Raw genomic sequence first — 57,671 nt, 5'->3', positions numbered from 1 at the left:
AAAATTATATGTAAGTCTATCTAGCGTTAACTCTTTCCCATTAAATTTATATAAATAATCTTTATTTTCAAAATCATTTTTACCTATAAAATATATATTCTCTGTAGATGTTGTGGATTTATATATTCCACTTATTTCTTCACTTATTTTTTTAAATCCATTTTCTTTTTTAGAGTAATAAGAAAGATTATATTTATCACCCATTCTAGTTAGCAAAAGTACATTATCTCCCTTTGGAATGAAATAAGTGCAAAGACCTGTTATATTATCTACATATACTTCTTCTTTGTTGTCTTTTAAATTATACTTATATATTTTAGCTTTGTCTTTTTTATCAGGATTTATTCCATAATATAATATTTCATCTTTATTTAACCATCTAAAAAGATTCCCCGATACTAAAATATTACTTTTTATTTTCACTTCACTTTTACTATCTAAATTATATATCTTCATACCTTCTGCACTTTGAAGGGAGTCTTTTTTGAAGGATCTATAGGCTATCTTATTACCATCCATTGAAATATCTATATCCGATGCAGAATAGAAATTATCTAATGTTATTTGCTTATCATTCTTTATTATATTTATTTTATTCTTATTAAGCTCATTTCCTTTTTCTATAATATTCGTAAAAACATAAATACTATTTTTATTATTATATTTAATATCACCTATATCTTTAGATTCCATAGTCTTAGTTATATTAGTATTTTCAATATTGTATATGCCTAAAGAATCTTTTCCTCTTTTTAAAGTTATTACTTCTTTGAATTTAGGTATATCTACTTTTACCCCTTTTGATGTATTATTTTTACATCCAACTAACCCAATACTAAAAAAAATTATTATAAGATATCCTATGTTTTTAAAGCCTTTCTTAAACATTTATACATCTATTTCCCCTCTAAAACAAATATCCGCAGGTCCCTTCATAAAAACACCATTCTCTTTGATTTCTATAAAAATCTTACCTCCAGGTACTATTACTTCTGTAGATTTTTCTGTGTGATCTAATAAATTAGAAGCTACAGCTGATGCACAGCATCCAGTACCACAGGCTAAAGTTGGTCCTGCACCCCTTTCCCAGGTCTTAACCTTTATTTTATTTTTATTTACTACCTCACAAAAATTCACATTTGTTCCTTCCTTAAACAAAGGAAGTTTTTCTATATTCTTGCCTTCCTCTATATTATATTCATCTAAACTTCCAAATATTATAGTATGAGGAACTCCCATATGAAAAGATGTAATACGATATTCTTTGTTGTTTTCCCTAATACTTTTATTTATTATTTTTTCCTTCTCATTGGATATTTTTTCACCTTCAAACGCAGGTTTACCCATATTAATAGTAATAAATTTTACTTTACCATCTTCAATATTTAAAAATGCTTCTTTAGGCCCATCTCCTGTTTGTATTATCATAGGATTTTGTTTTACTATGCCATTTTCCCATACATATTTTGCAAAGCATCTTATACCATTTCCACACATGGAAGCATAAGATCCATCTGCATTTATTATTACCATTTGTATATGAGCATGATTATTACTTTCTCTTATAAATAAAATACCATCTGCCCCTATACTAAAATGTCTATTACATAATTTCTGTGTTATTTCTTTTTCTTTTCCTATAAGCTCTCCTTTTCTATCATCTAACACTACAAAATCATTGCCAGTTCCAGTCATTTTAGTGAATTCCATACTTGTCACATCCTTTACATGATTTCTTGTAATTATTTTTTATAAGTAAGTTTTAAAATTGCATAAAACGCAACTATATTCTAATTTAATTTCCTAAAAATAAGTTTACTACGACAATGTTTTAATATCAATATACAAAAGATAAACTTTATTTTAAAAAATTAAAATGGTATACTAGTATCAGTTTAATAATCCTTATTAATATTAGCATATATTGCTATATAGATTATATTATACCATTTTAAGGAGGAAAATTTATGGCTTTAGATGGGATTTTTTTATTTAGTTTAATAAATGAAATGAAAACAAAAATATTATATGGTAGAGTAGATAAAGTAACCCAACCAGAAAAGGATGAAATAGTTTTATCAATAAAAAATAATAGAAAAACTTATAAACTTTTAATTAGTTCTAGCGCTGTATACCCGAAAATACACTTTACAGATATTCCTAAACAAAATCCTATGCAACCTCCTATGTTTTGTATGGTTCTTAGAAAGTATTTAAATTCTTCTAAAATAATAAATATAAGACAGTTAGGTACGGATAGAATAGTATTAATAGATTTTGAGAGTGCTGACGAAATGGGATTTAATAGTGTATACACATTAATTGTAGAGATCATGGGAAGACATAGTAATATAACATTAGTTAGAGAACGTGATAATCTAATAATGGATAGTATAAAGCATGTTACACCTGAAATAAATAGTGTAAGAAACTTATATCCATCTATAGAATTTATCTATCCACCAGCTTCTTTAAAACTAGATCCTTTCAATTTCTTAGTAGATGATTTAATAAATTATATAGAAAACAATAATATAAAACTTATTAATACTATGTTTTCTAATATATTTACAGGAGTTAGCAGGCCCTTTTCCAAGGAAATCTTTTATAGATTAGAGCAAGAAGAAAATATTAAAATTTCTCTAGAAAATATTAATAAAATCTATTCTTCTATAAGTGATATATTTAATTCTATATGCAATAAAAACTTTTCTTTTAACTGCTATATAGATAAAGATACAGTAAAAGACTTTTACTGTATAGATCTTTATAGTTTAAATAATTTTAAAAGTATAAATTACGAAGATCCTTCTATGCTTATAGAATCTTTTTATTTTCAAAAAGATAAATCTGATAGATTAAATTCCAGGAGTTCTGATCTACAAAAACTAATAAATCTAAATATTGAAAGATGTGAAAAAAAGATTAGAATACTAGAAGGAAATTTAAAGGACTGTAGTAAAAAAGAAAAATTTCAAATATGTGGAGAAATTTTAACTGCTAATATATATGCTCTAAAAAAAGGTATGTCCGTAATAAATCTTTTAAACTATTATACCAATAAGTATATGGATATAGAATTAGATCCTAACAAAACTCCTTCTGATAATATACAAAAATATTTTAAAAAATATAATAAATTGAAAAAAACAGAAGTTGCAGCTAAAAAACAAATAGAAATTACTTATGATGAATTAAAATATTTAAATTCTGTTTTAACCAGTATAAAAAATGCAGATAGCTATGATGATATAGAAGAAATTAAGAGAGAACTCATTGAAACAGGATATATAAAATTTAAAAAGAAAAATAATAAAAAAATTAAAAATACAAAACCTCTTCACTTTATTTCTTCTGAGGGTATAGACATTTATGTTGGTAAAAACAATATACAAAATGACTATCTAACATTAAAATTTGCTAATAATCACGACATTTGGATGCATACTAAAAATATACCTGGATCTCATGTAATAGTAAAAAATTTCCAAGGAAATGTTTCTGAAAAGACTTTAGAAGAAGCTGCCTCTCTAGCGGCATTTTATAGTAAGTCTAAGGATTCTACAAAGGTTCCTGTTGACTACACAGAAGTTAAAAATGTTCATAAACCAAATGGAGCAAAACCAGGAATGGTTATATATTACACAAATAAAACCATATTTATAGATCCAAAGGAACCAGATTTGAAGCAAATGTAAAATTACTTTAATATAACTACAATTTAAATTAACTAAATATATTTGTAAAGGAATTGATAATATGACCAATATAAAATTATGCATACAATACGATGGATCAAAATACAATGGGTGGCAAAAACAAAAAGAAAACGACAATACTATTCAAGGTAAAATTGAAAATGTACTTTCTCTTATGACGGGAGAAGAAATAAATTTAGTAGGCTCTGGAAGAACAGATGCTGGAGTACATGCAAATATGCAAATAGCTAATTTTCATACAAAATTCCAAGGTTCCACAGAGGAAATATTAAAGTATTGCTACGAATATTTACCTAAAGATATTGTAGTTTATGACGCTTTTCATGTAGACGAAAGATTTCACTCTAGATTAAATGTTAAAAAGAAAAAATATACCTATAAGATTTGTAATAAAAGGTTCCATGATGTATTCTCTAGGAAATACTCTTACCATATACCAGAAACTTTAGATATAAAATATATGAAAGAAGCTTGTGCTTATTTGGTAGGAAGACATGATTTTTCATCTTTTACCGCAGCAAGATCAAAAAAGAAATCCACTGTAAGAACTATCTATAACATAGATATTATAGAAAAAGATGGATACATAGACATAGTATACTTAGGCAGTGGATTCTTACACAAAATGATAAGAATATTAACAGGAACTCTTATAGAAGTGGGATTACATAATATAAGTCCTATGGATGTAAAAGCTGTATTAGAAGCAGAAGATAGAAAAAAGGCAGGCCCTACAGCTCCTAGTCAAGGATTGTTTATGACTAGTGTAGTCTACGAATAATCATAAACACTTACAATAATTTTACAAAAATGGCGCTGTCGTATTAAAGAATTTAAGTACAATATATTGTTTTACAAGTTTAAAGTTAACACAATATATTATAGGATTTATTCTTAGTGCGACAGCCCAATTTTTGAAGTGACTACATATAACTTTTAATAAAAACATCAATCATGAAACTTATAAGAACTTTTTTAAATTTATTTTTTCTATTTAATGTTATGATAAAATATTTTATACAAATTTTAAGGTATCCTATCTATAAATATAGATTTTTAACCATCATAACCCTGTAAAGGAGTTTTTAGATGTCTTATTCCCCCTCTAGGATTTACAACATCTCCTTTATATCTTGGGATTAAATGAATATGAAGATGCATTATAGTTTGTCCAGCGTCGTACCCTTCGTTTACCCCTATATTATATCCTGTAGGCTCATACTGAATATCCATCATTTCCTTCACTTCATGCATAAGAGAGTACATACCCTTTATTTCATCTTCTGTAGTCTCAAAAAAACTTTTAAAATGTCTTTTAGGAATTATTAATGTATGTCCTTGATTTACCGGAAATTTATCTAATATAGCAAAAGCTACTCTATTTTCTGCTATTATTTCTGTAAAATCATAATTACAAAATATACAATCATTCATTGTTTACATCTCCCATTACTAATACTTTTTATTTCACTTAAAATAACATTTGAACATTAAAATTTTATTTTATAAGTATTGGTCTTAATAAATCATAAATAAACATATTAAATTTAACATTTATATAAATGCTACACATATTTATATATAATTATTTTTTTAAACTTGTATTATTCATTTTAAAATTTATCTATTATAGTTCAAAGATTTAACATACTCTTTTTTATCCTTTATATAAACTAATATAGCTATGCTTATTATTATTAATCCACCTATTATACTTAAATAATCAGGTATTTCTCTCCATATAAAAAATCCGATTATTGCTGAAAATACTATATTAGTATAATTATAGATAGCTACTTCTGAGGCCGGTGCATACTTATAAGAATAAGTTAATGCGAATTGTGCTATTGCAGCAAAAATACCAGTTGATATTAAATATAAACATTGAATTGTAGTAATAGGTTTAAAATTAAATATAACAAAAGGAATCATTCCTAAAACAGACACTAAAGAAAAATAAAAAACTATTGTGGATGGGTTTTCTCTATCCTTTAAAAATCTTACTAAAGTATAAGCCCCACCTGCAAAAGCTGCAGATAAAAAGCCTGCTGTAGCTGGTATTACACTTAAATCCCACTGTGGCTTTATAACTAACATAGCTCCTAAAAATACAATTATAGTAGATATTACTTTCATAGAAGTTAATTTTTCTTTTAAGAATATAATTGCAAAAAGTGTAATAAAAAATGGTGATAACTTATTTAACATTGATGAATCTGCTAAAGATAACTTGCTTATAGAATAAAAATAAAGAACTACGCCTATGGTGCCTAATAAGGATCTTCCTAATAAATATTTTTGATTCTCTCTTTTACCAAATAAAGTTGCTCCATTTTTCTTTAATGCAAAAAAGGCAATAATTAAACTTACAAGATTTCTAAATATAACCTTTTCCATTACAGGAATATCTCCAGCTAATTTAACCATAGCTGCCATAAATGCAAATGCTACAGATGATAATATCATATATAACACCGCCTTAGATTTATTATTCATAAATTTCTTTTAGTGAATAGACTTATACTAGCCCATCACTAAACTTCACCTCCTTTTAATATGTTATGTATGAAAAATTCACTAATTATATATAAATAATTAAATATATTTATTAATAAAATTTCATACTGTTATTGATATTTTTAAATGTTAATCTTATAATTTATATTATTAATCAACTTTATGTTTTGATAATTTACCTTATAAAAAATATTGCATCTCTTTTAGTTATAACATATATTTATTCTTTAATATAAATTGACTGAATTTTAAATCATAATATATAATTAAAACTTTTATGTCTATTAATTTTAATTACATATTATTATTCAACATAACAGATAATAAAACTAATTTATTTAATAAAAATAACAAATTAGTTTTAATATATGAAAGAATTATTTCATATTTATAGTTATTATTAATATCTTTGAATTATTTTTATTCCAACTAAATAAAAATAGCTTATTAGTTTTATAACTTTAATAAATTCTCATTATCTCATACTTATAATTAACATAGTATATTAATTATAGACTTTAATACTTTAGTTTTCCATTTATTATGAATTTGTTTATTTATATCTTAATATTAATTATTAATAAATTTATGTTTTAATCTTAAGGAGGTTTTAATATGCTATATTCTTCGAAAAACAAGCAAAGTGATGATACTTATTCCACCCCTATTTTTGGAATTACTAAAGACAATTACTCAATTCCCAAATATAAGATAAATGAAAATTCCATTGCTCCTAATGTAGCTTATCGCATGATTAAGGATGAACTTATGAATGAAGGCAATGCTCGGTTAAATTTAGCTACTTTTTGTCAGACCTATATGGAAGATGAAGCTACTAAGCTTATGGCTGAAACTCTAGAAAAGAACGCCATTGATAAATCTGAGTATCCTCAGACTACTGAACTAGAAAATAGATGTGTTAATATTATTTCAGATCTATGGAATGTACCTAAAAATATGAACTTCTTAGGCACATCCACTGTAGGTTCTTCAGAAGCTTGCATGCTAGGTGGCATGTCTATGAAATTTCGTTGGAGAGAGCAAGCACAAAAATTAGGCATTGATATTAACAAGAAAAAACCCAATCTTATAATTTCTGATGGTTATCAAGTATGTTGGGAAAAGTTCTGTGTTTATTGGGACATTGAAATGCGTACCATTCCTATGGACAAAGATAATCTAAGCTTAAATATAGACAGAGTTTTTGATTATGTGGATGAATACACCATAGGAATTATAGGTATTTTAGGAATTACTTATACAGGAAAATTTGATGATATAAGAGCTTTAGATGCAGCTCTTGAAAAATATAATAATACTCATGACATAAAAGTATATATTCATGTAGATGCTGCATCTGGCGGATTTTTCACACCATTTATCGATCCTGAACTATTATGGGATTTTCGTTTAAAAAATGTAGTTTCCATAAATGCGTCTGGTCATAAATATGGATTAGTTTATCCTGGTATAGGGTGGATACTGTGGAAAGATCAAGAATATCTTCCTAAAGATTTAATATTTGAAGTAAGCTATTTAGGCGGTAAAATGCCTACCCTAGCTATTAATTTTTCAAGATCTGCAAGTCAAATAATTGGTCAATATTATAATTTTTTAAGATTTGGTTTTGAAGGATATAAAAAAATACATGAACGTACACAGGATGTAGCTATGTATATATCAAAAGAAATTGAAAAAACTGGGCTATTTACTATATATAATAATGGTAACAATCTTCCTATAGTTTGCTACAAATTAAAAGAAAATCTAGGTATTAAATGGAATCTTTATGATTTGTCAGATAGATTATCTATGAAAGGATGGCAAATACCAACTTATCCTCTGCCTAAAAATCTTAGCCATGAAGCAATACAAAGAATAGTTTGTCGCTCAGATTTAGGATACAACTTAGCAGAACTATTAATAAATGATTTTAAAACAGCAATAAATGATTTAGACAATGCTCACATACTATTCCATGAAGAAGAAAACCAAGGTAGTTATGGGTTTACTCATTAATAATAGGACATATAAGTAAAATAGATTTAATTTATTATAACTTAGATAAAAAATATACTTTATTAAAAATACTTTATTTATATTTTATGGAGTATGTTTTTTATCCTTGCTATATTAAAATTAAATCTATTTTAACATAATTCCTAATTCATTAAAACATTCAAATTCTACACTTAAGCTTTATGCATTACTAGTTTTTTAGTTTCAATTCCTAGATCCTTCATATCCTCTTTTAATAGTTTCCAACATTTTTTTGTATTTAATTTCTTTGAAGAATCCTTTTTCACATAAACTCTTACAATTTGCTCAGGATTATTTTGCCATCTATAGCAATAGAGCACCACATCTCCTACCCTTGTTTGTAAATTATTTTTTAATATATTGGGAGAATTTTTAACAGTAAATATAAAAACTTCATAATCCCTATACTTTTCCTTTGATATAGTTGACTTTTCTTCTACTCTTAAGTCTTCTGTATCCTCCATACAAATTTCCTTAAATAAATTTGCATACATAAAAAAGCCCTCCTTATATACACTGATTATTTTTATTAAATTTTAAAATTTACACTAGGTAGGTAAATAATATATTTATTACTTATATTATAATACATATTTTGTGTTTTTACTTCAAAATTTAAGAATTAATTTTAATATTTAAAAAATTTAGAACATTGCTTTGTTATTTAATTGGTAGATTATTTATAATGAAAAGCTCCTGTGAATTTTATTACCTAAAATCTTATTCACAGGAGTTCTTAACTTTAATTGTTTTTCATTAAATTATATTAAACATAAAATTATAGAATTTCTCTATAATTTATTCTACAAGAATAAGGATATTCTAAATAGTAGTCATTAAAATATGTATACACACTAAGATATCTTTAAATTTTAAATTTAGAAATTTCTCTTTTTAATTTATCTGCATTTTCTTCAGATTTTATTGTTTCTTCAAGCATATCATTAGATTTATTGTTTACTTCTAACATCTTACCTGAAATATCAGTAGTACCTGCAGCACCCTCACTGGAAGCTTGAGCCACTCCTTCTATAGTTTTAACTACATCTTGCAGTGAAGCTGCAAGTTCCTGTGATGTTGAACTAAAATTTGTTACAAGAGTATCTACAAAATTGGCATCCTTACTGTACTTATCTGCCATACCTTTCATATTTTCATAATCTTTATGAATATCTGTAGCCACAAAATTTATTAGATTACTTGAACTATCAGAAAGATTTTTTACTGCTTCTGTTACTTTACTTGTTATATTTTGTATTTCTCCTACAGTGTTCTGTGATTGTTCTGCAAGCTTCCTTATTTCATCAGCTACAACTGAGAATCCCTTTCCTGCTTCTCCTGCTCTAGCAGCTTCAATAGCTGCATTTAATGCAAGAAGGTTTGTCTGTGATGTTATTTCCATTATAGCCTCTGAAAGAATATCTATTTGTTCTACAACTTTTGATGATTCTATAGCACTTTCAACTTGTGATTTTGTACTTATAATCATTTCTCTAGCTTTTTTCTGAGAAGCTTGTACGTTTAATTTTGTTTCTTCTGCTCTTTTATTTATCTCTCCTGCTTGAACTGCACCTTCCTGTGATTTTTCTGCAATAGTTTCAATAGCCTTTTCTATGTCTTGAGAAGTTGCAGACATTTCTTCAGCTGAAGCTGCAGTTTCTTCCATATTTGCAGAAAGCTGTTCTGTAGTTGCAGATACTTCTTCTACATTATTATTTAAATCTGTAATATTAATTTTTATACTGTCTACAACAGTTTTTATATCATCAGAACTTTCATTAACAGATTTAATAATATTCTTTAGATTCCATATGAATTTATTTAAAATTAATGCTAAGTCATTAATTTCATCTTTAGAATTAACCTTTATTTCTTTAGTTAAATCTCCACCTCTTTCAGCTAATTCATTTACTTCATGTTTTAATATGTTTAAGGATCTTCTTATTCCATTAATTATAAAAATTCCAACCACTATTCCCAAAACGGATAATGATATCATTAAAATTACATTTACTCTTGTGGTAAGTTTAAATATCTTATCTCCTTCTAAGATAGAATCCTCTGTTTTCTTTTTATTAAATTCTGCTAATTTTATTAAAGATGATGCAACTTGATTAAATGAATCCTTAGATTCTGAACTCATTATTTTCATTGCCTCTATGGTTTTTAATTGATTACTTAGAGCTATTACTTTATTACTTGATTTTAAATATTCTGACCATTCTTTTTCAACAATATTAAATATCTCTTCATCTTCTTTTGAGTTTACGGTTTTCTTATAAAGAGCTAAATATTTTTCTATTTCTTTTTCCTTTTCTTTCATCTTTACTTCTTTTTCTTGTTTTAATTCTTTTGTTGTAGTCACTATATGACTATATTCAATTAATCTAAAATCTGAAGTCATTGTATTAAGTGATTCTGAATATACAATAGATGGCACCCAATATTTAGAAATTTCAGTAGATTTATTATTAACAGTTTTTAAATTTTTTATAGAATATCCTCCCATAAATATAAGTGAACCTACTAATATAGCTACAAGAAAAATTAACTTACTTTTTATAGTTCTTAACAAATTTATTTCCTCCCTACTATCTTATGTAATGCATTTAATGACTATTTTTATGTCTCCCCCTTTTTACTCATAAAACCCATTTGCAATAATATACATTTTTATATAATATCCTTTTATTATCGTTTTTTTTATTATTTTATTAACCTTTACCATTAATGTAATAAAATTATGAAAATTATTATTATTACTTTAGTTATGCAAAATAAAAATCTAAATTGGTAAAACTACCAAAAAATAAATATGGCATACTTTCTCTCACTGTGTTATATAAAAGTTACCATACAAATATAAACACAGGAGGTAAAAAGTATGCCAAGTACTAATATTGTATCCATTAATAATGAACTTTACAATTACTTAAATGATGTAAATTATGGAATGTCTAAGCCTCAATTTAATCATTTAACCAATATTGCCAATGGATTAATTAATTTACCTGGCACTAAAACTTTATCTGAAATTGCTAAAAATGTGTTGCATTCAAAAGACAAAAGTTGTATTTATAGATTTTTAAGCCATTCTAAATGGGACCATAGTCTTCTGAACAACAATAGAATTAGCTATTTAAACTTTTTCCTTGAGCATAATATTAAACCTAAATCCGTAGGGTTTTTGATTATAGATGATACTGTAAATCCCAAGAAATCAGCAAAGAAAATGCAAGGATTATCTTATAATTACTCTCATACAGAAGACAAAAATATTTGGTCACATTGTGTGGTTACTTCAAATTTTGTTGTAAATGATAAATCTATTCCTTTACAATATAAACCTTACTATAAAAAGGAATTTTGCAAAGATTTAAATAAAAATTTTAAATCTAAGATTGATATTGCAAAAAATTTTATAACTTCTTTTAAAACTCCATCTAATTGTGAAAAAATGTATTGTCTTATGGATTCATGGTATACAAATAATAATTTAATAGAAGCATCTTTAGCAAAGGGCTACCACCTAATAGGAGCAATTAAATCTAACAGAAAAATATCTCCATTAGGAATTTCAATGCAGTTATCAAAATTTGAAAAATTCCTTAGTCCTAACACCTTAGACCTTGTTACAGTTGAAGGTAAGGACTATAGAGTATATACCTATGAAGGTAATGTTTCTAAATTCCCTTATGCTAAAATACTTATTTGCTATGAAGTCACCCATGATGGATTCAAGAACCCAGTATATTTGCTGTCTACCGACATCTTATTAAATGCAGAAACTATAATTAAATATTATTCTCACAGATGGACTATAGAAACTTCATATAAATATTTAAAAAGCAATTTAGCTTTTGATAAATATAGAATGCGTAGCATTTTGTCTATAGAACGATATTTTCTTATAGTATTCTTAATCTATAATTTTTTAGAATTATTTAGAGTTAGTTCCAACCACGGAGATTTTAAGACTATAGGTGAAACTCAGAAACATCTAAACAGCCTGACGGCAAAAGCACTTGTGTGCTTTATATATGAAAAATCAAAACAGAATATTGAACTAAAAGATATTTTATGTGAGCTAAAAATCCCTTAGAGTTTTTAAAAATTCATCATATAAAATTGGGCAAGTGTTTTCATATTATATGGATAATATATCATAATAAGTATAATATAGTCTCAATAGGTAATTTAGCTTTTGAAATTGCCTAACTAAAGTTATTAGAAAAGATAACATAAAAAAACTGTGTTGAAACAAAAATTGTAAACTTTGTTTTAACACAGTTTTTTAATTTATGATATATATTTATTTACCATTGATAGTGATTAACTCCACCATTTTCATTGTTAGTTTTATCAAACCATGAGTCTAAAAGCTCAAACCAATTTCCAACTTTATTTATGTTAGGATCTTGATTATCTCTGCACCAACTTAATTTTCCATAAGGATTCAATCCATTAGCTACTGTATCTATTGAATTGTACCAACTTTGAATAGTCCAATGAGGAATTGAGCCATAATAACTTGAATATTTTCTATCTCCATCTGGTAAGAATATGCTCAACCCATTTTTGCCTTCTTTAAAATTATTATTAGGATTTCCAAAAGAGTAAATTACCATATCATCTATCTTATTCATACACTCTAAAGCTAAAGTTTTAGTTTTTTTACTGAAATCTTTACCTTCATTTATATTCTGACATAAATCATATATATCAAAATAAGGACATTCAATCCAATCTCCTTCTGAATACTCATCAAAATAATGAATTAAATTAGGATTGATCTTACTTCCTCTTAAATTTTCAATTTCTGATTTTTTATTTTCTTCACTTAAATTAATAGCTAAATTATCTATTGATCTTTTCGTAGCTTCTACTTTAGTTAAATCGTAAAAACTTAAATGCTGGTCATAAGATTCCTCAGCTCTTGTAGAATCTCTCTGTTCTTCAACCAATATTGCTCCTAATTCTTCATTAGTAATAGTTTCAGGAGCAAATTTTTTCTCTTTTCCACCTACACTTAAGTCATCTTCTGAACTACTTTCTCCTACTTGTATTCTATTAAAAATCTTATCGTATTGGAAACCAGGCCCCCAAACATTTGGACTTGAAGCTACCATACTATTAGCTGAAAATCCTCCATTACCTGGTCTATATTGATATGCTACCTCTGCTGTACCCATTAAGCATGCATCAAAAGCAAGTAAATCAACAGATTCTTTATCTGTTAGATTATCTGATATTTCCCCCATGTAGAGACAATCTGGTTCATTTCCATCATAATTACTGTCATCCCAGCAAATAGCTCTATTTACATTTGTGTCTTTCTTATTCTTATCTTTTGCTCCTCCACCATGATTTGCCATTATAAGCACATATTTATCTGCTTTATAATTAGCTTTACAATAATTTATGAACTTTTTAAGAGTATTAGCATCTCCCATACTTGCTTCGTAATTACTATTTAGAGTTATTTCTGGAAATTCCTTTCCTCCACTTAATCTTTTAGTGCTATTATTGTCTATTTTGTATAAACGAGAATCGTTAAAGTTCTCACCAAAAACTTTCTTATCATTTGTATATCTTGGTGTTCTATCTATAAGTGTTACTAAATTTAAATTAGGATTATTAACATATCCTCTTTTCATTTCCTCTACATCTTCTAATAAAGAAGATTCTAGATTATTATCTGCATCACAATAATACATAATAGTCACTTTTTGATTATTGTCTTTAGCTTTTTGTACTTCTTGCTGAACACTCTCTAAATCATTTTTATTAGAATTATTCACACCGTCAGCATATACGGGTTTAAAATTTAACAAAGAAGCAGTCACTAAAGCAGTCGTAAAAATAATAGCTAGTTTGTTTTTTAACATAATGTATCCCTCCAGAAATTTATATTTTTAAATTAATTACGCAAAGCATAATAATATAAAACAATATGAAATTATTGACTTAATTTATGTTTTATGTATAAAGTGTTTACAATTAGTTAATATTTTATATTTTCTACATTTATTTGTATATTCCTTCTAATTTAATAAACTTTTTCTTAGTTTTTAAAATTTTCACATAATTGTTTACTATTCATCTGTGATCTTTATAAATATTAACATTAAATTAAAATTAATTATTGATTTATATAGCTTCTACTAATATTTATTACTATAAGTTTACTTCCAATATAAAACACAATTTGTTCGAAAATCTTCATTTTCATGATAGTCTTTTCTTAATATATACCCATTAATATGTAAATATAGAGTTTTTTATAATATTAAAGGAGGATTAGAATAATGAGAATATTTAAAAAGGAAAACAAATTAGGTAGTATAGGGATACCTCCTATATTAATACTTGTAATTTTATTATTTATATTGATTATAATTAACTTTGGAAAGAATTTAGCATTTAATAATAAACTCTATGCCTCTAAGTTACAAGAAAATATTTATAATTCAATGAACATAAAAGGAAATAGAGTTCAAGCTCTTTCTAGAGCAATAAAACTTAATAATGGAAGTTCAAGCAATACTTGTGTTTATTTTATATCAGAAGTGTTAAGGATGAATGGTGAAAATATACATGATGGAATTTGCAACACAACTCAGCTTTTAGATGTAATGAAAGATAATGGTTGGAAAATAGAAAGGGATTATAGGAAACTAAGACCAGGGGATATATGTTTTACTACAGATGACAAATTAAATAAGAATGGTACTCCAACTCATACTTACGTATTTATGAAATGGGCAAAAGAGGATAACTATGATTATGCTTATGTTTGCGATAATCAAGCTAAAGATTATGACGGAAAAATATATCACTTGAGAAATATAAAAAAAGTTGATAACATAAAAGGTAATATAAAAGATCCCTTTAGTTTCTTTATGTATAAAAAATGATAAATTATATAATAACAGGAGGTAAATAAAATGAGTACTTATAATGTGCTTGTAGTAGATGATGAAAAGGAAATAGTAGATGCTATTGAAATATATTTAAGAAGTATAGAAAATATGAATATAATAAAGGCATACGATGGATTAGAAGCATTAGATATATTACAGAATAATGAAATTCATGTAATACTATTAGATGTTATGATGCCTAAACTTGATGGTATAAGAACTTGTATGAAAATAAGAGAGAAAAACAATATTCCTATAATAATGTTATCTGCTAAAAATGAAGATACAGATAAAATTTTAGGACTAAATATAGGAGCAGATGATTATTTGGCTAAACCATTTAATCCTCTAGAATTAGTAGCCAGAGTAAACTCTCAACTCAGAAGATATATAAATTTAGGTAACTTTCCCCAAACTAAATCTGAAAATGAGATTATTATAGATCAATTAATTATAAATAAAAATAATCATGTGGTGATACTAGATGGTAATGAAATAAAACTAACACCTATGGAATATGACATATTATTACTTTTGGCAGAAAACCGTGGTAGAGTATTTCCATCTTCTGAAATATATGAACGTGTTTGGAATGAACCATCATTTAAAACTGAAAACACCGTAGCAGTTCATATAAGGCGATTAAGAAAAAAAATAGAGATAAATCCTAAAGAGCCTAAATATATAAAAGTAATTTGGGGAGTGGGTTATAAAATTGAAAAATGATTCAAAAAAATATTATAAATTTAAAAAATTATTGATTAAAAATATAATTATAATATTTTTAATTATATTATTCTTATATTTAATATATTTAAATCTTTAAATAATATACATACATTAAAATCGGAAATCCAAAGACAAAAAAATGAAATTGCAATTATTAATAAAGACCTTAAAGATATAGATCAAAATACTTATAATGTTAAGAATATTAGTTATGATATTTGGTTAAAAGAAATTGCTAGTGTGGCTAACTCATTAATATTTAAGAATACAAATAATTTTAAAATTATATCTCAAAATTCACAAACAATATTAGATAAAAAAAGTAATACATTTAAGATTATAGATGGAAATGTAGATTACTCTAGATTAGTAAAATTTATAATTATAGATAAGTCTCTCAATACATTTTTAACTAATGACGTAAATAGCATGCAAATATTAAACGATAAAATTAATGCATTTTCTATGGAAAATAGTGAACTATTCAATTATATTTCAGACAAGGCAATTTGGTATAATATATCTTATAATCATGAAAGTTCACCTATGTTCAAAACTAATAGAGACAATACTCAAATTGAGAATTCCAATAATTTTGTAGAAGCTTATTGGTTTCCTAAAAATTACTCCTATAAAAGGGAAGATTCTATTCTTATAAAGAATATTTTAAAAAACTATGAAAATAAATATAATACTACTATAAACAATATGCAAAAAAATTTAAATACTAAACAATACTTAATAGGACTGTATTCTTTTTTAATTATTCTTTTACTCGTTGCCCTATATTTTATTGGTAAGGAAAATGTTTTCAATGGACTTAAGAGTAGTTTCACAATTAGATTATTTAATTCTATAAATATATGGTTTGAAACTAGAAATACACTTTTTAAGTTAGTTATTTTTATTATATCTACATTCCCTATGATATTATTTATTAAAAAATTATTGTCTTATGATCCTAGTTATTTACTTTATATATTTAATTTTACTTCTACTTCGATTAAAAAAATATATGTATTTTGTATGGTGATATATATATTATTATATATATCAATTATGGTTCCTAAATTAATTAAATTCTGCAAATATATAGATGAAATAATAAAAGGCACAAATAAAATTACTAGCGGAGATTTAGATTTTACAATAAAAGAAAGAGGAGATAAATCACTATTAATACTTGCACAAAATATAAATAAAATAAATAAAGGCTTTAAAATATCTATAGATGATCAAATTAAAAATGAAAAATTAAAAAGTGAGCTAGTAACTAATATCTCTCATGATTTAAAAACACCGCTTACATCCATAATAAATTATACGGATATACTATTAAAAGAAGATATATCTGAAGATGAAAAAGAAGAATTTTTAAAAATCCTTAATAGAAAGAGTTTGAAACTTAAAACCCTTATAGAAGATCTGTTCAAAATATCTAAAATTAATAGTGGACGAGTTCAACTAAATAAACAAGAAGTTAATATAGTAGAGCTTTTAGACCAATCCATAGCTGAATACTCTGATACAGAAATATATAAAAATAAGAATTTAACTTTTGTAACAAAAACTTTTTCCCCTGAAATAAAGATAAATTTGGATGGAAATGAAATGTCTAGAGTTTTCGAAAATCTAATAAATAATTCTTTAAAATATTCTTTAAGAAACACAAGAATTCATGTGAAAATAGAAAGCATCCCTAAAGGCATCAAAATATTTTTTAAAAATATATCTTGTATTCCACTTGATTTTGATAAAAAAGAAATATTTGAAAGATTTACTAGAGGAGATAAATCAAGAAATTCAGATATTGATGGTAGTGGATTAGGCTTAGCTATAGCAAAAAGCATAATAGAACTTCATGAGGGTATTATGTATATTGATTTTGATGGAGATTTATTTAAAGTTATTATTGAACTTTACTATTAATAATAAAATTAATATAAAACTATGCTTCTTTAAAATAACAATTTTATAAACATAATTTAATAACTAAAGAAAAAATTAAGGAACCACATTTCTGATTATAATATGGTTCCTCTTATTTTTAAATAATTTTAGCCTTTTTAATTAGACATTATAATAAATTATCTATGCTTTTTTATTAGTTTTATTGTACATCTTCATTTCTGAAAAATTTCACAATAAATATAGTTGGTTAGTAGTTTGAGTTTGAATTTAAATTCATATTTAAATCAACTAACTCAATTAGTCTAAATGTATATGACAATATCCTTCTGGATTTTTCTTTAAATATCTTTGATGATACTGTTCAGCTTCATAAAAACACTTTAATGGCTCTATTTCAGTTACTATATCTTTTTTATGATTCTGCTGCTGCTGGTATTTACTTTCCATAACTATATTTAAGTCTTTTTGATCCATGTAAAATATACCTGTTCTGTACTGACTTCCTCTATCATTTCCTTGCCTATTCAATATAGTGGGATCTATTATGCTCCAAAATTTTTCTAATAATTTTTCTAATGATAAAATATTTTCATCATATTTTATGTAACAAGCTTCTGCATGGCCTGTAGTTCCCGTACAAACTTCTTCATAAGTAGGATTTTCTTTTATACCATTAGCATAACCCACCTTTGTTTCTATTACTCCATGAATTCTTGACATATACTCTTCTACTCCCCAAAAACAGCCTCCTGCTAAAACTATTTCTCTCATAATATGCATACCTCCCTAATCATTACTAATTTGTTATATATAATATTTAAAAGTCATATTATAATTCTTTACATATTTTAATTTTTTTATTAATAGTCTTTTTCACCCTCTGTTATCTTATTATATAACAAAAATTTATTATATTAAAATATGAAATAAATTCATAAAAAAGTATAACTTTTTATTTTAAAATTATACTTTTGTCTATGTAAACTTTCATATTTCACTATATTTTGTAAAGTAAAATTATTATTTCAGGTTTTCCTAAAAGAGCTTGGGCAATACCTAATCTCTGCTTCATACCAAGAGAATAAGTAGATACTTTATCATTTTCCTTAAGTTTAAGATCTACTATGTTTAATACTTCTTCTACTCTTTTATCTCTTTCTCCCTTAGGTATATTGGGATGCAATCTTACAAGATTTTTTAATATTTCTCTTCCTGTCATATAGTCGAAAAATATAGGACATTCTACTATAGCTCCTAAATTTAAAAGTGCTCCTGATCTATCTTTATTAACATCTATTCCATTAATTGAAACTTTTCCAAAGCTAGGCTTTATAAGACCTGTAAGTAATCTAATCATAGTTGTTTTACCTGCTCCATTGGGCCCTACGAATCCATATATGTCTCCTTTTTCAATATTAAAACTTATATCGTCTATAATTTCTTTACCCTTAATTTTTTTACTTACATTTTTAACTTCAATTATATTATTCATTTATAATTCCTCCCTAAAAATTTACTGTAATGTAATTTTAAAATATAATTTTAAAGATTTTATAAACATATGTTAAATTCTCCATATTAAAATAGTAAAATAAAACATAGTAAAAAACTCCCTAACCAATTTATTTGGTTAAGGAGTTTTTATTAAATGAAATTTATTTTAATAACTGTTATATAAATCTAGTTCATATTAAGAAACTTCTTCATTTTGGAATTGACTATTATAAAGTGAATAATAGAATCCCTTAGATTGTAATAATTCTTCATGGTTACCTTGTTCTACAATATCTCCATCCTTCATTACAAGAATTAAATCTGCATCTCTAATAGTAGATAATCTATGAGCAATTATAAAACTTGTTCTACCCTTCATTAGATTTTCCATAGCTTTTTGTATAAGTAATTCTGTACGAGTATCTACAGAACTTGTTGCTTCATCTAATATTAATATTTTAGGATCTGATAAAATTGCACGAGCAATAGTCAATAATTGTTTTTGACCTTGAGATATATTACTTGCTTCTTCATTTAGTTCCATGTTATATCCATTTGGCAATGTTTCTACAAAACTATGAACATGAGCTGATTTAGCTGCTTTAATTATATCTTCATCTGTAGCATCAAGCTTTCCATATGCTATATTTTGTTTTATAGTACCTGTAAATAAAAAACTATCTTGAAGTACCATACCAAACATTTTGCGTAAATCTGCTCTTTTAAAATCTTGTATGTTATGATCATCTATAAAGATTCCACCACTATTTATATCATAAAAGCGCATTAACAGCTTAACAATAGTAGTTTTACCTGCACCTGTTGGTCCTACAATAGCTACTTTTTGTCCTGGTTTAATTTTAGCTGAAAAATCATTTATAATAGTTTTGTCTTGATTATATCCAAACTTTACATTTTTAAATTCAACTTTACCAGAAACATGTTGAAGCTTAACAGGATTTTCTGTTTCTTTAACTTCGTCATCTTCTTGTAAAAATTCGAATACTCTTTCTGCTGCTGCTGCTGTAGATTGAAGTACATTTGCTATCTGAGCTACTTGAGCTATAGGTTGAGTAAAAGTTCTAACATATTGAATAAAAGATAATATATCTCCAACTTCAATAGTTTTCTTTATAGTAAGCCATCCACCTAGAATAGATACAAACACATACCCTATATTGCCTATAAAAGACATAATAGGCATCATCATTCCAGATAGAAATTGAGATTTCCAAGCTGAGCTATAAAGCTTATCATTTACTTCTTCAAACTTATCTATAGCTTCTTTTTCTCTATTGAAAGCCTTCATTATACTATGTCCACTATAGATCTCTTCTACATGACCATTAATATTACCTAAATCATTTTGTTGAGCTTTAAAGTATTTTTGTGATTTTTTTACTACTGCCATTATAATTAGCATAGATACTGGCAATATTAGTAGAGATACTATTGTCATCTGCCAACTTATAGATAGCATCATAATTAATACACCTATTATTGTTATAATAGAGGTTATTATCTGAGACATACTTTGATTTAAAGTTTGACTCACTGTATCTACGTCATTAGTAACTCTAGATAATACATCTCCATGAGTTCTACTGTCAAAATATTTAAGTGGCATACGATTTATTTTTTCTGAAATTTCACGTCTAAGCTTATAAGAAATCTTTTGAGCTACTGTTGACATTATATATCCTTGTATAAAAGAAAATAAAGCACTTATTATATATAATCCAAGAAGCAAAATTACAATTTTCCATATATAATCAAAATCAATTGCTGCTCCTTTTACTCCCATAACTTTTTGTACTAAGCCATCAAATAACTTTGTAGTAGCTTTTCCTAAAATTTTAGGTCCTACTATAGAAAAGGCAGCACTACCTATAGCAAGGATAACTACAAATATTATAGCAATTCTATAAGGCATTATATATTTACTTAACTTACCCATTGTACCTTTAAAATCTCTTGCCTTTTCAAAGTTTCCTATAGGGCCACCATGACCAAATCCGCCTCTTCTTCCATTTTCTACTTTTTTATTACTCATGCTAAAAGTTCCTCCTTTGAAAGTTGTGAGAAGGCAATTTCTTTATAAACCTCACAATTTTTCATCAATTCACTATGAGTACCAGTTCCCACTATCTTTCCTTCATCTAATACAATGATTTTATCTGCATCTATTATAGTACTTATTCTTTGAGCTACAATCAAGACTGTACTTTCTTTAGTTTCATCTTTTAAAGCTCTACGTAAAGTTGCATCAGTTTTAAAGTCAAGTGCTGAAAAACTATCATCAAAAATATATATTTCTGGCCTTTTCACAATGGCACGAGCAATAGAAAGTCTTTGTTTTTGTCCTCCAGAAACATTAGTACCACCTTGAGATACTTCTGCATTAAATCTATCTTCTTTAGATTCTATAAATTCCATAGCTTGGGCTATTTTAGCTGCTTTTTCTATATCTTTTTCGTCTGCTGATCTATTACCATATTTAATATTACTTTCTATAGTTCCTGAAAATAATACAGCTTTTTGTGATGCATATCCTATTTTTTCTCTTAATTCTCTTTGAGATACTTCTTTTATATTAATATCATCTATTAATATCTTTCCTTCTGTTGCATCATAAAAACGAGGGATTAAGTTCATTAAAGTTGTTTTACCACTTCCTGTACTTCCTATAAACGCTGTAGTCTCACCTGGTTTTGCATCAAATGTAATATTAGATAGTACATCTTTTTCTGCCCCTGGATATTTAAATGAAACATTTTTAAAATTCACATATCCTTTTTTATTATTATTAAATTCTTTTGGACTTTCCACATCATTAATAGAAAGAGGTATATCTATAACCTCAACTATACGTTGAGCTGATACTGAAGCACGTGGAAGCATAATTGATACGATTGAAATCATTAAAAATGCCATAATTATTTGCATTGCATATTGCATGAACGCCATCATATCTCCTACTTGCATAGCTCCTGCATCCACTCTATGAGATCCTACCCATATAATCAATAAAGTTATAACATTCATAATTAACATCATCATTGGCATCATAAGTGTCATTACACGATTTATAAATAAATTAGTTTTTGTTAAATCTTTATTAGTTTCATCAAATTTTTCTTCTTCATGTTTTTCAGTATTAAAAGCACGTATAACTAGCATTCCTATTAAAGATTCACGAGTTACTAAGTTTATTTTATCTACCAATTTTTGAACCTTTTTAAATTTAGGTATAGCTATACCAAATAAAACAATAACTAAAGTTAAAATAGAAACAACTGCTACAGCTATAATCCATCCCATAGAAGTATCTGTCTTAAGTACTTTAAGTATTCCACCAACCCCTAAAATAGGAGCGTAAAATACTATTCTAAGCAAGAACACCATAAAAGTTTGAACTTGTTGAATATCATTTGTGCTTCTTGTAATTAAAGATGCTGTAGAAAACTCATCAAATTCGCCTTTAGAAAAATTAGTAACTTTTTTAAATACTTTACCTCTAAGATTTCTTCCAAGTCCTGCGGCTACTCTTGATGCTAACATAGCTACCATAACTGTGGCTACCATACTAACCAAAGCTAAAAGAAGCATCTTAATACCTTCTTTAACAATGTAGCTTGATTGAAATTTATCTGTATTTATTCCTATAGCTTTATACTCATCCTTAATAAGAATAACTGCTGATTGTGTAACCATACTTTCAGGCATATCCTTAAATTTCTTATCTAAACTTTCTTTTATTAATTTTATTTGTTCCTTTGGCATTTGAGATGGAGAATTATTTCCTTTTAGCATTTGTGCCTTTGAAGGAATTTTTCCATTCTTAGACATTTCTTTTTGCAGTTTCATCTTATCTGTTTTATTTCCTGAAGCTGCTCCACTTACCATATTGTTTTTGCTACCTACAGTAGATTTTTCCATGCCACCAACTATGAGTATTGGCTTGCCTAATATACTATTTAATTCATCTATTGTATCTTTATCTTCTGTATTTAATTTGTAAATGGGTTCTTTTTTTAGATTGGGATAATCTTTCAAATAATTGTCAAAATCACTTTGAGAAAGATTTTTCTTATCTAAAAGTATATAACTATCTTCTACCTTTTTTAAATCTTTTTCATCTACAAAAGCTTTAATTTTATCAAATTCACTTTTACGAATAACTTTTGGTACCGCTTCCTTTACTCCGCCTTGTTGAATGCCCACATTAACAATATTGGACATATAATCTGGTAGCGATAGGTCACATACTGCTTGAACAAATAAAAGACCTAATACTAGAAGTATTGAAACTACAAAAGGCTTTAAGTGCTTTATTATCTTTAACATTCAATATCATCTCTCCGTTTCATAAATTTTATAAAAACTATTATCATATTGTTTATAAATAAAATAAATAATTTCTATTGCAAAGTATATAATATGGTTAATTGCAAAAATGAAATTATTATAAATGTATAACTATTATATTTTAATATATTTTATATGTCAATAACTTTTTATATTGTATAATTATTATAAATACAATATAATGTAATTAAAATTTAAAAATTTTAACATGCATAAATATATTATTTATAACTTTATAACTATTATATTTATATATTTTTTATATGTCAATAACTTTTCATATTGTATAATTATTATAAATGCAATATAATGTAATTAACATTAACTTTTGACTAAGGAGGATAAAAATGAATACTACTGAGCTTAATGTAATATCTCAGGATATATACGATTTATTATTAGATTTACATAAAAAACTTTTTCGTACAGATGAATTATTGAAAAATTTACGAATACCTCAATCACATGTAAAAGTTATCATTTTTCTTAAACATCATGGAAATTGCTCTATTTCTCAAATTGCTAAGGACTTATTAATATCTAAGCCTAACATGACTCCAATTATTGATAAATTGATCTCTGAAGGTATGGTTACTAGATATACTGACCCAGAAGATAGAAGAGTTATAAGGGTTCAATTAACAGAAAAAGGCTCTACATTTATAAAAGATCAACAAAAGTTATTAAAAAGTTTATTAGCAAAAAAAATAGAGAATCTTTCTGAAGAAGATTTACAATATCTTAGTACTCACTTAACAGGAGTAAAAAACATTATTTTAAAAATAAAGTAACTTATTATCATAATAGTATACAAATTAATTAAACTATAATTTATATAAATAAATTATAGTTTTTAGCATTACTTACTTTTATATTATAGACCACATTAACTTATAAATTAATAGTTTATTAAAAAATAGAACAATTTTCACCTTAATAATATTTAATTTCCAATGTTTAGTGTGTCATAGAATTATATGGATTTGAAGCCTTTATGACTAAGTTCTATATACATCATTTAAAAATCACATTATAACTTAACTTCGGAATCATAATGTAACTTTAAATAATTAACAATCCTTTATAAGATAATACTAATAATATAGTATCACTTAATTTGTTCTCAAACCATTCCAAATTTTTATTGTATATAAAATTAATATAATTACTGATAAACAAAGTATCATAATACTAAATAAGGATTCTTTGTAACTTATACCTATATAACTATAAATAACTGTCATAGGTATGTTAAAAATAATTATTGTTAATATATATTTTATGTAGCTTAATCCTATTGAAGATGATAAAAAACATATTATATCCGTGGGAGCTATAGGACATACTATGCCTAATGCTAAAAATTTATAATTATGCTTTATTATTAATGGTTCCATATACGCATATTTACTTTTGATTAAACTTTTTATGTTTAAATTTGGGAATACTCTAGCTACTATGTATATTAAGGTTTCACTTAAAATCATTCCTGCCATAGATAATAAAAATCCATTAGTAGTTCCAAACAAAGTTCCACCTAATATTATTAATGTAACTCCAGGTAATAATATAGATAATCTTACTATCCATAATATTAGAAAAGCAAGCATTGTTGCTTTTCTATTTGAGATTAAATATTTTTTCATACTTTCTGTAGTAAAAGACATAAAATCATATTTATTAAAAATAAATATTAATGTAATCCACAATATGCATGAAATAAAAAACAACCATTTTTTATTTATTTTCATAGTTAATTCCTCCTACTACTCCTTAAATAGAAGTATAAGATTATGTTTTATTTTTTATATTATTACTAACATCAGTAATTTATATTTCATCCCACAATATTATACTTTATGATGAAATATAATATTGTAAGATGAAAAATTCTACAAGTATGACTATGCTTAAAAAATTATATATTTACCATAATCTTTTTAACACCATATAAGTATTTCTAACTTAAATATAAAGATTATTTCTATAAAAAAATTTTACTTACACCTTAAATAAGTTAAAAATATGAAATTTACTGATTTTTATTTTGCCTTAAATTTTTTATTATCCAAGTTTATGATTACATCAGACATATCAGCCATTTCAAGAGAATGAGTTACCATTATTATACATTTATTATCCTCATGAGCTAATTTTTGAAAAAGTTTTATTATATCCATGGAAGTTTTACTATCCAAATTCCCCGTGGGCTCGTCTGCCAGTATAATCTTGGCATCAGTAGATATTGCTCTTGCTATTGCTACTCTTTGCTGCTGTCCCCCACTAAGATTTAGTACACTTCTATCTCCTTCTTCTCTTGTAAGACCTACTTTTTCTATCAATTCATAAGCCCTTTGCTTTTTATTTGTAATTTCATTTTTAGTAATTTCCATTGCAGTAATTATATTTTGTATACTTGTCATATAATTAATCAAATTGTATGATTGAAATACTATTCCTATATATTTATTTCTATAGTTTGTTAGTCCGATTTTCTTTACATCTCTATCTTCATATAGTATTTCACCACTTTTAGGTATATCTAATGCACTAGCCAAGGATAGGGCAGTGGTTTTCCCTGATCCAGAGGCTCCTAATATAGTGTAAAATTTACCACTTTCAAATTTGAAATCTATATTATCTAGAATTAATAATTCTTTTCCACCATCTTTATAACTATAATTTACATTTTTAAATTCCAATACTGTATTCATATATATCCTCCATCTATTCTCTTTTACTTAATATAGTTTTTGGGCTAAATCTTAGCACAGCTACAGTTGGTATAGATGCAGAAGCTATTACTATAAGTAATCCTATAACAGCTAATTTTTGTAGATCTTTTGAAGTTACTGAGACATCCATATCTTTTACTAGATCTGCATTTTTTAGCTTATTTTTATTCATCCTTTTATGTTCTTTTTCTTCCATGTCACCTTGTCCATTAAAATTATCTCTATATTGCATTGAGGAAGACTGTGTTACCTTAACTTCTTTTGAAAGTAAACTATGTCCTATTTTATTAGCAGCTAAATTTCCTGTAAATATTGAAGTTCCAAAGGCTATAAAAGCTACTAATAGCACTTCAATTACTAATTGAAAAATCACTTTAAACTTACTTTCTCCAAGGGATAGTAATACCCCTATTTCATATTTTCTATCCTTAAGAGATAATGCTATTATAAGTACTAGAATCATTGCACCAGCAATAGACACAGTTGTTACTAAAGTTTTTGAGAAAGATCCTACATTTTCAATAGGTCCTACCATTTGTTTATACAATAAATCGTTAGCATCTAATGTATATTTTTCTAAGTCTATTTTATTATTCTTTGCATATTGTTTAAAACTTTCTATATTGCTAGGATTGTCCATAAAATATACTGCAGAAGTAATATTTTTGATATTACTATCATCACTTTCGGAAAGCTTAGAAGCTATATTATATGGCATGTATATCTTGTTGTATGGATTTAAAAAATCCATATTTTTATTATTAGCATTTACTTTTGCCTCATATATCCCTACAATTTCAAATTCCAATGTAGTATTCTCATCTACAGAAGACACTTGTATTTTACTTCCCACTTTCAAGTTATTTTCTTTAGCTAAATTTGTCTCAACTACAGCTACATTTTTCCCCGTATCATTCTGTGTAATTCCTCTGCCTTCTATAATTTTACTATCCCCATCTTTAAAATCAGATAAAAGATTCGTGGTTATAGTACCTGAAAAAGAAACTTCTGGCATAGTAGAAAACTTGTTTCCCTTCATTTTAAACATACCTTTTGTTTTTTCTAAACCCTCTTCTGAAGTAGTATCCTGATTACTTTCTTCATTTTTTACATTTTCAAAATTCTTAGCGAGTCCAAAACTTGAAGAAATATAATTATACTGAGTTACATGTTCATTATTTTTTAAAGCATCTGCAATATCTGAGGTTAAGACTGGTTTAGCAATTTTCTGTGTATTCTTATTATTTCTTCTTTCCTCCATCAGCTTCTCTTTATTAATTGTAAGTGTTACATCACTGCCTAATTTCTGTCTAGCTAATTCTGTTGATTTTCTTGTAGCAGTTTGTATAGATAATCCTACCAAAACCATATTGGCAATTATTATGAGTACAACAAATAGTATTAATGATTTTATTTTCTTTTTTGCTATACTCAACATAGCTCTTTTGAAAAAATTCATACTGTATAACCTCCTAAGTACTATAAGCTTCTTACAAAGATTATTCTAATAAAAATTTATGTGTTTTCTGTGAAGTTAATTTGTTTTTTATATAAAATAAAAATATGCTAAAATCATTATTGAATCATAGGATACTTTAAAAAATATGCTATAATGGCATTGTATTTGTGTAAAAACAGTTAAATACAGAAAGTAATACTAAGTCATCTAAAAAGGAGAGCTATTTAATGACAAGTCTAAAGAGAGACTGTATAGTTACAGCTATAGTTTGGTTACTAATATTATTAACGCTTCCTTATGAAGCCAAAATTAAATATGTTGGGTATTCTTTAATAGGTATAATTATCATTTTTGTAACCCAGAAACTTAGGGGAAATAATGAATAAAAGAACAAATTTATTTTTTACCAAAATTTGTGATCACCTTAAAATTAAACTATGAATTAATATATAATTTCTAAATTTATAACTTTTTAATAATAAACTAAGTAATTTATATGATATATAGGAAATATGTGCAAATAAAAACTACCTTAAATATTATTAAGGTAGCTTTTGTATATAATTGTTATCCTTTTAAAAATGTACTCCCCATTAAATATTCATCTACAGTCTTAGAAACTTCTCTACCACTTTTAATAGCTTTTACTACTAAAGATTGTCCTGTTGCCATATCTCCAGCACAGAATACTCCTTGAATACTAGTAATTCCATTTTTATCTGTATAAACATTTCCTCTCTCATCTAGCTTTAAACAAAGTTCATTTATAATACCATGAACTTTAGGATGTAAAAATCCCATAGCTATTAAGATCAAATCAACTTTAATTTCAAATTCACTATTTTCTATTTCCTTCATAATAAATTTTCCATTGTCATCTTTATTCCAAGAAACTTTAGAACAAATTAATTTTTCTACTTTCCCATTAGTTCCTTTAATATCTTTAGTAAGGACATTCCATTCTCTTTCTCCGCCTTCTTCGTGAGAAGTTGTAGTTTTTAATATTCTAGGATAAGTAGGCCACGGACTAGATTCATCTCTTTTTTCACTTGGTTTTGGCATTATTTCAATTTGATGAACTTTTTTAGCACCTTGCCTTATAGCAGTACCAATACAATCAGATCCTGTATCTCCACCACCAATAACTACTACATTTTTATCTTTAGCATTTATTTCTTCTTCTTCAAATTTTTCTTTAGAAACTCTCTTATTTTGCTGAGATAAATAATCTACAGCAAAATGTATTCCTTCTAACTCTCTTCCTTCTATTTTTAAATCTCTTGGAACAGCACATCCACCTGTTAAAACAATAGCATGAAACTCTTCAAAAATTTCTTCTAATAATACATCTTTTCCAACTTCTACACTAGTTTTAAATCTAACTCCTTGTTTTTCCATTATGTCTATTCTTCTATCTATTATAGACTTTTCTAATTTAAAATCTGGAATACCGTATCTTAAAAGTCCTCCCGGTTTATTATTCTTTTCAAACACTGTAACTTGATGTCCTACTGAATTAAGCTGTGAGGCTACTGAAAGTCCTGCTGGACCTGATCCCACTATACATATATTCTTCCCTGTTCTAACTTTAGGATGGTCTTTTTTCACAAATTCTTCTTTAAATGCTTTTTCTATTATAGATTGTTCTATTTCCCTTATGCAGACAGCTTGTCTATTGATTCCTAAAGTACATGCAGCCTCACATAATGCAGGGCATATCCTACCTGTGAATTCTGGGAAATCATTTGTTCTTGCTAATCTTTCATAAGCTTTTTTGTATTGACCCCTATAAAATAAATCATTAAAATCTGGTGCTACATTTGAAAGAGGACATCCAAAGTTACAAAATGGGGTTCCACACTCCATGCATCTTGATGCTTGCTCTTTCATATTACTATCATTTAAAGGTACATATACTTTTTTATAATCTTTTACTCTTTCTTCTATAGGACGTTTATTAAAATTTTTTCTATCAAACTCTTTAAATCCTGTTATTTTACCCACTGAATACACCCCCTTATTAAGAAACTTTTCCTTCTAAATCATTTTTTTGTATTATATTCTTATATTCTTTTGGTATAACTCTTTTAAACATACTCTTATATTTTGAAAAATTATCTAATATGTTTTTAGCTTTAAAACTTTCAGTATATTTATAATGTTTTTCTATCAAATCATAAACTTCTTTTTCACTATTTAAATTTAATTCTTCTGTTACAATAGATTTTTCAGTACATTTTTTACTAATACTATTATCTTCATCTAAAACATAAGCAATTCCACCACTCATGCCTGCTCCAAAATTTCTTCCTACTTTTCCTATAACCACTACTATTCCCCCGGTCATATACTCACAACAATGATCTCCTACACCTTCTACAACAGCATTTGCACCACTGTTTCTTACTGCAAAACGTTCTCCAACCATTCCATTTATATAAACTTCACCTGATGTGGCTCCATACAATATAGTATTACCTGCTATGAAGTTTTCTTCAGCAACGCATGGACTTTCTTTTGGATTTTTAATAATTACTTTAGCCCCAGATAACCCTTTAGCTACATAGTCGTTAGCTCCTCCTTCTAAAACTAATGTAAGTCCTTTAACGCAATAAGCCCCAAAACTTTGGCCTGCAAATCCTTTAAAATTGAATATCATTGTATCTTCTTTAAGGCCATGTTGACCAAAAGCTTTAGCTATTTTACCACTTAACATTGTTCCTACGGTTCTATCAGTATTTTTTATTTCAAAGTTTCCTACAACTTTTTTCTTTTCTTCAAATACTTTAGCTGAAGCTTCTAGAAGTATATAATCCATGGATTTATCTATTCCATGATCTTGTGCTAAAACACAGTAAGATTTTATTCTATTTGGCATATCTGGCTTATATAAAATCTTATCTAAATCTAACTTATTTGCTTTTTTATGCTTAATATCTTCACGTTTCTCAAGTATATCTACTCTACCTATCATTTCATTCATAGTTCTAAATCCTAGTAAAGCCATATATTCTCTAACTTCCTTAGCTATAAATGTAAAGAAATTTATAATATGTTCCGGCTTACCTTTAAAACATTTTCTAAGTTCTTTATCTTGAGTTGCAACTCCCATATCACAAGTGTTACAATGACAGTTACGAAGAAGTGTACATCCAAGTACTACTAGTGCTGTAGTTGCAAATCCAAATTCTTCTGCTCCAAGAAGTGCAGCAATAATAACATCTCTTCCTGTCTTCAGTTTTCCATCTGTTTGAAGCCTTACTCTGCTTCTTAAATTGTTCAGCATTAAAACTTGATGTGCTTCTGAGAGTCCTATCTCCCAAGGAATAGCAGCATTTCTCATAGAAGAAAGTGGTGCTGCTCCACTACCTCCGTCATGTCCACTTATAAGTATTACATCTGCATGGGCTTTAGCAACTCCAGCTGCTACAGTTCCAACTCCTGCTTCTGATACAAGTTTTACACTAATTCTACTATCTGTGTTGGCTGACTTTAAATCATATATAAGTTGAGCTAAATCTTCTATTGAATATATATCGTGATGAGGCGGTGGAGATATCAAATCTATTCCTGCAGTAGAATTTCTTATTTTGGCTATATAATTGTCAACTTTATTTCCTGGAAGATGTCCCCCTTCACCCGGTTTAGCTCCTTGTCCAACCTTTATTTGCAATTCATCTGCATTGGCAAGATAATTTGCTGTAACTCCGAATCTTGCAGAAGCTACTTGTTTTATAGCACTTCTTTTACTATCTCCATTACTATTTACTTTATATCTAGCTTCGTCTTCTCCACCTTCACCAGAATTACTTTTTCCACCTAGTCTATTCATAGCTATAGCTATAGTTTCATGTGCTTCCTTACTTAAAGATCCTAAAGACATAGCTCCAGTACAAAATCTTTTAACTATTTGTGATATAGGCTCTACTTCCTCTATAGGAATATGATTGAACTTGGTAAACTTTAGAAGCCCTCTTATTGTACATAAATTTTCACTTTGGTTATCTGATATACTTGTATATTCTTTAAATATTTCATAGCTATTATTTCTTGCTGCTAACTGAAGTTTATATATTGTTTCTGGATTAAAAAGATGAAATTCTCCTTCCTTTCTCCAAGAATATATTCCTCCAACATCTAATTCATTCTCAGGTTTCCTTAACTTATTAAAGGCTTTATTATGTCTTTCTAACACTTCTTCTGCTACATCCTCTATGTCTATTCCTCCTATTGTAGAAGGTGTTCCGTCAAAATATTTATTTACAAACTCTTCATTAAGTCCAAGTATTTCAAATATTTGAGCTCCATGATAACTTTGAATTGTACATATCCCCATCTTTGAAAGTATTTTCATAAGTCCTTTACATACAGCTTGTATATAATTTTCTATAGCCTTAGTTTCATCTAAGTTTTCTATTGTTTTATCTAAAACCATGCTTCTTACTGTTTCATATGCAAGATAAGGGTTTACAGCTGTTGCTCCATATCCTATTAAAAGCGCAAAATGAGTAGTTTCTCTTGATTCTGCTGTTTCAATTATAATAGATACCTTAGTTCTACTTTTCTTTTTTATAAGATGATGATGTACTGCTGATACCGCAAGTAAGCTTGGGATGGCTGCATCATAATCATCTACTTTTCTATCACTCAAGACTATAATATTATATCCTTCACTAGCTCTTTTTTCTGCTCTTTCACATATAATATCTAAAGTTTCTTTAAATCCTTCAATTCCACTATCTGCTTTAAAAATTATAGGTATAGTTGTGGATTTAAAATCATTTGTTCTTAAATTTTTTATTTTATACATTTGTTCATTTGATAAAATTGGTTTGTCTATACATATAAAAGGTGAAATTTTTCTTTCTTTATCTAATAAATTATTTTGAAATCCAATATAATTTGTAAGAGACATAACTATTCCTTCTCTTATTGGATCTATAGGTGGATTTGTAACTTGAGCAAATAATTGCCTAAAATATGAAAATAACAGTTGGGATTTGTTAGATAATACAGCTAAAGGCGTATCATTTCCCATTGATCCTATAGGTTCTGATCCATTTTCTGCCATGATTTTAATTATTACTCTTAAATCTTCTAATGAATAACCAAAAGCTTGTTGTTTTTCTTTTAAAAGTTCATCATTTACATTAGGTTTTTCTGCATTATATTCTAAATTAAAATCTTCAAGAGTATATTTACTATTTTTAACAGCTTCTTTATAACATTTATTACTACAGAATTTCTTAATTAATTCGTCATTTTCTAGAATGCTTTTTTCTTTAGTGTCTACTAAAAGCATTTTTCCTGGTTCTAATCTTCCTCTTTTCATTATGTTTTCTGGATTAAATTTCAAAACACCAAGTTCTGATGCCATTATGATATCCCCATCTTTTGTAATTACATATTTACAGGGTCTTAATCCATTTCTGTCTAATGTTGCTCCTACTTTTTCTCCATCAGTAAAAAATACAGCAGCTGGTCCATCCCAAGGTTCCATAAGGGACGAATGGTATTCATAAAAAGCTTTAGTGTCTTCATCCATAAAATCATCTTTTTCCCAGGCTTCTGGAATAAGCATTCTCATAGAATGAACAACATTTCTCCCATCCTTATTAAGAAGTTCAAATACATTATCTAAAGAAGCTGAGTCACTTCCATTTGGAACAACTATAGGAAATAAATTTTTAATATCTTTTTTAAACACATCCGATTTTAAAAGCCCTTCTCTTGCATGCATCCAGTTTCTATTTCCTCTTATAGTATTTATTTCTCCATTATGAGCTAAATATCTAAAAGGTTGAGCTAAATCCCAAGTAGGGAAAGTATTTGTACTGAATCTTTGATGAACTAAAGCTATAGAACTTTTAAAATTTATATCGTTTAAGTCTACATAGTATTTGCTTATCTGATCTGCCAATAAAAGACCTTTATAAATTATTGTTTTACTAGAAAGACTGCATACATAAAAATATTCATTACTTTTATCTATTAATTTATTAACTTCATTTTCTGCTTTTTTTCTTATTATATATAATTTTCTTTCAAATTCTTCTTTATTACAATTACATCTTTTAATAAATATTTGTCTTATGACAGGCTCTGTACCTTTTGCAGTTTCTCCTATAGATCTATTATCTGTTGGTACATCTCTCCAACCTAATATTTTTTGTCCTTCTTCCTCTGCTACTCTTTCAAATATACCTTCACATTGATATCTTATAGCAGTTTCTCTAGGCAAAAAAGTCATACCAACTGCATACTCTGAAAACTTTGGAAGTTCAATACCGAGATTATAACAGTTTATTCTTAAAAATTCATCTGGTATTTGGACTAACACCCCTGCTCCGTCACCAGTTTTAGGATCAGATCCCACAGCTCCTCTATGTGTTAAGTTAACTAAAATTTCTAAAGCTTTTGTCACTATACTGTGAGTTTTTTCTCCTTTAACATTTGCTATAAATCCTACCCCACAATTATCTTTTTCAAATTGTGGATTATATAACCCTTGTTTTTTAGGAAAACCTATACTGTTTATCATTTATTCCCCCCCTTTTTTCTTTATGCAAAAATATTGTGTCTTTTAAACGTAAATATTTTAATTGTAATTATATATAGAATATTGAATTAAATCAATATAAAAATTTCATTTTTATATATGTTTCTATACTTTTTTACTGCATTTATATACTTATTATAAGTTATGATGAAATTATTTCTTAAAACTCTTGCTAAAATTAGGATTGTAAAACCATTTCATAAACTATATTTTATATCTTTATACAATTTTTTCATATAAAAAAGTTAATATCCCCATATTTAATAATCTAAGTTCTTACTTATTAAATTCCTTAAAATATTTACTTGAATCCTAATAATGTTAATATAACTTTAATAATTATCAATATTAAGCTTATATACTTATTTTTTCTAGGATTTACTTAAATTTAAATTTCAAATATAATAAAGGTAAGAAATTAATAATAGGGATTAAATTTCTTACCTTTATTACAAGAATATTATTTAATGTTTATATTATTTTCTAACAAATTGCTCCAGTTCTTTATTGAACTTTTCCATCTCATCATAAAATAATCCATGACCACTATATTTAAATGGAATAAGTTTTGAATTTTTAATACCTTTCTTCTGTGCTTCTGCCAATGGAAATAAACAAACTTTATCGTGAATACCATGAAGAATCAAAGTAGGAACAGTTATTTTCTTAAGATCAGAAAATAATCCTTCCTCATCCAGCCAGGTATTTGCAATTGCTGCAGTAGACCACCCTGCAGCCTGTAATCCTAAATTTAAAAACCACTGTGAAAAAGGTTTAGTTATATACTTAAAGAAGAATATATTCCCAAAGTCATCTAACATGTTAGGACGATCCGTATATGTTCCTTTAATAATATCCTCTACAACTTCCCTTTCTAATCCATAAGGAAAATATGGACGCTTAATAAGACTAGGAGCTGCTGCTGCGCAAAGAACAAGTTTAGATATTCCAAACTCATTATGTCTTGCCATATATCTAATGGCAATGGCTCCTCCTGTGGAATGTCCAATTAATGTAACGTTCTTTAATTCAAGGGCTTCAATTACACATCTAACATCATCTGACAATCTATCATAAGAATATCCTGTAAAAGGCTTATCTGATTCACCAAATCCCCTTTGATCTATACCTATACATCTATATCCCATTTTAGGAAGTTGATTAAATTGATATTCAAATAAGTTGTGACTGCCAGGCCATCCATGTAAAAATAATAATGTCTTTTTCCCCTTTGGATTAAGATCTTCCACATAAAGTTTTACATCTGATTGAACTTTAACATAATATCCCATACAAATACCCCTTATAATAAAATTCTTACATTATAAGTTTATTCCACCATATGGAAATAAGTGAATATGATTTATTATTTCATACTTACAAATAATATTTAAAAAATAAATCTTAAATATTACAAAAAATATATCACTTGATATAAAATTTATATATCAAGTGATACAATAGTTATTCTTTTAAATTAATAATAATACAATCTGTCCTATTTTTAACTTATTTTCTTAAAGTTATATTACCTTTGCTTAAATCAGAACCAAATACTTTATTAACTTTTATATTATAAAAAGCTTTTGTGTTTTTATCTGAATCAGATATAATTATATAATTAATTTTCCAATTACCTTTTGTTGCTGCAAAACTTATATCTCCTTCATAGGCCTTTTTACTTCTATTATAGTTTAACTTAATCTTATTTTCAGTTTTTCCATCTGAAGATAAATAACTTACGTATGCAGTATCTGAATATTTTTTATCAGTAGTTATATAAACTTTATTATTTTCAACTTTTATATGCTCAATTTCTCTTGTATCTTGACATGTAGGTCTTCTCACATCTTTAGCAGTAATATGAACTTTACTACTACTAATACTTCCATTTTCTTCTGTTACGAATGCCATAACTCCATTGTTGGGCAATATTAATCCCCCTTGAGTAATCTCTTTGTTTGAATAATCTTTAGAATCATCAAATATTGGATTCATCATTAAAGAAGTATCTTCTGTAATAGTTCCATTTGACCAGTTAAGCTTCAATGGAGTTTGCTCTCTTAATCCAAAAGCTGCATCCCTAAGCTGATACATTACCTTATCTACAGTTTTAGAATTATCTGATCTAGTAGCAATAACTGGATTTTGATCTGCATCTATAACTCCGGCCATAGCATATCCAGGATGTTTACTAACATTTTGTTCTTTGTAATCACCATTTGCATACCAAATTAATAAGCCTGCATCATGCACTACATCTCCAGGTATAGATTTTCTAAGAGGTCCTCCTAGAGATTTATCCACATTTGAATTAGCATGATTTCTTAATTCTAAAATATATGAACGATTTCCACTATTAGTTCCATCAGTAATTTTAAAATCATTAAAATTAAATGCAGTTTTTTTAGAATCTTCTGCTCCATCGAATATAATAACCTTATTATCTACAATTATGTTTACATCATCCACATATATTCCTGCATGAGTTGACATATCAAATGTCCAATTAAATATTCTAAGATCTATCTGTTTTCCTATAAAATCTTTCAAGTCAAAACTAGCATCTACCCATTTAGCATTAGATGAACCATTTATACCGTGGCCTGGATTTCTATCTAATTCATCATTTGGTGTAGTATCTTTAGGATTTTCTGTTGTGGTTATATTTCCACGTACAGAAACCCATTTATTACTTCCTTTTTCTCTAACTTGTACAGATGCGAAATCATCATTAACTGCTAGATCATACAAGGCTTTGAATTTAATAGATGCATTTTTGGTCTTAGTTAAATCTAAAGGCTTTTTTAGTTCCATAGAATTTCGCATATCATAAACTGGTGCTCCGCTGTGAAACATATTTTTACCAGTTGAAGCAGTAACAGTTTTTATTTCATTACTTGGTAATTTTATATTTATAAGATTCAAATTTGAACCATTTACTGATTCCTCATCTAAAGTTATAGTTTGTCCTCTTCCCTTCAATTGATCTAAATAAACTGTCTTATCTTTTGCCCAGTTTAATTCTACATTCTTCTTTCTACCAATTTCTTGTAACATATTACGTCCAAAACCACCATAGCTTAATGGATATACACCACAAACTGGACCTGTATAACTTCCACCCATTTGAGACCAATATTGCACTGGCGGATTACTACCATCATAACCATAAAGGTCTGGCAACCCTAAATAATGACCATATTCATGGACCATTAAATCTGGTGGTAAATTTTGTTCCATTGATATAAACTTACAGGCTTTCATATTGTTTCCTTTAGAATCCTTTACTTCAGGCATAGTATAACCAGCAGCTCCGTATTCATAGAATTTTCCTTGAAAAGGCCAAATTGAATCTTCCCCTAAAGATCCTCCACCATATTCTTCTCCAATACCAGTGTGAAGAACAATTAAAGTATCTACAACTCCATCTGGCTCAAAGAAATTCCCATCTCCATCTATATCCATTGGATCTTCCACATCATATTTTGATAAATCGACATTAGGATCTTTTGATACATTGTCAAGAGCTTCTAAAGCTAACTTAGCTGTATTATTTTGATCCGTTCCTCCATTAGTATAAAGTGGATCTAGAGCACCATAATATTTGGCATTATATTTAGTTTCATACCATCCAGCAACAGACCCATTAAAATCAAAGCTACCACCAGACTCCTCAAAAAGATGCCTTCTCATAGAAACATATTCTTTTCCATCCGGCCCTTTATAAGTATTTTCTCCAAAAAATATATTCTGATAATGCTCTTTTGTATAGTCCTCATCTTTGTATTTAGCATAATTAAAATCGTCTATACTCTTTTTATCCTTGGCATTAATTTCTGTATGTTTATAATCTTTATATTCCATTAGTACTACTAATGGTTTTGCCTTATAAATCGTTCCATTCCAAGGGTGTCTTTCTACTTTAGGCATAGGTTTTTTAAATACATTATTTTCTTCTTTTGCGTTAGCTTTAAAGGAAGGTGTAATAATTGCAACAATAAAAGCTATTGCAAAAATTTTGCACAAAGTTTTTTTACTTAACATATACATTAGCCACCTTTCAATAGGATATATAAAATAATAATTGCAAGGAGTACAATGTAAATTTTACAATAATTTTACATAGAAAACAATGTTTTAAATTGAAATTTGCCAAATTTTTTACAAATTAAAAATAGTATATGAGAAATTTGATTATAAATTTTCACACACTATTTTTATCTTTAATATTTATGAATTATAAATATTAAAGTTTTCATTATAATTCATTACTATATACTATTTGTGCCTAGAAAATATATATCTTCTAAAACATAAAAGGTATTTTTTTTAATGTATTATTATTATAATCATTTAAGGAAACTTTAAATGCTACACCTTTTTTACTGTTTGAAATAGAATATTGGGCCTTATGAGCATCTAAAATCATTTTCACTATATAAAGGCCAAGACCACTTCCACCACTTTTCCTATTTCTAGATTTCTCTATTCTATAAAAAGGTTTAAATATTTCTTTAAATTCATTCTCCTCTATATGAACTCCTGTGTTTTCTACTGTTAACAGAATTTCATGTTTGTTCCTTTGAAGATTTACATAAACTTTTTCATTTTCTCTAGAATGATTAATAGCATTAGTTATTATATTATGTACTACTTTTTTTAATAGTTTATTATCTCCTAAAACTAATAAATACTCTTCTATATTTGTGTTTATTATTATATTCTTTTCTTTGGCTATAAAAGCTGTATTATAAATACACTGCTTAAGTGTTTTACTAAAATTAACCTGTTCTTTTTTAGGTTTGAATCCTTGAGATTCTAGTTTTGAAATTTCTAAAGTTTCTTTCACCATATATTCCATATCATTTATAACTTCAAGATTTCGTCTTAGATATTTATCCCTATCCTTATAAATACCTATATTAGATAACATTCCTTCTATTTGTCCTCTTAAAATAGTTATAGGGGTTTTTAATTCATGTGATATAGTGGCTATAAACTCTCTTCTTTTTTTCTCTATTTCTCTTTCTTTAGCAATATCATCTAATAATTGTTCATTTGCCTTTTGAAGCTCTTCCATGGACACTTTTAAATTATTTGATAAATCATTTAAACTTTTAGAAAGCTCACCTATTTCGTCTTCTCCTTTTATTGTGCACTTTTTACTAAAATCTAATTTAGCCATTTTTTTAGCCACTTCATTTACACTTATTAAAGGTTTAGATATTACCTTAGAATATATCAATCCACCTATAGTAGAAATTAAAACTATAACCAATCCTATGTATGGTATAAGTAAAACTAAAACTTTAGATGCCTCAGATATAGGTTGAAGTGGTGCATTTAAATATAAATTGTAAGTTCCACTGCTATTATTAAATTTTATTTTTCTATAACTTTTATATACTGACCTTGAACTAATTTTCTCTCTATTTTTAAAATGAGGAAGCTCTTCTTTTTTAGGTATAGGTATTGGTCCTTTTTGTGGCACATTAGTAAAATACACAATTTTTCCATCTTCATCTGTTACTAGTATAACAGCATTATTATTAGAAGATATACTTTCCAAATATTCTTCAATATTATTTACATCTAATCTAGGAGAATCAGTAACTAATTTATCTAACTGATTCTCTATATTTATTCTCTTATATTTATAATAATACCTAGGTAAAAACATATAAATTATAGAATAAGTACATATAGAACTTATTACTAATAACAGGGTGGTTACTAGGAATAATTTATATACTATACTTTTTTTAAACCTATTTTTCAATTTTATACCCCACTCCTCTTATAGTTTTTATATAATCCACACTTAGCTTTTGTCTTAGATTTTTAATATGGGTATCTATAACTCGAGTGTCTCCAAAATAATCATATCCCCATATTTTATTTAACAAGGATTCTCGTGAAAAAACTATTCCTATATTACACATGAAAATTTCTAATATTTTAAATTCTTTAAAAGTTAACTCTATTTCCTTATTATTAACTAATGTTTTATAATTAGATGTATCTATTATTATTTCTTCAAATGTTAAATTTGTACTATTTTCTTCTAACCTATTAGATCTTCTAAGTACTACCTCCACTCTCTTTATTAATAAATTTATAGAAAAAGGTTTTGTTATATAATCATCTATATTTAATTCAAATCCTTTAATCTGATCTTCCTCTTCCTCTAAAGCTGTAAGCATTATTATTGGAACATTAGATTCTTTTCTTATAATTTCACATACTACAAATCCATCTATCTTAGGAAGCATTATATCTAAAATTATTAAATCAAATTTATCTTTTCTAAACATTTCAACTGCCATTAATCCATCTGTGGCATCTTCTACTAAATACCCACTTTCCTTTAAAACTTCTCTTATAATAGTTTTTATATCAAAATCGTCCTCTACTACAAGAATTTTTTTTGGCATTCTTATTACACTCCTGACTAAATATATGCTACAAATATAACATTTAAAAATAATGTCACATTTATAGTACTTAATTTATTTTCTATTTATACAACATAAAAAATAGTACATCCTTAAATAAATATAATTTCTTTTATATTTTATATTAATAATAACTTAAAATCTGTGAACATATCTTTAACAATTACTAAATAATTTTTTATGTTATAAGCTCCATACTATTACTTATACATTTCTTATTTATAATTTCTAAATGTAACAATTAATTCTTATTAAAATTTCAATTATTAAATTACATAAAATTCCTATTTAATAAAAAATAATATACTATTCATATTTTATTAAAAAAATTCATGAAAAATTATCCTTTAGGTGTAAAGTAATAAACAATAATTGCGATAATAAACATAAAAAGTAAATTATGATAAAATAGGGGTGAAAAACAGTGAAAAATAAAAAAGTTCTTGCATTTATATCTTGTATAATTATATTTTTTACTATAATTGCATTTTATAAAAATAGTAATTCTAAAAAAGAATCCACTGAGACTAATGTACAAAATGTTGAAACACAAATAAACCCATCTACAAACAATAAAAAAAATCATAGTAATTCTAAAAATAGTAATACGTCTCCAAAAAATGAAAAACAAAACACTGCACAAACTGGAGAAAATGAAGCATCTACTATTATTAAAAATAATAATGTGAAAAACTTAGATAATGTGGCTAATTTAGATAAAATATCTTCGCTAGAAATTATTGATAGTGGAATAGAGAACATAGATAAATTAAGTGGAAAGGATAATATTAAAACTTTAAAGATAGTACATAACAATATAAAAGATTTAAAGGCCATATCCACACTAAAAAATCTAAAAAACTTAGAAATTATAGATTGTAATTTAAATGATTTATCCTTAATTGAACCTTTAAAACAATTGGAAAGATTAGATATAAGTAATAATAAATTAACCAGCTTAAAGGGAATAGAAAATCTAACAAATTTAAAAGAACTCTATACTTCCAATAACAGTATAACTAATTTAGAACCAATTCAGAAATTAACTAAAATAACCAATTTAGATATTAGTGATAATAAGATCAGCAAAATAGATACATTAAAATCCATGAAATATATTAAAGAACTTAATGTATGTAACAACTCCCTAACTCTTTTAAATGGAATAGAAAATATGAGCCATCTTACAGACCTATGGGCAAGTAATAATAAAATAACTAATATCTCTATACTTTCAAATAAAAGTGAAATAGTTAATTTAGCATTAAATAAAAACAAAATATCAGATATATCCGTTATAACTAATCTTAAAAAATTGAAATCTCTCAAACTAGATAAAAATAATATATCAAACTATAAAACATTAAAAGATATATATAAAAATCTAGTTGAACCAGATTTTTCAATATAAATTATAAGGAGGAAAGATAATGAAAAAGAAATTCTTATCTAATCTGGTCTTACCACTTTTAGTGGTAGGTGCCTGTATTCTAGGAACAAACCAAATAAGGGTTAGTGCAGCTCCCATAAAGGATGCCCAAATAAAATTAACCCAACCTGATGGACAAGTTATTCAATGCTATGCATCAGGAGATGAATTTTATAATTTTTTACATGATTCAAAAGGAAGAGCCATAGTTAAAGATGTAAAAACAGGGTATTATGTTTATGGTAAATATGTAAAAAATAAAGTGCAACCTTCTAGAGAAAGAGTAACAAAAGAAAATACTAAAACCTTAAAACAAATTAATACTGATAGCAGAGTTAACATGAAAGATGTAAAGGCTCCACTAGATGATATTGAAAAAGAACGAGAAATGGTTAATGAAAACAACAAAGTAAAAGCTACAAAAAACACTGGAAAACTTAATAATATAGTTATTTTTATAAAATTTAGAGATCAGGATGAAATAACAAGAGATTTTTCTATGTATAACAACCAATTTAATGGGAAAAATCAGGCATCATTAAATAATTATTATAAAGAAGTATCATATAACAAATTAGACGTTAGTACAACTTTTTATCCTAAAGCTAATGGTAATAAAGTTTTAAGTTACACTGATAATCATCCAAGAAGCTATTATACCGACGTTCCTAAAGATGAAGTAGCCGCAAAGGAACAAACTCTACTCAAAAACGCTGTAGATTCTGTTAAAGATCAGATTCCAAAGGATTTGAATGTAGACTCAGATAATGATGGCGCAGTTGATAATGTGTGCTTTATTATAAAAGGTGCAACAACTGGGTGGTCTTCTCTTTTATGGCCTCATAAATGGAATATGTTCTATCACGATGTAAAAATAAATGGTAAAACAATAGATACTTATAATTTCCAATTAGAAGATTTTATAGGTGATAACGGTATTGGAGTTTTAAGTCATGAAATGTTCCATACATTAGGAGCACCTGATCTTTATCATTATAATTATGATGGCAGAGTTGCTGTAGGTCCATGGGATGTAATGGATCAAACTACAAATATTCCACAATCAATGGGTGCCTATATGAAAATGTATTATGGTAAATGGATTAACAATATAAACACCATAAATAAACCTGGAAAATATTCAATAAATTCAATAATCAATGAAAATAATAATAGTTATATAATAAAATCACCAAATTCAAATAAAGAATATTTTGTAGTAGAGTATAGAAAAACACAAGGATTATATGAATCAAATTTACCTGGAGAAGGATTATTAGTTTATAGAATTAATACAGCCCTTCAAGGCAGAGGTAATGCAGAAGGTGGAGATGAGGTATATTTATATAGACCAAACGGAAGTTTATATAATGTTGGAGATATATCTAATGCAAACTTCAACTCTACTAGGACAATCATAGGTTCGAAGAACTTATTCTTATCAGATGGAAGAGACAGTGGAATAAGTTTAAAAAATATTAAAACTATAGGAAATACTGCAAATTTTGATGTAGTTATAAATGGTAAGACTGGTGACACTACTTCTGAAACTGATGATAATAAAGATGGTGATAGTAATAAAAATTTACTATTTGCTTATAGAATTAATTTTGACGATACCAAAACATTATTAAATTCTGCAGATATAACTGGCGAATGTGTTTATGGAAAAAAAATTAATAATGTGGGATTATATATAAATGGCTATAAATACATGGATGCTCAACGTAGTAAATTAAGTAATGCTGAAAATAGATATAAAGGATATGATCTATCACAAGCCGCATTTAAATTTTCTTTAGATTGTTCAAGATGGCAAGAAGCTAATTATCCATATGAAATAAGAGTAAATACAGAAGATGCTCAAAATGTTGTAATTAAAAAAGGCTATTTACGAGTAAGGAAAGAAACTGTTACTAAAGATCTCCCATTCAAAAGCAAATTTAACTTAGGAGATAATGAAGTGGTATACGGTTCTAAAAGTTTAACTGGTGAATGTGTTTATGGACAAGATATAAAAGCAGTTAGATTATATGTAAATGGTTATTATTATACTGATGCAAAAAGATATGCAATAACAGATATAGAAAATACGTATACCGGATACAACTTGTCCAAAGCAGGGTTTAAGTTTGATATGTATTTTTCAAACTGGCAAAATTATGACTACCCTTACAAAGTAGTTGCAGTAGATTCAAGAGGAAATGAAATATTAATCAAAAAAGGATATCTAAAAATAAGAAACTAATATGACATTTTAAATATTATGTATTAGAAAAACAGTGCTAAGAAAATATATTTTAGCACTGTTTTCTTAATACTTTAAATCTACATTTATATTCTTTTCATAAAACTTTCTCTTTATTTCATCTTTTCTTAATTTAATATATATTATTTATAGTAACAATTATTCCTTATGATACATTTTTAATATTCTCTAATAAATACAATTATTTTAAATTCTACTATCTTAAATAATTATGTCCCTATACTATATATTTCATAAGTATAGATTTATTATTCTTGCAAGTATATAATCAATTACCCATTCACCCTACTTTCTAACAATATGAATTAATAAATATATCTTTTTCAAGCTATTATATCAGCTTTCTTTCTACCCTATTTCATAGATCTAATATTTTTTCTAATAAAAACAACTGTATCATCATATTAAATAGTTTAAATAAAATGTCAATTGACTGATTGTTCTAGTTGAATCAATCTTTCTATAGTTCATAATTTATCCCTATTGTCAACATTGCTCATGACTATATCAAATCTTATATATAGTTATATTTTTGAATAATTATTTAAGCATAAGGAAACAATTATTTTATGTACTATATTTATTTGTAAAGGAGTGAAGTGTTTATGAAAAATAAAAGCTTAAATTCACTTCAAGAGAAAATTAACTCTATTAAAAATTTAGTAGGAAATAAAAATGATTTAGTAATAAAAGATATTATAATAAATGAGCCTTCAAATATAGAAGCTTCATTATTATACATAAACGGATTAGTTAATAATGAAACTATAAGCAGAGATATTCTTAAACCTTTAATGCTTAATATAAAAGAAGATTTGAAAACTATGAATAATTTAGAAGAAACTCTTTGTAAAAAATACATATACCTTAGCAATACCCTTATAGAAGAAGATGTAGTTAATGCAGTTTTTCATTTAAAACGTGGTAAAAGTATACTAGTACTGCAAGGTGGTACAAAATTTATAATCTTTGATACTACAGGTGGGGAATATAGAAGCATTTCAGACTCTATTAATGAGGCTTCTATAAGAGGGTCTAGGGAAAGCTTTGTAGAAAAATTAGATACAAATGTAAGTCTTTTAAGAAGACACTTAAAAGATAATAATTTAGTAGAAGAAAAATTAACTATAGGAAGAAAGAGTCAAACAGATTTAGTATTAATGTATGTAGATAATATAGCAGACAAAAATATTGTAGATGATATAAGATCAAAGTTAGAAGCAATAGATGTGGATAACGTTATAGCTAGCGGTTTTTGGGAACAATTTATGGAAAGTAATAGTTATAGTATATTTCCACAAGCTTTTTTTACAGAAAGACCAGATATAGTTCAAGCAAATTTACTAGAAGGTAGAATTGCAGTTATTACCGACGGAACTCCTTTTGTAGCAACAATACCTGCAATATTTTTTGAATTTTTTCAAGCAATTGAAGATTATAATCAAAGAACTATTCTATCTTCCTTTACAAGAATTTTACGATATCTAGCAATTTTTTTGGTTATAACGCTTCCTGCTATATATGTAACTTTTATAAAATTCAACTCTGAATTAATTCCATTTGAGTTTTTGGGTGCTATTATTGAATCTAGGAAAGGAATCGCTTTAACCCCTTTTATGTCTATATTATCTATGAGTATGATTGTAGATTTTTTAAGAGAAGGTGGATTAAGACTACCTTTAAAAATAGCTCAAACCCTAAGCGTTGTTGGTGGTATTATTATAGGTGATGCAGCTATAAAAGCAAAAATAGTAAGTTCTACCACCTTACTTGTGGTAGGTATTTCTACAGTGGCTACTTTTTTAATTCCTAATTATGAAATGGCAGTTTCCATAAGATTAATAAGCTATCCTATGCTATTTTTAGGTAATTTTTTAGGTATGTTTGGAATTGCTATAGGCTGGTTTTTCTTGATAGCCTATCTATGTAGTTTAGAAAGTTATGGAATACCTTATTTTAAAATTCATAAAAGTGATTTAAAGGATATAATTGTAAGGGCTCCTGTAGATAAGTTTAATGAAAGGCCAAAAATTATACCTAATACAAATCCAACTAGACAAAGTAATGTGAGAGACTTGCTTAGGAGGAAGAAAAATGGCAAGTAAAGAAGATAATATTTTAACTGAAAGTCAGCTAACTCTATTACTTATAGGCAGCATAATTAGTGTAGAAACATTAAATTTACCAAATACTTTAGCAAAGGTTGCAAAACAAAACGCTTGGATACCTCCTCTTTTAACAACAATTTATCCACTATATATTCTGTTTATAACTGTTTATATAAGAAAAAAACATCCCAAAGAAGACATTCTAAACTTGAGCAAAAAAATCTATGGTAAATTCTTAGGAAATATATTAAATATTATATTTCTGTTGTTCTTTTTTATATTAGGTACAGAAATAGCTGGAGGAATAAGTAATGTTTTAAGGACTTATATGGTTAATTTTTTAAGTTCTTGGAATATATTAAGTTTATTATTTTTAGTAACTGGTTATATTGCCTATCAAGGAACTAAGCCCATAGGAAGATTAAGTGAAGTATTATTCTATCTTACTTTTATAGTATTCATAATCCCCCTTCTTTCCATGCAGAAAGCTAATATATTAAACCTACAACCATTGTTTGAAGTTAGCATTAAAAATATTGTAACTGGAGTAAAAGATATTATTGAATCCTATGCAGGTGTAGAAATGCTTCTTATATTATACCCTTTTGTAAATGAAGAAGTAAAACTAAAAAAAGTAGGTATTACAAGTATAATTTTTATAACACTTATTTACACATTATACACTGTATCCACCGTATCTTATTTAGGTCCTGATACTGCATCTAAATTTTTGTGGCCTATTATGACCATATCTAAAAGCACAGTAATACCTATAATAAATTCTTTTAGCTTTATATTTTTATCTTTATGGACTATGAGTATGTTTAAATGTATATCTATAAATTATTATCTAGTTGCTCATGGTTTAAACGAAGTTTTTAACAAAATCAGCAGAGAAAATTTTGTAATATTACTATACCCTATAATGATTATGGTATCAAATCTATATGGTAATGTAACCACAAGAAGAATCCTTATAGATAAGATTTTTCTACCTTATGCTATTTTTAACATTATATTTATTTCTATTACAGCTGTATTAATAGCCTTAGGAAAAGGTGATAAGAATGAAACATAAAAAGAAAACAATACTAACAATTGCTTTTATTTTAATTATACTAATAAACTCAATTGGAGAAAGAGGAATTGGACTAGAAGAATTAAATCTTCCTAGCAGTATCGGCAATGACATAGTGGAACAATCTAAAGATGAAGTAATGTACAGTATCCCTCTTAGAGTTTATTTTTCAGAAAGTAAATTACCAAATCAAAGTCAGGTAATCACTTCAAAAGCATCTAGCATAGGAGAAACTAGAGATACAAGACAGCTAATCTCTAATAAAGATTTCATACTTGGACTAGAAGAGTCTACAATAATGAGTGAACAATTTGCTAGGTTTGGAGTAAGACCTCTAATAGATATATTGCTTAATAATCCTTATGTAAATGATAATGCTAAATTGGTAGTTTGTAATGGTAAAGCTCAAGATATCTTAGATTATCAGACAAAACATTTTGATGGGAAAGAAGAATATATAGGTTTACTAATAGAACATTCATATAATTATAATTTTTTCCCTAAAAAATATACCTTAATGGACTTTATTATGGAATCTAGTGAAGAAGGAAAAAATCCAGTTGTTCCTTATATAGATATCGTGGAAAACAAACTAAAAATTACAGGTTTAGCTATTTTTGATAAAACTAAAATGATAACAAAATTAGGAATGGAAGATGTAAAAATACTAAATTTATTAAGAGAAAATAAAGGAAAAGGTATGTTAACCATTCAAAAAAATTCTAAGAAATATATAAATTATTATCCTAGAGCTAAAAGGAAAGTAAAATGTTATAAGGAAGGAAGCAAATATAAATTTGTGATAAACATTTATCTTAAAGGGCCTATTGTATCAAACCAATTGTACAAAAATTTAAATAACGATCCAAAAGTATTAAGACAATTTCAAAATGACATGGAAAAATCCGTAGAAAAGAAGTGTAACAACTTTATAAATAAAATAAAAACCACTTCTCAAGTAGATATGTTGAACTTAGGAAATATAGCTGCTGCTAAATATGGCAGAAGAACAGGTGTAGATTGGAACAAAAAAATACTAGACTCTGAAATCAAAGTTAATGTAAAAGTGAAGGTACACAGTGAAGGTAGAGGAGATTATTTAAATAAAGAATAAACATTTATATTATTAGCTTTAGGAGAAGGTGATAAAAATGAAACGTAAAATTAAAACCCTATTAAGAATATCTTTCATTTTAATTATACTTATAAATTTCATAGGAGAACGGGGCGCTGGGATTGATGAGTTAAATCTTCCCAGTAGCATTGGTTACGACATAATGGAGAAATCAGGAAATGAAGTCATGTATAGTGTTCCTCTTAGAGTTTACTTTTCAGAAAGTAAATCACCTAACGAAAGTAATTTAATAACTTCTGAAGCTATAGATTTGGGAGATACTAGAAATACAAGACAATTAATGGCTAGTAGAGACTTTATATTAGGTTTAGAAGAGTCTTTGGTTATTAGTGAAAAATTTGCTACATTTGGAGTAAGCACTATAATAGATATACTTCTTAATAACCCTGCTGTAAATGATAATGCAAAAATGGTAATCTGTAATGGTAAAGCTGAAGATATTTTACAATATGAAGTAGATCATTTTCATGGAACGGAGGAATATGTAGGTTCATTAGTAGAACACCTATATAATTATAATTTTTTCCCTAAAAAATATACATTAATGGACTTTATTATTAAATCTAGCACTGAGGGAATCAATCCAGTTGTTCCTTATATAGATATTGTGGAAAACAAATTAAAAATCACAGGTCTGGCTATTTTTAACAAAACTAAAATGGTAACAAAATTAGGAATGGAAGATGTAAGATCTCTAAATCTATTAAGAGAAAATAAAGGTAAAGGTATGTTAACTATTCAAAAAAGTTCCAAAGAATATATAAATTATTATCCTAGAGCTGAAAGAAATGTGAAGTGCTATAAAGAAGGCGATAAATATAAATTTGTAATAAATATTTCTCTTAAGGGACCTATAGTCTCCAATGAATTATACAAGGATTTAAATAATAATCCAAAAGTACTAAAGCGCTTTCAAAATGACATGGAAAATCACGTAGAAAAAAAGTGCAATGCCTTTATAAATAAAATGAAAAACACTTCAAAAGTTGATATGTTAAGCTTAGGTAATGTGGCTGCATCCAAATATGGAAGACAAACAGGTATAGATTGGAACAAAAAAGTATTAGATTCTGAAATAAAAGTTAACGTAAAAGTAAAAGTAGACAGTGAAGGTAGAGGAGACTATTAAATAAAAAACTTTATTTAATAAAAAATTAGGAGGATATTTTATGAACAACAGTAAAACTAGTGAATTAACACAATTGCAATTCACTTTAATTTTAATAGGATCCATGCTAGGCATAAGCGTCCTTAGTTTACCAAATTATGTTATACAAATTGCCAAACAAGATGGTTGGATATCTGTTATATTAGGAGCTATATATCCTTTGTATATAATATTCATAGCAAATTATTTATGCAAAAATCATCCAAATGAAAATATACTTGTTTTAAGCAAAAAAATTTTCGGTAATATACTGGGATCTATTTTAAATTTAATTTTTATTTCATACTTTATATTTATAGCCACAAAAGTAGCAACAGACGTATCTAGCATATTGCATATTTATATGGTTCAATTTTTAAATAAATGGACTTTATTAATACTTTTATATATCCTTATAGCTTATACTATATGGCAAGGATTTAAAATATTAGGTAAATTAAATGAAGTTATATTTTTTTTAACTATTATAATATTTTTTATACCCTTAATTGCTCTAAAGGATGCAAATATTATGAATATAAAACCTATATTAGGTACCAACCCATTAAACATAATATTAGCTGCTAAAGAAACCATTTTCTCCTATTCTCTAATAGAAGTAATTCTATTGCTATATCCATTCGCTAAAGATAAGGGAAAAATTAAAAGCTGTGGATTAAAAGCACTGCTTTTTGTAACAACTATTTATGTAGTCTTCACTATTACAGATATACTTTATTTTGGTATAGAAGCCAGTTTACAATTTTTATGGCCAATAGTTACTGTTACAGAAAGCTTAGTTATACCAGTAATAAATTCTTTTAGATTTATATTTATGTCTTTATGGAGCCTAACTATGTTTAAATGTATATACAATTGTTATTTTGTTGCAATTCAAGAACTAAGCCAATTCACAAAGAAAATAAGCAAAAAAGCTATATTATTGTTAACAGTTCCTTTAATGATCTTGATATCATCTTTTTATGGAACTGTAACTAAATCAAATGAAATTTCTAGCAAAATCATGCCCATATTTATAATTTACAATATAATTTTCACTGCTTCAATTGCCCTATTTGTTCGAATAAATCAAAAAAAAGAATAAACAAAGAAATAATAAAACTGAATACAATTAATACACACTTATCATGAATTAACACTAATTCATATATCTATAAATTATAATACATTGTTTTATATTTACATATCGCCATATGATAAATCCTCTATACTAAGTTAAATAAATAAAGCTCAAATATATAAATAATTTTATTACATATAGATTTGAGCTTTATTTATTATTTATATATGTCTATTGGTCACCTATAGTTATTTTATATATTAAAATATTCTATTGTCCTTATAGAAAAATATGCATAAAATAAAGTTGAGTGCAAAAATTTTGAAAGGATTTATTAACTTATGAAATGTGTAAATTTTAATGAGTTTAAATGTGAAAAGAAAACATCTAAAATAAAAAAGAATAAAGTTTGTGCAGAAAAGATTTTTTCTGATGCCTACTATGCCTCAGATATTAAAGAAAAAATCAAACTATATACTATAGGCATAAAACTTAATCCTTATTTTATAGATGCCTACTTTAATAGAGCAGAATTATATAAAAAATTAAAAAAATATAATAAAGCTATAGATGATTATAAAAGAGCCGCCATTGAATTTACAAAAGCTATACACGAAGATCCAAACGATAGTGAAGCCTACCAAAACAGAGCTTTTGCTTACTACAATTTAAAAAGATATTCTCCTTCCATAAAAGACTATAGTAATGCAATTAAGTTAACACCTGAAAACAAAAATATTTATTTAAATAGAGGAACATATATTATAAAATAAAAAAATTTAAACATGCCATACTTGACTATATGAATGCTCTAGATTGTAAAGAAAATAACCCTTCTTTTTATGATGAAATGTATGATAACTGTAATGATAAATTTAATAAAAAAATTATTTCTCTTTCTAGTTTTAAATAACATAATAGGTAAGTAGATAGATTTGTGTAAAAACAAATTTATCTACTTACCCTATTTATGTTATAAATTTTTATATTAATATTATTGAAAAATCTTTTCTAAAATATATATCTATTTCATTATTTTACAAATGTTATTTGTAAATTCTACAGGATCATTTATTGTTAATCCTTCTATAAGTAAAGCTTGATTATATAACAAATCTGTATACAATTTAAGTTTGTCTTTGTCTTCTTCATAAGATTTTTTTAATGATTCAAATACATGATGATTTGTATTTATTTCTAAAACTTTATCCGCTTTTATATTCTCATTATTAGGCATAGCACTTAATACTTTTTCCATATCAATTGAAAGTTCACCTTCATTTGATAAGCATACAGGATGGTTTTTCAATCTCTTAGAAGCTCTAACATCTTTAACTTTTCCTGATAATATGTCTTTCATAGCTTCAAATAACTCTTTATTTTCTTTATCGTCAGCATTAGATGTATTTTCCTTTTCCTCTCCTTCTATGCCTAAGTCACCACTTGATACGGATTTAAATTCTTTATCCTTATATTTCATAAGCATCTTAATAGCAAATTCATCTATATCATCTGTAAAGTATAATACTTCATATCCTTTATCTAATACTCCTTCTATTTGTGGAAGTTTTTCAATTCTTTCATTAGATTCTCCTACAGCGTAATAGATATATTTCTGTTCTTCTGGCATTCTTGAAACATATTCATCTAGAGTAACCATCTTTTTCTCTTTAGATGAATAGAACATTAATAAATCTTGTAATACATCTTTGTTACTTCCAAAATCACTATATACACCATATTTTAATTGTCTTCCAAAGGATTTATAGAATTTTTCGTATTTTTCTCTTTCTTTTTTAAGTAAATTCTCTAGTTCATTTTTAATTTTTGTTTTTATATTTTTTGCAATAAGCTTTAATTGTCTATCATGTTGTAATATTTCTCTAGATATATTAAGAGATAAATCTTCAGAATCTACGATGCCCTTAACAAATCCAAAATAGTCTGGTAATAAATCTCCGCACTTATTCATAATTAAAACACCATTTGAATATAGTTCTAACCCTTTTTCATATTCTTTTGTATAAAAATCATAAGGTATTGTCTCTGGAATAAATAAAATTGAATTGTAGCTTACTACACCATCTACACTAGTATGAATATATTTTATTGGCTTATCAAAACCATAATGCTTTTCAGCATAAAAATTCTCATAATCCTGTTTATTTAATTCATTTTTATTTTTTCTCCAAATAGGAACCATACTATTTATAGTTTCTTCTTCTTTATACTCTTCAATTTCCTCTTTATTATCCTCTTTAGGTTTTGACTTTGTCACATCCATTTTTATTGGATATCTAATGAAGTCAGAGTATTTTTTAATTATAGATTTTAATCTATATTCGTCTAAAAACTCATCATAGTTTTCTTCCTCTGTATTATCTTTAATTTTAATTATAATGTCTGTACCATAAGTTTCTTTTTCACAAGGTTCTATAGTATAACCTTCTGCACCTTTAGAGTGCCATTTATAAGCCTGATCACTACCAAAAGCTTTACTTATAACAGTAACATCATCAGATACTAAAAAAGCTGAATAGAAGCCTACACCAAATTGACCTATTATATCATAGCCTTCTTTTACCTCATTTTCTTTTTTAAATTGCAAAGATCCACTTTTAGCTATAACTCCAAGATTATTATCAAGTTCTTCCTTTGTCATTCCTATACCAGTATCACTTATTTTTAAAATTCTATTTTCCTTATCAGAGATTACTTTAACATAATAATCATCTTTTTCGAATTTTAGAGAATCATCTGTTAGTGTTTTGTAATAAACCTTATCAATAGCATCACTAGCATTAGAAATAAGTTCTCTTAAAAAAATCTCCTTATGAGTATAAATTGAATTAATCATAAGATCTAAAAGTCTTTTAGACTCTGCTTTAAATTGTTTAGTTTCCATATCAGTCTCTCCCTTCAGAATAAAAACTATAAATAAATTTTTACTTATCTACTGTAATGTTATGTAATATTATTGTTAGCACTTTAATACATAGAGTGCTAACTTCTACTTTTTATATAACATATTTAAAGATTTATGTCAATATTTTAAAATAATAATTGACCCTTATTAATGCTTTTAATACGACGAATAATACAATTTATATAAAATTATTTACTTATAACTTTATACATAAAATTACCTATTAATCTTTTAAACATACTTATCTTTACCTCTTTTGAAAAAGGGTAATTTTCTAAACCAGTATTAGTCCAATAATCATAATCTGCAGTTCCTTCTTCATATTTTTCTCTTGCCATAGCTCTCCAAATATTAAACATTACTACAGATTTTATTGAAGGTCTATGCAACTTATTAGACTTTAAATCTAACATAAAACTTTTGGCGGCAGTAATCACTCTATTTTTATTTTTATCTGTTAATTTAACATTTCTATAGGCTATAGGGATAGTTTGTACATGATTGAATCCCCAATAATATAATACATTTCTTATATAATTAGCTGCATCTTTGTGTCCAGCACCTGCTGTGGTAGTTATTACTAGAGCTTTCTTTGTAAAGAATCTTGGTCTATGAAAGTTGTAGGACATATGGTCTATAAAATTTTTTAAAAGTCCTGTAACCTGCATAGAATACACAGGAGAGGTAACTATTAAAGCATCCGATTTTTCTATTTTATCTACTATTTTTGTCATGCTCTCTTTATGAGGACATTTATCTTCTCCTTTAAAAATACAATTGAAACATCCAACGCAATTTATTATATTTTCTTTTGCCAGTTCAATATGTTCAAACTGTATTTGTCCATTTCTCTTCATTTCTTTCTCAGCTATATTTAAAACATCCCATGTATGTCCCCTTCTTGGACTACCATGAATAACCAAACACTTCATACAAAAATTCCTCCATAAAATTTTTGAATCTAATCAATATTTTCTTATAAAAAATCCCCTAAAATAGATGCATAAATACTTCCAGTTATATCTACTTAAGGGGAATATTTGTTATTAATAATTCTTAATTTTAATCTTTTTCTGAGCCCTGTTAAGTTTATTTAAATTGATCGTATAACATATACATCTTCTTTATAATAATCTATATATATCTTCCTTATAATAAAAATCTTCTTTTAATATATTCTCTATAATCTTTATTAATTTTTCTTTATCCTGTGGTAAAGTTCCTCCTAATGCTACATAGTTAGAGGCATGATTGCTTCTAAACACACAATTAGATACATTCATATTTTCTAACATTAACTTTGTTTCTCTCATAATTTCTTCTGGCTTTAATAATGTAATCTCTCCTCTTTTAACCTGCTCTGTCATCTCTGTATCTTCATCTAAAAGAAGAGTTAATAATCCAACATAATCTGGATCCATCAGAGATAGTATTTTTCCCGTTTCTACAGCGTGCTTTTTCCACTTTTCTTTTCCTCCAAGGCCAGATATTACAGTTATAGATGATTTTATACCACTAGCCTTAGTTTTTTTACATGCTTCTACATACTCATCTATAGTAACATCTTTATTTATGTCCTCTAAAATTTCAGCACTGCCACTTTCAAGCCCCATATAAATTATTCCTAACCCTAATTCTCTAAGCTCTTTTAATTCTTCTACAGTCTTTCTTAATACATCTTTAGCTGTAGCATATATACCAACTCTCCTGCAATATGGTTGGGTCTCCTTTATTTTTAATAATATTTTTTTTAAATTTTCTGTTTTTAAACAAAGGGCATCTCCATCAGCTAAAAATACTTTTTCTATTCTTCTATAATATTTTTGACTCTCCTCTAAGTCCTCAAATATATCTTTTAGTTCCCTTACTCTAAATTTCTCGTTTTTATACATAGAACAAAAGCTACATTTATTATGAGAACAACCTATAGTAATCTGTAAAATTAAACTATTGGCTTCACTAGGTGGCCTATATATATTGCCTTCATACCTCATAAACTTCTCAATACCTCCATTTAAAATACTCTAATCTATTCATCAAAATTTTTATCTTTTGTTCTATACTAAAAACTTCACATTCTTTAGTTAATTTTTTATAAAATATCATTTTAATAAGAACTACTTATTAAGAATGGTCTTTTAATTCAATTATATTCTATTATCTTCCTTTGTTCCAATAATTATTTTAGGATAATTCATTTGTATATTATATATTTTTTATTATTTTAGTAACAATTTCTCATTTGTTTTGTTATATACTTATGAACATACATTTTAATTAGGAACCAATAAAACCTACAAAAATTTGTATATTCCATTTAATCACTTCTTTTATAATACTTATTTCTTATAATAAGAAACTATTATTAATTAAAAAGGAGGACTTCTGTAAAATGAACTGATCCCAATTAAATGGACACATCCTTTCTTAACTAAATATTATTTTACTTAGTTCGATTTAATGTGTCCACTACTTTATACTAGCAACAATTCTCTAACATCTCTATTAAAGCATCTTATTTAAATGCGTCTATTGACACAAAAGTTCTAAATATTTAATTAAAGAAAGCCTTTAAAACAAGATATAATTCATGCAACTAAACGTGTGCATAATAACACCATTACCTTAAAAGCATATAATATCTTAGGTGATTAATCACCTAGAATACCTTATTAGGAGGAATTTTTATGGATAGAACTAATAAATGTTATGCCAAAACAACTAATAGTAAATCTATAAATAAATATGAAAACGGTTCACCAAACTTGATATCTGCACTAAGTCGTCGTTACTGTAATAATCCAAGCCTTCCTCTAAAACTACACTGTTGCTGTAGAAGTCCTATTGGACCTACTGGTCCTACTGGTCCTAGTGGTGCTACTGGTGTTACTGGTGCTACTGGGCCTACTGGTGTTACTGGTCCTAGTGGTCCTACTGGAACAACAATTGAAAATTATGCGTATATCTATAATCTATCCGCACAGGTTGTTGCAATAGAAGCTGATATAAACTTTAGCAACAATGGCATCATTGTTGGCCCAATAACCCATGCACCTGGAACAACTTCAATTAGTCTCGGTACTGCTGGAGATTATGCAGTATGGTTTAATGTAGCTGGCGTTGAACCTAACCAGTTTACTCTTTTTCAAAATGGAGGTCCTGTTACTGGAAGTGTTTACGGTTCTGGAGCAGGCACCCAGCCAAATCCAGGTATGGTAATAATTACTGCTGCCACAGGAGACGTTTTAACCTTGAGAAATCACTCAAGTGCGTCAGCTGTAACTTTACAAACACTGAGTGGAGGTACCCAGATTAATTCAAATGCATCTATTCTTATACAAAAACTAAGTAACTAAAAATAATTTTAGAATTAAGCTGTAGAAGTTATTTTATTAGAAGCATTCAAAATTAGCATGCATAATACTAAATATCAAGCTAAAAAGTTGTGGTAAGAATGCTTCTAATTTTAATTATAAAAATCCTGATCAATATTAATCCATTAGCAATATTGGTTAAATGATTAAATTGAGGCTTAGACATTCCATAATTTACATCATTTAAGTAATTGTAAAGTTCATTATTAATG

General features: G+C 26.7%; 39 protein-coding genes and 3 pseudogenes (1 of these 42 running past the window's edge). 19 read left to right on the top strand and 23 right to left on the bottom strand.

Annotated features, from left to right (window positions below; all coding sequences use genetic code 11):
• A protein-coding gene (locus NGI68_RS00205; protein ID WP_251859471.1) for a hypothetical protein crosses the window boundary here: on the bottom strand, nucleotides 1-888 show its 5' portion. The gene continues 183 nt to the left of window position 1, outside the view; only the first 888 of its 1,071 coding nucleotides appear in the window; it begins with the start codon at nucleotides 886-888; its stop codon lies beyond the left edge, outside the window.
• Nucleotides 889-1,710, bottom strand: coding sequence for a diaminopimelate epimerase (dapF, locus tag NGI68_RS00200; protein WP_251859470.1), 822 nt, complete (start codon nucleotides 1,708-1,710; stop codon nucleotides 889-891).
• A 257-nt stretch (nucleotides 1,711-1,967) separates the two neighbouring features.
• Between dapF and NGI68_RS00195 the strand changes: the two genes are divergently transcribed.
• Together NGI68_RS00195 and truA are read left to right on the top strand one after the other, a co-directional pair.
• On the top strand, nucleotides 1,968-3,698 hold the full coding sequence (locus NGI68_RS00195) for an Rqc2 family fibronectin-binding protein (protein WP_251859469.1): 1,731 nt from the start codon (nucleotides 1,968-1,970) through the stop codon (nucleotides 3,696-3,698).
• Nucleotides 3,699-3,759: 61 nt separating this feature from the next.
• Nucleotides 3,760-4,500: a tRNA pseudouridine(38-40) synthase TruA gene (gene truA, locus NGI68_RS00190; protein ID WP_251859468.1), complete on the top strand. Its 741-nt coding sequence runs from the start codon at nucleotides 3,760-3,762 to the stop codon at nucleotides 4,498-4,500.
• A gap of 275 nt (nucleotides 4,501-4,775) precedes the next feature.
• On the opposite strand, the gene NGI68_RS00185 is transcribed toward truA, so the two are convergent.
• Together NGI68_RS00185 and NGI68_RS00180 are read right to left on the bottom strand one after the other, a co-directional pair.
• Nucleotides 4,776-5,153: an HIT family protein gene (locus tag NGI68_RS00185; RefSeq protein ID WP_251859467.1), complete on the bottom strand. Its 378-nt coding sequence runs from the start codon at nucleotides 5,151-5,153 to the stop codon at nucleotides 4,776-4,778.
• Between the two features lie 186 nt (nucleotides 5,154-5,339).
• Complete coding sequence (locus tag NGI68_RS00180) at nucleotides 5,340-6,215, bottom strand: DMT family transporter (RefSeq protein WP_251859466.1); 876 nt, start codon at nucleotides 6,213-6,215, stop codon at nucleotides 5,340-5,342.
• Between the two features lie 636 nt (nucleotides 6,216-6,851).
• Here NGI68_RS00180 and gad point away from each other — a divergent pair.
• Nucleotides 6,852-8,255, top strand: a complete 1,404-nt coding sequence (gene gad / locus NGI68_RS00175; RefSeq protein ID WP_251859465.1) for a glutamate decarboxylase — start codon at nucleotides 6,852-6,854, stop codon at nucleotides 8,253-8,255.
• Between the two features lie 173 nt (nucleotides 8,256-8,428).
• Here the strand turns inward: gad and NGI68_RS00170 are convergent, their stop codons facing one another.
• Nucleotides 8,429-8,770 carry a hypothetical protein gene (locus NGI68_RS00170; protein ID WP_251859464.1) on the bottom strand — a complete coding sequence of 114 codons (342 nt, stop codon included), beginning with the start codon at nucleotides 8,768-8,770 and terminating at the stop codon, nucleotides 8,429-8,431.
• Between the two features lie 371 nt (nucleotides 8,771-9,141).
• Nucleotides 9,142-10,851, bottom strand: coding sequence for a methyl-accepting chemotaxis protein (locus NGI68_RS00165; protein ID WP_251859463.1), 1,710 nt, complete (start codon nucleotides 10,849-10,851; stop codon nucleotides 9,142-9,144).
• Between the two features lie 309 nt (nucleotides 10,852-11,160).
• Here NGI68_RS00165 and NGI68_RS00160 point away from each other — a divergent pair, with 309 nt between their 5' ends.
• Nucleotides 11,161-12,378 (top strand): IS701 family transposase, encoded by a 1,218-nt coding sequence (locus NGI68_RS00160; protein ID WP_251859462.1) that lies wholly within the window; start codon nucleotides 11,161-11,163, stop codon nucleotides 12,376-12,378.
• A 214-nt stretch (nucleotides 12,379-12,592) separates the two neighbouring features.
• Here the strand turns inward: NGI68_RS00160 and cloSI are convergent, their stop codons facing one another.
• A complete protein-coding gene (gene cloSI, locus NGI68_RS00155) occupies nucleotides 12,593-14,164 on the bottom strand; it encodes a clostripain (protein WP_251859461.1) in 1,572 nt (523 codons plus the stop codon).
• Nucleotides 14,165-14,584: 420 nt separating this feature from the next.
• Between cloSI and NGI68_RS00150 the strand changes: the two genes are divergently transcribed.
• The 4 genes and pseudogenes from NGI68_RS00150 to NGI68_RS17185 all read left to right on the top strand — a co-directional run.
• The gene (locus NGI68_RS00150; protein ID WP_251859460.1) at nucleotides 14,585-15,193 is read left to right on the top strand and encodes a hypothetical protein; all 609 of its coding nucleotides are present in this window, start codon (nucleotides 14,585-14,587) and stop codon (nucleotides 15,191-15,193) included.
• Nucleotides 15,194-15,223: 30 nt separating this feature from the next.
• Nucleotides 15,224-15,925 (top strand): response regulator transcription factor, encoded by a 702-nt coding sequence (locus tag NGI68_RS00145; protein ID WP_251859459.1) that lies wholly within the window; start codon nucleotides 15,224-15,226, stop codon nucleotides 15,923-15,925.
• A gap of 432 nt (nucleotides 15,926-16,357) precedes the next feature.
• Nucleotides 16,358-17,323, top strand: a pseudogene (locus NGI68_RS17190) (histidine kinase dimerization/phospho-acceptor domain-containing protein); the annotation flags it as partial.
• Nucleotides 17,324-17,539: 216 nt separating this feature from the next.
• Nucleotides 17,540-17,797: pseudogene (locus tag NGI68_RS17185) on the top strand (ATP-binding protein); the annotation flags it as partial.
• Between the two features lie 339 nt (nucleotides 17,798-18,136).
• On the opposite strand, the gene msrA reads toward NGI68_RS17185, so the two are convergent.
• From msrA to NGI68_RS00120, 4 genes and pseudogenes are all read right to left on the bottom strand, one after another.
• The gene (msrA, locus tag NGI68_RS00135; RefSeq protein ID WP_251859457.1) at nucleotides 18,137-18,610 is read right to left on the bottom strand and encodes a peptide-methionine (S)-S-oxide reductase MsrA; all 474 of its coding nucleotides are present in this window, start codon (nucleotides 18,608-18,610) and stop codon (nucleotides 18,137-18,139) included.
• A 241-nt stretch (nucleotides 18,611-18,851) separates the two neighbouring features.
• Nucleotides 18,852-19,331: pseudogene (locus NGI68_RS00130) on the bottom strand (ABC transporter ATP-binding protein); the annotation flags it as partial.
• 198 nt (nucleotides 19,332-19,529) lie between these two features.
• Complete coding sequence (locus tag NGI68_RS00125; RefSeq protein WP_251859455.1) at nucleotides 19,530-21,386, bottom strand: ABC transporter ATP-binding protein; 1,857 nt, start codon at nucleotides 21,384-21,386, stop codon at nucleotides 19,530-19,532.
• Nucleotides 21,383-23,680 (bottom strand): ABC transporter ATP-binding protein, encoded by a 2,298-nt coding sequence (locus tag NGI68_RS00120; protein WP_251859454.1) that lies wholly within the window; start codon nucleotides 23,678-23,680, stop codon nucleotides 21,383-21,385. Before NGI68_RS00120 ends, NGI68_RS00125 begins: the two co-directional genes overlap by 4 nt.
• Nucleotides 23,681-24,048: 368 nt before the next feature.
• Between NGI68_RS00120 and NGI68_RS00115 the strand changes: the two genes are divergently transcribed.
• On the top strand, nucleotides 24,049-24,492 hold the full coding sequence (locus NGI68_RS00115; RefSeq protein ID WP_251859453.1) for a MarR family winged helix-turn-helix transcriptional regulator: 444 nt from the start codon (nucleotides 24,049-24,051) through the stop codon (nucleotides 24,490-24,492).
• 321 nt (nucleotides 24,493-24,813) lie between these two features.
• Here the strand turns inward: NGI68_RS00115 and NGI68_RS00110 are convergent, their stop codons facing one another.
• The 3 genes from NGI68_RS00110 to NGI68_RS00100 form a co-directional block, all read right to left on the bottom strand.
• On the bottom strand, nucleotides 24,814-25,452 hold the full coding sequence (locus NGI68_RS00110) for a TVP38/TMEM64 family protein (RefSeq protein ID WP_251859452.1): 639 nt from the start codon (nucleotides 25,450-25,452) through the stop codon (nucleotides 24,814-24,816).
• A gap of 291 nt (nucleotides 25,453-25,743) precedes the next feature.
• Entirely contained in the window at nucleotides 25,744-26,415 is a 672-nt protein-coding gene (locus NGI68_RS00105; RefSeq protein WP_251859451.1) for an ABC transporter ATP-binding protein, read from the bottom strand.
• A 13-nt stretch (nucleotides 26,416-26,428) separates the two neighbouring features.
• Entirely contained in the window at nucleotides 26,429-27,895 is a 1,467-nt protein-coding gene (locus NGI68_RS00100; RefSeq protein WP_251859450.1) for an ABC transporter permease, read from the bottom strand.
• Between the two features lie 227 nt (nucleotides 27,896-28,122).
• Here NGI68_RS00100 and NGI68_RS00095 point away from each other — a divergent pair, with 227 nt between their 5' ends.
• A complete protein-coding gene (locus NGI68_RS00095; RefSeq protein WP_251859449.1) occupies nucleotides 28,123-28,281 on the top strand; it encodes a hypothetical protein in 159 nt (52 codons plus the stop codon).
• 181 nt (nucleotides 28,282-28,462) lie between these two features.
• Here the strand turns inward: NGI68_RS00095 and NGI68_RS00090 are convergent, their stop codons facing one another.
• The 6 genes from NGI68_RS00090 to NGI68_RS00065 all read right to left on the bottom strand — a co-directional run bounded on the left by NGI68_RS00090 (nucleotide 28,463) and on the right by NGI68_RS00065 (nucleotide 40,891).
• Entirely contained in the window at nucleotides 28,463-29,899 is a 1,437-nt protein-coding gene (locus NGI68_RS00090) for a glutamate synthase subunit beta (RefSeq protein ID WP_251859448.1), read from the bottom strand.
• 16 nt (nucleotides 29,900-29,915) lie between these two features.
• Nucleotides 29,916-34,436: a glutamate synthase large subunit gene (gene gltB, locus NGI68_RS00085; RefSeq protein ID WP_251859447.1), complete on the bottom strand. Its 4,521-nt coding sequence runs from the start codon at nucleotides 34,434-34,436 to the stop codon at nucleotides 29,916-29,918.
• 494 nt (nucleotides 34,437-34,930) lie between these two features.
• Nucleotides 34,931-35,746 (bottom strand): alpha/beta fold hydrolase, encoded by an 816-nt coding sequence (locus NGI68_RS00080; protein WP_251859446.1) that lies wholly within the window; start codon nucleotides 35,744-35,746, stop codon nucleotides 34,931-34,933.
• 217 nt (nucleotides 35,747-35,963) lie between these two features.
• Complete coding sequence (locus NGI68_RS00075; RefSeq protein ID WP_251859445.1) at nucleotides 35,964-38,501, bottom strand: immune inhibitor A domain-containing protein; 2,538 nt, start codon at nucleotides 38,499-38,501, stop codon at nucleotides 35,964-35,966.
• A gap of 262 nt (nucleotides 38,502-38,763) precedes the next feature.
• Entirely contained in the window at nucleotides 38,764-40,236 is a 1,473-nt protein-coding gene (locus tag NGI68_RS00070) for a HAMP domain-containing sensor histidine kinase (RefSeq protein WP_353505334.1), read from the bottom strand.
• Nucleotides 40,226-40,891: a response regulator transcription factor gene (locus tag NGI68_RS00065; protein WP_251859443.1), complete on the bottom strand. Its 666-nt coding sequence runs from the start codon at nucleotides 40,889-40,891 to the stop codon at nucleotides 40,226-40,228. The genes NGI68_RS00070 and NGI68_RS00065 overlap by 11 nt, the downstream gene beginning before the upstream one ends.
• Nucleotides 40,892-41,336: 445 nt before the next feature.
• Between NGI68_RS00065 and NGI68_RS00060 the strand changes: the two genes are divergently transcribed.
• From NGI68_RS00060 to NGI68_RS00025, 8 genes are all read left to right on the top strand, one after another.
• The gene (locus NGI68_RS00060; protein ID WP_251859442.1) at nucleotides 41,337-42,323 is read left to right on the top strand and encodes a leucine-rich repeat domain-containing protein; all 987 of its coding nucleotides are present in this window, start codon (nucleotides 41,337-41,339) and stop codon (nucleotides 42,321-42,323) included.
• A 19-nt stretch (nucleotides 42,324-42,342) separates the two neighbouring features.
• The gene (locus NGI68_RS00055) at nucleotides 42,343-44,589 is read left to right on the top strand and encodes a M6 family metalloprotease domain-containing protein (RefSeq protein WP_251859441.1); all 2,247 of its coding nucleotides are present in this window, start codon (nucleotides 42,343-42,345) and stop codon (nucleotides 44,587-44,589) included.
• Nucleotides 44,590-45,215: 626 nt separating this feature from the next.
• Nucleotides 45,216-46,715, top strand: coding sequence for a spore germination protein (locus tag NGI68_RS00050; RefSeq protein ID WP_251859440.1), 1,500 nt, complete (start codon nucleotides 45,216-45,218; stop codon nucleotides 46,713-46,715).
• Nucleotides 46,705-47,796, top strand: a complete 1,092-nt coding sequence (locus NGI68_RS00045) for a GerAB/ArcD/ProY family transporter (protein WP_251859439.1) — start codon at nucleotides 46,705-46,707, stop codon at nucleotides 47,794-47,796. The genes NGI68_RS00050 and NGI68_RS00045 overlap by 11 nt, the downstream gene beginning before the upstream one ends.
• Nucleotides 47,786-48,910: a Ger(x)C family spore germination protein gene (locus NGI68_RS00040; RefSeq protein WP_251859438.1), complete on the top strand. Its 1,125-nt coding sequence runs from the start codon at nucleotides 47,786-47,788 to the stop codon at nucleotides 48,908-48,910. Before NGI68_RS00045 ends, NGI68_RS00040 begins: the two co-directional genes overlap by 11 nt.
• Before the next feature lie 37 nt (nucleotides 48,911-48,947).
• Nucleotides 48,948-50,060 (top strand): Ger(x)C family spore germination protein, encoded by a 1,113-nt coding sequence (locus NGI68_RS00035; protein ID WP_251859437.1) that lies wholly within the window; start codon nucleotides 48,948-48,950, stop codon nucleotides 50,058-50,060.
• 40 nt (nucleotides 50,061-50,100) lie between these two features.
• On the top strand, nucleotides 50,101-51,183 hold the full coding sequence (locus tag NGI68_RS00030; protein WP_251859436.1) for a GerAB/ArcD/ProY family transporter: 1,083 nt from the start codon (nucleotides 50,101-50,103) through the stop codon (nucleotides 51,181-51,183).
• Between the two features lie 317 nt (nucleotides 51,184-51,500).
• Entirely contained in the window at nucleotides 51,501-51,932 is a 432-nt protein-coding gene (locus NGI68_RS00025) for a tetratricopeptide repeat protein (RefSeq protein WP_251859435.1), read from the top strand.
• Between the two features lie 251 nt (nucleotides 51,933-52,183).
• On the opposite strand, the gene htpG is transcribed toward NGI68_RS00025, so the two are convergent.
• The 3 genes from htpG to NGI68_RS00010 all read right to left on the bottom strand — a co-directional run bounded on the left by htpG (nucleotide 52,184) and on the right by NGI68_RS00010 (nucleotide 56,079).
• Nucleotides 52,184-54,064, bottom strand: coding sequence for a molecular chaperone HtpG (gene htpG / locus NGI68_RS00020; protein WP_251859434.1), 1,881 nt, complete (start codon nucleotides 54,062-54,064; stop codon nucleotides 52,184-52,186).
• A gap of 209 nt (nucleotides 54,065-54,273) precedes the next feature.
• Nucleotides 54,274-55,017 carry a flavodoxin family protein gene (locus NGI68_RS00015; protein WP_251859433.1) on the bottom strand — a complete coding sequence of 248 codons (744 nt, stop codon included), beginning with the start codon at nucleotides 55,015-55,017 and terminating at the stop codon, nucleotides 54,274-54,276.
• Nucleotides 55,018-55,209: 192 nt separating this feature from the next.
• Nucleotides 55,210-56,079: a radical SAM protein gene (locus NGI68_RS00010; protein ID WP_251859432.1), complete on the bottom strand. Its 870-nt coding sequence runs from the start codon at nucleotides 56,077-56,079 to the stop codon at nucleotides 55,210-55,212.
• Nucleotides 56,080-56,772: 693 nt separating this feature from the next.
• Between NGI68_RS00010 and NGI68_RS00005 the strand changes: the two genes are divergently transcribed.
• Nucleotides 56,773-57,441, top strand: coding sequence for a collagen-like protein (locus NGI68_RS00005; protein WP_251860202.1), 669 nt, complete (start codon nucleotides 56,773-56,775; stop codon nucleotides 57,439-57,441).
• Nucleotides 57,442-57,671 lie beyond the last annotated feature (230 nt).

This window comes from Clostridium sp. Marseille-Q2269, from assembly GCF_943736985.1.
Lineage (GTDB): Bacteria > Bacillota > Clostridia > Clostridiales > Clostridiaceae > Clostridium_F.
Note: the sequence above shows the minus strand (reverse complement) of the source record. Positions and strands in the feature narration are given on the sequence as shown.

Excerpts from the sequence above, each read along its gene's own strand:
- NGI68_RS00050 (WP_251859440.1), top strand. The coding sequence starts at position 45,216 with ATGAAAAATAAAAGCTTAAATTCACTTCAAGAGAAAATTAACTCTATT.
- cloSI (WP_251859461.1), bottom strand. The coding sequence starts at position 14,164 with ATGTTAAAAAACAAACTAGCTATTATTTTTACGACTGCTTTAGTGACT.
- NGI68_RS00095 (WP_251859449.1), top strand. The coding sequence starts at position 28,123 with ATGACAAGTCTAAAGAGAGACTGTATAGTTACAGCTATAGTTTGGTTA.
- NGI68_RS00040 (WP_251859438.1), top strand. The coding sequence starts at position 47,786 with ATGAAACATAAAAAGAAAACAATACTAACAATTGCTTTTATTTTAATT.
- htpG (WP_251859434.1), bottom strand. The coding sequence starts at position 54,064 with ATGGAAACTAAACAATTTAAAGCAGAGTCTAAAAGACTTTTAGATCTT.
- NGI68_RS00065 (WP_251859443.1), bottom strand. The coding sequence starts at position 40,891 with ATGCCAAAAAAAATTCTTGTAGTAGAGGACGATTTTGATATAAAAACT.
- NGI68_RS00170 (WP_251859464.1), bottom strand. The coding sequence starts at position 8,770 with ATGTATGCAAATTTATTTAAGGAAATTTGTATGGAGGATACAGAAGAC.
- NGI68_RS00185 (WP_251859467.1), bottom strand. The coding sequence starts at position 5,153 with ATGAATGATTGTATATTTTGTAATTATGATTTTACAGAAATAATAGCA.
- NGI68_RS00055 (WP_251859441.1), top strand. The coding sequence starts at position 42,343 with ATGAAAAAGAAATTCTTATCTAATCTGGTCTTACCACTTTTAGTGGTA.
- msrA (WP_251859457.1), bottom strand. The coding sequence starts at position 18,610 with ATGAGAGAAATAGTTTTAGCAGGAGGCTGTTTTTGGGGAGTAGAAGAG.
- truA (WP_251859468.1), top strand. The coding sequence starts at position 3,760 with ATGACCAATATAAAATTATGCATACAATACGATGGATCAAAATACAAT.
- NGI68_RS00015 (WP_251859433.1), bottom strand. The coding sequence starts at position 55,017 with ATGAAGTGTTTGGTTATTCATGGTAGTCCAAGAAGGGGACATACATGG.
- gad (WP_251859465.1), top strand. The coding sequence starts at position 6,852 with ATGCTATATTCTTCGAAAAACAAGCAAAGTGATGATACTTATTCCACC.
- gltB (WP_251859447.1), bottom strand. The coding sequence starts at position 34,436 with ATGATAAACAGTATAGGTTTTCCTAAAAAACAAGGGTTATATAATCCA.
- NGI68_RS00080 (WP_251859446.1), bottom strand. The coding sequence starts at position 35,746 with ATGGGATATTATGTTAAAGTTCAATCAGATGTAAAACTTTATGTGGAA.
- NGI68_RS00045 (WP_251859439.1), top strand. The coding sequence starts at position 46,705 with ATGGCAAGTAAAGAAGATAATATTTTAACTGAAAGTCAGCTAACTCTA.
- NGI68_RS00120 (WP_251859454.1), bottom strand. The coding sequence starts at position 23,680 with ATGTTAAAGATAATAAAGCACTTAAAGCCTTTTGTAGTTTCAATACTT.
- NGI68_RS00180 (WP_251859466.1), bottom strand. The coding sequence starts at position 6,215 with ATGAATAATAAATCTAAGGCGGTGTTATATATGATATTATCATCTGTA.
- NGI68_RS00115 (WP_251859453.1), top strand. The coding sequence starts at position 24,049 with ATGAATACTACTGAGCTTAATGTAATATCTCAGGATATATACGATTTA.
- NGI68_RS00075 (WP_251859445.1), bottom strand. The coding sequence starts at position 38,501 with ATGTTAAGTAAAAAAACTTTGTGCAAAATTTTTGCAATAGCTTTTATT.
- dapF (WP_251859470.1), bottom strand. The coding sequence starts at position 1,710 with ATGGAATTCACTAAAATGACTGGAACTGGCAATGATTTTGTAGTGTTA.
- NGI68_RS00125 (WP_251859455.1), bottom strand. The coding sequence starts at position 21,386 with ATGAGTAATAAAAAAGTAGAAAATGGAAGAAGAGGCGGATTTGGTCAT.
- NGI68_RS00105 (WP_251859451.1), bottom strand. The coding sequence starts at position 26,415 with ATGAATACAGTATTGGAATTTAAAAATGTAAATTATAGTTATAAAGAT.
- NGI68_RS00110 (WP_251859452.1), bottom strand. The coding sequence starts at position 25,452 with ATGAAAATAAATAAAAAATGGTTGTTTTTTATTTCATGCATATTGTGG.
- NGI68_RS00030 (WP_251859436.1), top strand. The coding sequence starts at position 50,101 with ATGAACAACAGTAAAACTAGTGAATTAACACAATTGCAATTCACTTTA.
- NGI68_RS00025 (WP_251859435.1), top strand. The coding sequence starts at position 51,501 with ATGAAATGTGTAAATTTTAATGAGTTTAAATGTGAAAAGAAAACATCT.
- NGI68_RS00010 (WP_251859432.1), bottom strand. The coding sequence starts at position 56,079 with ATGAGGTATGAAGGCAATATATATAGGCCACCTAGTGAAGCCAATAGT.
- NGI68_RS00100 (WP_251859450.1), bottom strand. The coding sequence starts at position 27,895 with ATGAATTTTTTCAAAAGAGCTATGTTGAGTATAGCAAAAAAGAAAATA.
- NGI68_RS00005 (WP_251860202.1), top strand. The coding sequence starts at position 56,773 with ATGGATAGAACTAATAAATGTTATGCCAAAACAACTAATAGTAAATCT.
- NGI68_RS00150 (WP_251859460.1), top strand. The coding sequence starts at position 14,585 with ATGAGAATATTTAAAAAGGAAAACAAATTAGGTAGTATAGGGATACCT.
- NGI68_RS00035 (WP_251859437.1), top strand. The coding sequence starts at position 48,948 with ATGAAACGTAAAATTAAAACCCTATTAAGAATATCTTTCATTTTAATT.
- NGI68_RS00160 (WP_251859462.1), top strand. The coding sequence starts at position 11,161 with ATGCCAAGTACTAATATTGTATCCATTAATAATGAACTTTACAATTAC.
- NGI68_RS00195 (WP_251859469.1), top strand. The coding sequence starts at position 1,968 with ATGGCTTTAGATGGGATTTTTTTATTTAGTTTAATAAATGAAATGAAA.
- NGI68_RS00145 (WP_251859459.1), top strand. The coding sequence starts at position 15,224 with ATGAGTACTTATAATGTGCTTGTAGTAGATGATGAAAAGGAAATAGTA.